The sequence below is a fragment of the Acinetobacter sp. 826659 genome (genome assembly GCF_000588515.1).
Taxonomy (GTDB): Bacteria; Pseudomonadota; Gammaproteobacteria; order Pseudomonadales; family Moraxellaceae; genus Acinetobacter; species Acinetobacter pittii.
Window position 1 is genome coordinate 115,343 of record NZ_JFYD01000001.1, and the last position, 57,671, is coordinate 173,013.

General features: G+C 37.1%; 59 protein-coding genes (2 of these 59 running past the window's edge). 28 read left to right on the forward strand and 31 right to left on the reverse strand.

Features of this window, described 5'->3' with window-relative positions:
* The 4 genes from J663_RS00555 to J663_RS00570 form a co-directional block, all read right to left on the reverse strand.
* On the reverse strand, positions 1 to 171 hold the beginning of the coding sequence (locus J663_RS00555) for a 3-oxoacid CoA-transferase subunit A (RefSeq protein WP_032053885.1). It extends 501 nt beyond the left edge of the window; only the first 171 of its 672 coding nucleotides appear in the window; the start codon lies at positions 169 to 171; its stop codon lies off the left edge, out of view.
* 350 nt (positions 172 to 521) lie between these two features.
* Positions 522 to 1,238 (reverse strand): 2-C-methyl-D-erythritol 4-phosphate cytidylyltransferase, encoded by a 717-nt coding sequence (gene ispD / locus J663_RS00560; protein WP_033847227.1) that lies wholly within the window; start codon positions 1,236 to 1,238, stop codon positions 522 to 524.
* On the reverse strand, positions 1,204 to 1,593 hold the full coding sequence (ftsB, locus tag J663_RS00565; protein ID WP_005069056.1) for a cell division protein FtsB: 390 nt from the start codon (positions 1,591 to 1,593) through the stop codon (positions 1,204 to 1,206). Before ftsB ends, ispD begins: the two co-directional genes overlap by 35 nt.
* Before the next feature lie 277 nt (positions 1,594 to 1,870).
* On the reverse strand, positions 1,871 to 4,063 hold the full coding sequence (locus J663_RS00570; RefSeq protein ID WP_033847229.1) for a TonB-dependent siderophore receptor: 2,193 nt from the start codon (positions 4,061 to 4,063) through the stop codon (positions 1,871 to 1,873).
* A gap of 374 nt (positions 4,064 to 4,437) precedes the next feature.
* Here J663_RS00570 and J663_RS00575 point away from each other — a divergent pair, with 374 nt between their 5' ends.
* Positions 4,438 to 5,118: a hypothetical protein gene (locus J663_RS00575; protein ID WP_033847230.1), complete on the forward strand. Its 681-nt coding sequence runs from the start codon at positions 4,438 to 4,440 to the stop codon at positions 5,116 to 5,118.
* Between the two features lie 367 nt (positions 5,119 to 5,485).
* On the forward strand, positions 5,486 to 6,163 hold the full coding sequence (locus J663_RS00580; RefSeq protein ID WP_033847232.1) for a DUF421 domain-containing protein: 678 nt from the start codon (positions 5,486 to 5,488) through the stop codon (positions 6,161 to 6,163).
* An 83-nt stretch (positions 6,164 to 6,246) separates the two neighbouring features.
* Here J663_RS00580 and eno read toward each other — a convergent pair whose 3' ends face one another.
* The 3 genes from eno to J663_RS00595 all read right to left on the reverse strand — a co-directional run bounded on the left by eno (position 6,247) and on the right by J663_RS00595 (position 10,125).
* A complete protein-coding gene (gene eno / locus J663_RS00585; RefSeq protein ID WP_002121066.1) occupies positions 6,247 to 7,536 on the reverse strand; it encodes a phosphopyruvate hydratase in 1,290 nt (429 codons plus the stop codon).
* A 63-nt stretch (positions 7,537 to 7,599) separates the two neighbouring features.
* Positions 7,600 to 8,457, reverse strand: coding sequence for a 3-deoxy-8-phosphooctulonate synthase (gene kdsA / locus J663_RS00590; protein WP_002121042.1), 858 nt, complete (start codon positions 8,455 to 8,457; stop codon positions 7,600 to 7,602).
* A gap of 30 nt (positions 8,458 to 8,487) precedes the next feature.
* Complete coding sequence (locus tag J663_RS00595) at positions 8,488 to 10,125, reverse strand: CTP synthase (RefSeq protein ID WP_002121060.1); 1,638 nt, start codon at positions 10,123 to 10,125, stop codon at positions 8,488 to 8,490.
* A 223-nt stretch (positions 10,126 to 10,348) separates the two neighbouring features.
* Here J663_RS00595 and J663_RS00600 point away from each other — a divergent pair, with 223 nt between their 5' ends.
* Together J663_RS00600 and J663_RS00605 are read left to right on the forward strand one after the other, a co-directional pair.
* Positions 10,349 to 10,825: a hypothetical protein gene (locus tag J663_RS00600; RefSeq protein ID WP_033847234.1), complete on the forward strand. Its 477-nt coding sequence runs from the start codon at positions 10,349 to 10,351 to the stop codon at positions 10,823 to 10,825.
* 234 nt (positions 10,826 to 11,059) lie between these two features.
* Positions 11,060 to 11,905 (forward strand): metal-dependent hydrolase, encoded by an 846-nt coding sequence (locus J663_RS00605; protein WP_033847237.1) that lies wholly within the window; start codon positions 11,060 to 11,062, stop codon positions 11,903 to 11,905.
* 63 nt (positions 11,906 to 11,968) lie between these two features.
* Here J663_RS00605 and J663_RS00610 read toward each other — a convergent pair whose 3' ends face one another.
* The 4 genes from J663_RS00610 to J663_RS00625 form a co-directional block, all read right to left on the reverse strand.
* On the reverse strand, positions 11,969 to 13,063 hold the full coding sequence (locus J663_RS00610) for a YheT family hydrolase (protein ID WP_033847238.1): 1,095 nt from the start codon (positions 13,061 to 13,063) through the stop codon (positions 11,969 to 11,971).
* Positions 13,064 to 13,082: 19 nt separating this feature from the next.
* Positions 13,083 to 13,799 (reverse strand): SGNH/GDSL hydrolase family protein, encoded by a 717-nt coding sequence (locus J663_RS00615; RefSeq protein WP_033847240.1) that lies wholly within the window; start codon positions 13,797 to 13,799, stop codon positions 13,083 to 13,085.
* Positions 13,800 to 13,837: 38 nt separating this feature from the next.
* Positions 13,838 to 14,245 carry a nuclear transport factor 2 family protein gene (locus J663_RS00620; protein ID WP_033847243.1) on the reverse strand — a complete coding sequence of 136 codons (408 nt, stop codon included), beginning with the start codon at positions 14,243 to 14,245 and terminating at the stop codon, positions 13,838 to 13,840.
* A 71-nt stretch (positions 14,246 to 14,316) separates the two neighbouring features.
* Entirely contained in the window at positions 14,317 to 16,341 is a 2,025-nt protein-coding gene (locus J663_RS00625) for an NADPH-dependent 2,4-dienoyl-CoA reductase (protein WP_005802091.1), read from the reverse strand.
* 135 nt (positions 16,342 to 16,476) lie between these two features.
* Here J663_RS00625 and J663_RS00630 point away from each other — a divergent pair, with 135 nt between their 5' ends.
* Complete coding sequence (locus J663_RS00630; RefSeq protein ID WP_005069032.1) at positions 16,477 to 17,037, forward strand: PadR family transcriptional regulator; 561 nt, start codon at positions 16,477 to 16,479, stop codon at positions 17,035 to 17,037.
* Positions 17,038 to 17,039: 2 nt separating this feature from the next.
* Positions 17,040 to 17,957, forward strand: coding sequence for an alpha/beta fold hydrolase (locus tag J663_RS00635; RefSeq protein WP_032006438.1), 918 nt, complete (start codon positions 17,040 to 17,042; stop codon positions 17,955 to 17,957).
* Positions 17,958 to 18,005: 48 nt separating this feature from the next.
* Here J663_RS00635 and J663_RS00640 read toward each other — a convergent pair whose 3' ends face one another.
* The 6 genes from J663_RS00640 to argC form a co-directional block, all read right to left on the reverse strand.
* Positions 18,006 to 19,061, reverse strand: a complete 1,056-nt coding sequence (locus tag J663_RS00640; RefSeq protein WP_005069028.1) for a 3-deoxy-7-phosphoheptulonate synthase — start codon at positions 19,059 to 19,061, stop codon at positions 18,006 to 18,008.
* 425 nt (positions 19,062 to 19,486) lie between these two features.
* Positions 19,487 to 19,849: a YnfA family protein gene (locus J663_RS00645; RefSeq protein WP_032006439.1), complete on the reverse strand. Its 363-nt coding sequence runs from the start codon at positions 19,847 to 19,849 to the stop codon at positions 19,487 to 19,489.
* Positions 19,850 to 19,852: 3 nt separating this feature from the next.
* Positions 19,853 to 22,129 carry an ATP-dependent Clp protease ATP-binding subunit ClpA gene (gene clpA, locus J663_RS00650; RefSeq protein WP_032006440.1) on the reverse strand — a complete coding sequence of 759 codons (2,277 nt, stop codon included), beginning with the start codon at positions 22,127 to 22,129 and terminating at the stop codon, positions 19,853 to 19,855.
* A gap of 9 nt (positions 22,130 to 22,138) precedes the next feature.
* Positions 22,139 to 22,552 carry an ATP-dependent Clp protease adapter ClpS gene (clpS, locus tag J663_RS00655; protein WP_002121129.1) on the reverse strand — a complete coding sequence of 138 codons (414 nt, stop codon included), beginning with the start codon at positions 22,550 to 22,552 and terminating at the stop codon, positions 22,139 to 22,141.
* A gap of 9 nt (positions 22,553 to 22,561) precedes the next feature.
* Positions 22,562 to 23,320, reverse strand: a complete 759-nt coding sequence (locus J663_RS00660) for a DUF6776 family protein (protein WP_014206946.1) — start codon at positions 23,318 to 23,320, stop codon at positions 22,562 to 22,564.
* Between the two features lie 75 nt (positions 23,321 to 23,395).
* On the reverse strand, positions 23,396 to 24,451 hold the full coding sequence (gene argC / locus J663_RS00665) for an N-acetyl-gamma-glutamyl-phosphate reductase (protein ID WP_080973481.1): 1,056 nt from the start codon (positions 24,449 to 24,451) through the stop codon (positions 23,396 to 23,398).
* A 184-nt stretch (positions 24,452 to 24,635) separates the two neighbouring features.
* On the opposite strand from argC, the gene J663_RS00670 reads away from it, so the two are divergent.
* Positions 24,636 to 26,156 (forward strand): hypothetical protein, encoded by a 1,521-nt coding sequence (locus tag J663_RS00670; protein ID WP_033847245.1) that lies wholly within the window; start codon positions 24,636 to 24,638, stop codon positions 26,154 to 26,156.
* On the opposite strand, the gene J663_RS00675 is transcribed toward J663_RS00670, so the two are convergent.
* Together J663_RS00675 and rpiA are read right to left on the reverse strand one after the other, a co-directional pair.
* A complete protein-coding gene (locus J663_RS00675; protein WP_033847246.1) occupies positions 26,153 to 26,833 on the reverse strand; it encodes a SprT family zinc-dependent metalloprotease in 681 nt (226 codons plus the stop codon). The two genes, J663_RS00670 and J663_RS00675, sit on opposite strands and share 4 nt — an antisense overlap.
* Positions 26,833 to 27,504, reverse strand: a complete 672-nt coding sequence (gene rpiA, locus J663_RS00680; RefSeq protein ID WP_033847248.1) for a ribose-5-phosphate isomerase RpiA — start codon at positions 27,502 to 27,504, stop codon at positions 26,833 to 26,835. Before rpiA ends, J663_RS00675 begins: the two co-directional genes overlap by 1 nt.
* A gap of 101 nt (positions 27,505 to 27,605) precedes the next feature.
* On the opposite strand from rpiA, the gene ilvA reads away from it, so the two are divergent.
* From ilvA to J663_RS00695, 3 genes are all read left to right on the forward strand, one after another.
* Positions 27,606 to 29,153, forward strand: a complete 1,548-nt coding sequence (gene ilvA / locus J663_RS00685; RefSeq protein ID WP_171073653.1) for a threonine ammonia-lyase, biosynthetic — start codon at positions 27,606 to 27,608, stop codon at positions 29,151 to 29,153.
* 144 nt (positions 29,154 to 29,297) lie between these two features.
* A complete protein-coding gene (locus tag J663_RS00690) occupies positions 29,298 to 29,948 on the forward strand; it encodes a potassium channel family protein (protein WP_033847250.1) in 651 nt (216 codons plus the stop codon).
* 18 nt (positions 29,949 to 29,966) lie between these two features.
* A complete protein-coding gene (locus J663_RS00695) occupies positions 29,967 to 31,304 on the forward strand; it encodes a TrkH family potassium uptake protein (RefSeq protein WP_033847252.1) in 1,338 nt (445 codons plus the stop codon).
* Positions 31,305 to 31,342: 38 nt separating this feature from the next.
* On the opposite strand, the gene J663_RS00700 is transcribed toward J663_RS00695, so the two are convergent.
* Together J663_RS00700 and J663_RS00705 are read right to left on the reverse strand one after the other, a co-directional pair.
* Positions 31,343 to 32,494 (reverse strand): phospholipase A, encoded by a 1,152-nt coding sequence (locus J663_RS00700; protein WP_033847253.1) that lies wholly within the window; start codon positions 32,492 to 32,494, stop codon positions 31,343 to 31,345.
* Between the two features lie 20 nt (positions 32,495 to 32,514).
* Positions 32,515 to 35,454, reverse strand: coding sequence for an insulinase family protein (locus J663_RS00705; RefSeq protein WP_033847255.1), 2,940 nt, complete (start codon positions 35,452 to 35,454; stop codon positions 32,515 to 32,517).
* A 381-nt stretch (positions 35,455 to 35,835) separates the two neighbouring features.
* Here J663_RS00705 and J663_RS00710 point away from each other — a divergent pair, with 381 nt between their 5' ends.
* The 8 genes from J663_RS00710 (at position 35,836) to J663_RS00745 (ending at position 41,512) form a co-directional block, all read left to right on the forward strand.
* Positions 35,836 to 36,840, forward strand: a complete 1,005-nt coding sequence (locus J663_RS00710; protein WP_033847256.1) for an adenosine kinase — start codon at positions 35,836 to 35,838, stop codon at positions 36,838 to 36,840.
* 16 nt (positions 36,841 to 36,856) lie between these two features.
* Positions 36,857 to 37,165, forward strand: a complete 309-nt coding sequence (locus J663_RS00715) for a Rieske (2Fe-2S) protein (protein ID WP_002121079.1) — start codon at positions 36,857 to 36,859, stop codon at positions 37,163 to 37,165.
* Positions 37,166 to 37,190: 25 nt separating this feature from the next.
* Complete coding sequence (locus tag J663_RS00720) at positions 37,191 to 37,799, forward strand: OB-fold-containig protein (RefSeq protein ID WP_033847258.1); 609 nt, start codon at positions 37,191 to 37,193, stop codon at positions 37,797 to 37,799.
* Positions 37,800 to 38,177: 378 nt separating this feature from the next.
* The gene (cydP, locus tag J663_RS00725; RefSeq protein ID WP_005073962.1) at positions 38,178 to 38,372 is read left to right on the forward strand and encodes a cytochrome oxidase putative small subunit CydP; all 195 of its coding nucleotides are present in this window, start codon (positions 38,178 to 38,180) and stop codon (positions 38,370 to 38,372) included.
* Complete coding sequence (locus J663_RS00730) at positions 38,372 to 39,958, forward strand: cytochrome ubiquinol oxidase subunit I (protein WP_033847259.1); 1,587 nt, start codon at positions 38,372 to 38,374, stop codon at positions 39,956 to 39,958. The genes cydP and J663_RS00730 overlap by 1 nt, the downstream gene beginning before the upstream one ends.
* Positions 39,955 to 41,100 carry a cytochrome d ubiquinol oxidase subunit II gene (cydB, locus tag J663_RS00735; protein ID WP_033847260.1) on the forward strand — a complete coding sequence of 382 codons (1,146 nt, stop codon included), beginning with the start codon at positions 39,955 to 39,957 and terminating at the stop codon, positions 41,098 to 41,100. Before J663_RS00730 ends, cydB begins: the two co-directional genes overlap by 4 nt.
* Before the next feature lie 10 nt (positions 41,101 to 41,110).
* Positions 41,111 to 41,212 carry a cytochrome bd-I oxidase subunit CydX gene (cydX, locus tag J663_RS00740; RefSeq protein ID WP_002120988.1) on the forward strand — a complete coding sequence of 34 codons (102 nt, stop codon included), beginning with the start codon at positions 41,111 to 41,113 and terminating at the stop codon, positions 41,210 to 41,212.
* Positions 41,213 to 41,512 (forward strand): cyd operon YbgE family protein, encoded by a 300-nt coding sequence (locus J663_RS00745; protein ID WP_004791954.1) that lies wholly within the window; start codon positions 41,213 to 41,215, stop codon positions 41,510 to 41,512.
* 12 nt (positions 41,513 to 41,524) lie between these two features.
* Here the strand turns inward: J663_RS00745 and J663_RS00750 are convergent, their stop codons facing one another.
* The 6 genes from J663_RS00750 to J663_RS00775 form a co-directional block, all read right to left on the reverse strand.
* Complete coding sequence (locus tag J663_RS00750; RefSeq protein WP_032036357.1) at positions 41,525 to 42,049, reverse strand: GNAT family N-acetyltransferase; 525 nt, start codon at positions 42,047 to 42,049, stop codon at positions 41,525 to 41,527.
* A 78-nt stretch (positions 42,050 to 42,127) separates the two neighbouring features.
* Positions 42,128 to 42,799 carry a DUF2057 domain-containing protein gene (locus J663_RS00755; protein ID WP_033847263.1) on the reverse strand — a complete coding sequence of 224 codons (672 nt, stop codon included), beginning with the start codon at positions 42,797 to 42,799 and terminating at the stop codon, positions 42,128 to 42,130.
* 220 nt (positions 42,800 to 43,019) lie between these two features.
* Positions 43,020 to 43,616, reverse strand: coding sequence for a nitroreductase family protein (locus J663_RS00760; protein WP_002121011.1), 597 nt, complete (start codon positions 43,614 to 43,616; stop codon positions 43,020 to 43,022).
* A gap of 188 nt (positions 43,617 to 43,804) precedes the next feature.
* Positions 43,805 to 44,917, reverse strand: coding sequence for a signal recognition particle-docking protein FtsY (gene ftsY / locus J663_RS00765; protein ID WP_033847265.1), 1,113 nt, complete (start codon positions 44,915 to 44,917; stop codon positions 43,805 to 43,807).
* A gap of 120 nt (positions 44,918 to 45,037) precedes the next feature.
* Entirely contained in the window at positions 45,038 to 45,364 is a 327-nt protein-coding gene (locus J663_RS00770; protein ID WP_033847267.1) for a hypothetical protein, read from the reverse strand.
* 99 nt (positions 45,365 to 45,463) lie between these two features.
* On the reverse strand, positions 45,464 to 45,823 hold the full coding sequence (locus J663_RS00775) for a hypothetical protein (protein WP_002120892.1): 360 nt from the start codon (positions 45,821 to 45,823) through the stop codon (positions 45,464 to 45,466).
* A gap of 216 nt (positions 45,824 to 46,039) precedes the next feature.
* Between J663_RS00775 and J663_RS00780 the strand changes: the two genes are divergently transcribed.
* From J663_RS00780 to J663_RS00790, 3 genes are all read left to right on the forward strand, one after another.
* Positions 46,040 to 46,273, forward strand: coding sequence for a hypothetical protein (locus tag J663_RS00780; protein ID WP_002121063.1), 234 nt, complete (start codon positions 46,040 to 46,042; stop codon positions 46,271 to 46,273).
* Between the two features lie 199 nt (positions 46,274 to 46,472).
* The gene (locus J663_RS00785) at positions 46,473 to 46,847 is read left to right on the forward strand and encodes a DUF2750 domain-containing protein (protein ID WP_005802084.1); all 375 of its coding nucleotides are present in this window, start codon (positions 46,473 to 46,475) and stop codon (positions 46,845 to 46,847) included.
* Between the two features lie 144 nt (positions 46,848 to 46,991).
* On the forward strand, positions 46,992 to 47,423 hold the full coding sequence (locus J663_RS00790; protein ID WP_002121094.1) for a CBS domain-containing protein: 432 nt from the start codon (positions 46,992 to 46,994) through the stop codon (positions 47,421 to 47,423).
* A 55-nt stretch (positions 47,424 to 47,478) separates the two neighbouring features.
* Here the strand turns inward: J663_RS00790 and J663_RS00795 are convergent, their stop codons facing one another.
* The gene (locus J663_RS00795; protein WP_033847269.1) at positions 47,479 to 48,687 is read right to left on the reverse strand and encodes an aspartate aminotransferase family protein; all 1,209 of its coding nucleotides are present in this window, start codon (positions 48,685 to 48,687) and stop codon (positions 47,479 to 47,481) included.
* Positions 48,688 to 48,914: 227 nt separating this feature from the next.
* Here J663_RS00795 and grxD point away from each other — a divergent pair, with 227 nt between their 5' ends.
* On the forward strand, positions 48,915 to 49,256 hold the full coding sequence (gene grxD / locus J663_RS00800; RefSeq protein WP_002120913.1) for a Grx4 family monothiol glutaredoxin: 342 nt from the start codon (positions 48,915 to 48,917) through the stop codon (positions 49,254 to 49,256).
* A gap of 47 nt (positions 49,257 to 49,303) precedes the next feature.
* On the opposite strand, the gene J663_RS00805 is transcribed toward grxD, so the two are convergent.
* Complete coding sequence (locus J663_RS00805) at positions 49,304 to 49,627, reverse strand: hypothetical protein (protein ID WP_019767694.1); 324 nt, start codon at positions 49,625 to 49,627, stop codon at positions 49,304 to 49,306.
* A 242-nt stretch (positions 49,628 to 49,869) separates the two neighbouring features.
* Between J663_RS00805 and J663_RS00810 the strand changes: the two genes are divergently transcribed.
* The gene (locus J663_RS00810; RefSeq protein WP_002120927.1) at positions 49,870 to 50,769 is read left to right on the forward strand and encodes a LysR family transcriptional regulator; all 900 of its coding nucleotides are present in this window, start codon (positions 49,870 to 49,872) and stop codon (positions 50,767 to 50,769) included.
* A 47-nt stretch (positions 50,770 to 50,816) separates the two neighbouring features.
* Here J663_RS00810 and map read toward each other — a convergent pair whose 3' ends face one another.
* Complete coding sequence (map, locus tag J663_RS00815) at positions 50,817 to 51,611, reverse strand: type I methionyl aminopeptidase (RefSeq protein ID WP_017400356.1); 795 nt, start codon at positions 51,609 to 51,611, stop codon at positions 50,817 to 50,819.
* Positions 51,612 to 51,963: 352 nt separating this feature from the next.
* Here map and brnQ point away from each other — a divergent pair, with 352 nt between their 5' ends.
* From brnQ to J663_RS00830, 3 genes are all read left to right on the forward strand, one after another.
* Positions 51,964 to 53,265: a branched-chain amino acid transport system II carrier protein gene (gene brnQ, locus J663_RS00820; RefSeq protein ID WP_033847271.1), complete on the forward strand. Its 1,302-nt coding sequence runs from the start codon at positions 51,964 to 51,966 to the stop codon at positions 53,263 to 53,265.
* Positions 53,266 to 53,454: 189 nt separating this feature from the next.
* On the forward strand, positions 53,455 to 53,874 hold the full coding sequence (locus J663_RS00825) for a GlcG/HbpS family heme-binding protein (RefSeq protein WP_033847273.1): 420 nt from the start codon (positions 53,455 to 53,457) through the stop codon (positions 53,872 to 53,874).
* A 259-nt stretch (positions 53,875 to 54,133) separates the two neighbouring features.
* Positions 54,134 to 54,388: a hypothetical protein gene (locus J663_RS00830; protein ID WP_033847275.1), complete on the forward strand. Its 255-nt coding sequence runs from the start codon at positions 54,134 to 54,136 to the stop codon at positions 54,386 to 54,388.
* Between the two features lie 25 nt (positions 54,389 to 54,413).
* On the opposite strand, the gene J663_RS00835 is transcribed toward J663_RS00830, so the two are convergent.
* Positions 54,414 to 54,869, reverse strand: a complete 456-nt coding sequence (locus J663_RS00835; protein WP_033847277.1) for a hypothetical protein — start codon at positions 54,867 to 54,869, stop codon at positions 54,414 to 54,416.
* A 141-nt stretch (positions 54,870 to 55,010) separates the two neighbouring features.
* Here J663_RS00835 and J663_RS00840 point away from each other — a divergent pair, with 141 nt between their 5' ends.
* Positions 55,011 to 55,871, forward strand: a complete 861-nt coding sequence (locus J663_RS00840) for an alpha/beta fold hydrolase (protein WP_033847279.1) — start codon at positions 55,011 to 55,013, stop codon at positions 55,869 to 55,871.
* Positions 55,872 to 56,187: 316 nt separating this feature from the next.
* On the forward strand, positions 56,188 to 57,671 hold the 5' portion of the coding sequence (gene ptsP / locus J663_RS00845; RefSeq protein ID WP_033847281.1) for a phosphoenolpyruvate--protein phosphotransferase. 1,369 nt of this gene lie beyond the right edge of the window; only the first 1,484 of its 2,853 coding nucleotides appear in the window; its start codon is at positions 56,188 to 56,190; its stop codon lies off the right edge, out of view.

The following is a 57,671-nucleotide window of genomic DNA, read 5'->3' on the forward strand; positions in this document are numbered from 1 at the left end:
ATTACCAGCGTTATTACTAACGATAGTTAAATCTTTAACACCGAGTTCAATAAGACCGTCAATGAGTTCAGCGGGTTGTCCTGCGGTACCGAAACCACCAATCAGAATGGTTGCACCATCTTTAATCTGCGATAGAACCTCGCTTAGTGAGGACTTACTTTTGTCAATCATTAGACAACTCCATTGTGCTCATTGAAGAAGAGATAGGTAAGAGAGTTAGGCACACTGAGGCGAGAAGAATAGATAAATATTTCACTCAATCCCGAGTGTTTCCCTTAGATTTCCCTTTTAAACATTTTTGATAATTTTCGTATTTTGATCTAGTAAGCTACATACAGTTTTGTTCGGTATAAATATATTTTGTTCGATGATCGAACATTATCTAAGTAAATTACTCAACTAATCTTATAGACTTGGGATGTAAAAAAACATTAATTCTTATAAATAGATATGTAGAAATGAAATATTTACTTAGGCTATTTTACAATTAAAACTACAAAATATTATTATGTATATCTATCTTAAGACTGTGATTGTAAAATTAAACGTGCAAGCTCTAAATCATCAGGATAAGTAATTTTAATATTATCAGAACGCCCCATTACAACCTGCACAGTTTCACCCATATATTCAAGTGCACTTGCCTCATCGGTAATAGCAATATTATTTTCTAAAGCGTATTCAATTGCTTTTTTGAGCTTCCCAATTTTAGCAATTTGAGGCGTTTGAGCCTGCCATAATGAATCCCGACTTACCGTTTTATTAATATGATTATTTGCCTCAACCTGTTTTAAAGTGTCACGAACAGGAATCGCTAAAATAGCACTATGATTTGATTCAATTGCTTGTTCAACAAGGGTATTTAAACAATCAAATGTTACACAAGGTCGTGCTGCATCATGTACAAGAACCCAATCATTTTCATTAGCAAAAGTTAAAAGATGATTTAAAGCATTTAATACCGAATGGACTCGTTCAGCCCCACCTATACAAAAATGCGCCTTATCTATATTTTGAAATGCGAGCGTCTGAGCAAAGGTATCTTGGGTACCAATTGCCAGAACATAACCATTTAATGGAAGTTGACTTATGCGCCGAACAGTATGTTCTAAAACAGTCGTATTCTGAATATATTGATACTGTTTCAATTCAGTTTTAGAAAATCGACTTCCTGAACCTGCAGCTGGAATAACTGCCCATAATTTAGTCTGGGATATCTGGGGATGCAGGTGTCTCATTCGTTTCCAAATCAACTTTAGCGTTCGGGTCAATATAAATAGGCTTGTAATGGGTACTAATTGTACTCATTTGAACAAATGTCTCATGTGGTTTAACTAAACCTAGATCAAGGCGAGCATGTTCTTCTATTGCTTCTGTACCATTTTTCAGGTCAAAAACCTCTGCTGCCAAAATACGGTTTCGTTCTTTAAGCTCTTCATTTACTTCAGCTTGTTGCTGAATTTGTTGCATGAGAGCTTGATGAGGGAGATAACCACCCTCACCTAACCAAAATTGATATTGCAGTATGGCTACCAAAACAATAACCAGTAGTAATATCAGTTTGCTTGAAGTGGATCGAAATACTTCTAACATATCATTAAGATTTTTAATTAAAAACTTTCGTTAAGAGATTGTATTGTATAGTAATTAAGAAGTAGCATGCGAAATTCCTGCAAAAATTTAAGCAAAATTATTAATGGGCATATTACTTTAATTGACCATTGTGACATGTTTCATTTTGTCAAAAATGAATGGAATTTGAAAGGGAAATAATATTTATAAGTACAACTGCTTATAAATCAATCTACGCACAAAAAAGCCCTCTTTTGAGGGCTTTTATAAATCGGTTACTTATGTGAGTATGTCTATATCAAAAATTATAACGAACACTCAGCGTTGCATTTCGTGGTGTTCCCCAGTTCATTGAGTTTTCACCAATACCTTCATAATATTTCTCATCAAAAATATTATCGATGTTAAATTGAAGTTTAATATTTTTATCTACTTGATAGCCAAGCATCGCACTTGCTAAAACATAAGCATCTTGCTCAATGCGAGAGCTTCCACTACCCGTATAGTATTTACTCTTATAATTTAAGCCAAGTCCTGCACTCCACTGATTAACTTTGTACTTAACAAATAAATTTGAAGTTGTTCGAGAGTTTGTCGTATTAACCTTCGTACCCTTTGCATCTTTTGCTTCAAAATTAGCAATACCGAAATTAATACCCCAATTGTCATTAATCTCGCCATCAGCTTCAAACTCAAAACCTTTACTTTCAACCCCATCTACAGCGCGATAGGCCTGCTCGGTAGTTTGTGTACCATTGCGAATAATGAACGTGTCAGGTATCAATTCAGCAAAATTAGACTGTTCTATTCGAAATACTGACAATGCTGTATTTAAACGCCCTCCAAACCACTCACTTTTTAAGCCAGCCTCATAACTCGTACCTTTAATCGGGTCAATATATTGATCATTTACATCTTTACGATCTTGAGGTTTGAAAATTTCTGTATAACTCGCATAGACAGAATGATCTTGGGCAAAATCATAAATAGCGCCAATATATGGTGCTAATTCATTGTTAAATTCACGGTTACCTTTATCATTTTCAGACTTGTATTCCCAGTTAGATAAACGTGCACCAGCAATAATTTTCAAAGGATCAAGAATTTGAAATTTACCCGCAATATATGCAGCAGTTTGTGTGGTTTCATTGAGTGCATTTTTGCCGTTTAAAACAACAGGCTGAAGCAACTCTTGAGCTATATCATTATAGTTAAGCGGACCACCTAAATATTTTTCAATGTCTTGGTTCTTGTTAGATCCACCAAAAATATCTTTGGTCTTTTCATTCTTATTCCAAGATCCGCCAATAATGATTTCTTGTGGACGATTAAAAAGCGTAAATGGGGCATTAATAAAAACATCAATATTGTTTTCTTCGCTAGCAGCTTTTGCGCCGTATACAGAAACATAATCAGTTTTATTCTCCGAATTATCATTTGGATTTTCTAATGGACTGGTGTTGGTTGCCTTATCTACTTTTCCAGCTGTATATAACAACATAGAGTCTGTATCTTCTTTGCGGAAGGTATAAGCAACATTTAAATTAACATCACCAAACAAATTCTGTTTTAAGTTTGCAAACACTGCCGTTGTATTCACATCCCAATATGTCCAAGGCGCACTTACTGTTAAGCTTCTAGAAAAATTGGTACGAGTCCCATCAGTATAAAAAGCAGGTGTACCACCCCAGCGGATACCATCACGATGTAACTCTTGATATGTAGCTCCAAGCGACATACTTGTTTTATCGCTCAGATCATAATCAAGGGCACCATAAAATACATTCCGTTCTTTCTCATAAAAATCCATAAATGAATTTTCATCAGAATGCTTCACAAACATACGTCCACGCAATGAACCATCAGCATTAAGCGGTGCAGAAATATCTGCCGAACTACTCCAAGAATTCCATGAGCCTAATGATGTACTGACATTACCACTAAGTTCCTTTGAATTTGCATGTTTACGAATCATGTTCAGCGCCATCGCTGGATTTCCCGCACCTGTGGTTAGGCCATTTGCACCTTTCACTACCTCGACGCGATCATAAATATCTAAATCAAGGTCCCCTGTACCTAAATTAATCGTGCTCGGTATTCCATCTATTAAGTAATAATCTACCTCAAAACCACGCGCATAAACTTTCTGACGCTCATCAGTACGTGACGTCGAAACACCCGTAATATTGTTCATTAGATCTTGAAAAGAATCGATTTTCCGATTATCTAAATATTCACGGGTTAAAACCTTCACCGACTGTGGTGTTTCACGAAGAGATAAATTTAATTTTGTAGAAGTATTTGTGCTTTTTGCTGTATAGCTGCCCGAACCTTCGGTAACAGCGGAATCTTCTTCTGCTTGCACTTTTATCGTTTCTAAAGTGGCTGTTCCATTTGTCTCATCTGCATAAACAATTGAAGGAGCAATTAAAGCCATAGCAAGTGCTAACGGATGTGATGTAAACGCTTTTCTAAAGGGCGGAGTGTACATAAGAAAATTCCATAATAACCAATGTGCTGTGCGAGATTCCTTAGTCTTTTGCTACTTTGGTCCTTGTTACACAGCAGCAAAAGTCGGCACAAAAATTAACATGAATGATAATTGTTATCAACAATATATTAATAATTACTCCTATTTGTTTAAATTAAATTATCAATGGTTCTAATCACTTATATATTTTCACTCTCTTCAAACCTTCTTTGGTCATCACATCTTTTAAATTTATTGCTCTTTCAATTAGCCAATAAAATGTTATGCAATAGTTTTATGATTAACTCAAAAAATAATAAACTAAACAGTATTTTCTTTTATATTTTATTATTCTTCTCAAACCTCTTAAGAGAGAATAAAAGGTACAAGTTGTAGTGCATAAAGTTTTAGCATTTTCTTTAGTAAGCTTAGGTTTGAGCGCTTGTAATAACCATACTGATGATAGTCCTTCAAAAATAATTAATATGAAGGACAACCATAAGCAACATGAAAAAATTAATACTTATATATATGAATATAATGAAATTATTTATAAATTAAACACGGAACAAGACCAAACAACTGCTCACTTAAGATTTAAAAACTTATTGAAAAAGATACCTTCTAACGAGAACAATCTAAATATTTTAAAAACTAAACGCAAAATACTTGTACATTTAGGTTGTCTTAAGGAAGCATATAGTGTTACCGAAAAAATACTAGCTAAAACAGATAGTTCAAAGCTACAAGAGATGCAATGTATTTTTTTAAGCAAAATGAAAAGAGACCCTTATCAAATAAAAGAATGCTATGAAAAAACTGCTAATAGTTATTTAACCGAGATAAATTTGATCCCAAAAGCTGCTTTAAGATATCAATATGCTTTATGGGGACACTATGCAGCGATGTTCAATGCTGGTCATATAGAATACAAAGACAAACTCCAAGAAATTATCGACTATCATAATATTGAAGATCACAAAAAAACCTATCAACAAATGTATAAAAATATTATGGATCCTTATGCTTTTCAAAAACGTTTAGATGCCATCCCCTATACCTCTAATTGTCGTTAAACTATCTTATTAAATGTAATAAATTTTTGATTATTAATCATATTCATAGTCATATCTTTCTTAAGGAGAATTTATTTAATAATAAGCCCCCCACAAAGTATATCTTTTATATTTTTTATCTCTCATGTAAATACAAGCTCATATAAAGTAAAAGTACCTTTTTAATAGATCTACTTTGCAATAAATCAGCTTGGTCACGCTATCAACAGCAAACTCATTCATAGAGAATTATTTGAAATAAATTTATAAAAAGTCACATATATTTCGAGCTTTTAACCAATAACTACCTAAAAAGTATATTTTTTATTTTTTACTTTGTTAAGAATTTATAAGGATCTCTTCTAACTATTTTAATAAGGAGAAAAAAATGGATTTTTTTAATATTTTTATTGGTGACACGACTTGGAAATTTGTTTTAGAAATTTTGGTTCGATGTACCGTAATGTTCATCATCATTATTAGTTTTTTAAGATTATCCGGTAAACGAGGTATACGTCAGCTCTCCCTTTTTGAACTCGCAATTATTTTATGTTTAGGTTCAGCCGCCGGTGACCCGATGTTTACTGAGGACTTACCTATTGCCCATGCATTCGTCGCGTTTGTTGTTATTCTTTTTCTTTATCGCTTTGCTACATGGAGTATGGTAAAGCATAAAAAAATTGAAGATTTGCTTGAAGGAAAAGCGCTTTGTATTGTTAAGGATGGCCTTGTAGTCTACAAAGATTTCCAAAAACAATCATATTCTCATGATGAGTTTTTCTCAGAAATGCGTCAACAAAATGTTGAGCACCTTGGACAAGTAAGAACAGCTTTGTTGGAGTCGGATGGTATTCTTAGTCTGCTTTATTTTGAAGATGAAGATGTAAAATGGGGCTTGCCACTATTCCCTGATGCCTACCGTAAAGCCGATGTACTGAAAATTAATACTTTTTATTCATGTATGAAGTGTGGTGAAACTAAAATTTTAAATAAAATCGATCAAGAATGTACCCGCTGCAAACATCACAGTTGGGCTGAGTCTTTAAAAACACGCCGATTAGGATAATAAAAAAGGTGCTATTTCCTATTAAAAACAGGAAATAGCACCTTCAAATGTTAAAAAATTAATTTTAACTTTTTATTTAAAGATTAGTTTAAACCTTTAAATTCAGCTTTACCGCGGTAAGCAGCTTTAGTCAATTCTTCAATACGAAGTAATTGGTTGTACTTAGACACACGGTCAGAACGGCAAAGTGAACCAGTCTTGATTTGACCAGCAGCTGTACCTACTGCTAAGTCAGCAATAGTAGAATCTTCTGTTTCACCAGAACGGTGAGAAATAACAGTCGAATAACCATTTGCTTTAGCAAGATAGATTGCATCTAAAGTTTCAGTCAAAGTACCGATCTGGTTGTATTTGATTAAGATTGAGTTACCAACTTTTTCATCAATACCACGTTGTAAAATCTTAGGATTAGTTACGAACAAGTCATCACCAACCAATTGGATTTTATCACCAAGGATTGAAGTCAAGTAGCTCCAGCCTTCCCAATCAGACTCATCAAGACCATCTTCGATTGAGATAATTGGATATTGATTTACAAGACCAGCTAAATAATCTGCAAACTGATGGCTTGTAAATGCACGGTTGCCTTCGCCTTCTAAAACGTATTGACCGTTTTTGTAGAATTCTGAAGATGCGCAGTCAAGTGCAAGCATCATGTCTGAACCAGCTTTGTAACCAGTCAATTCAATTGCTTGTAAAATGATTTGAATTGCTTCTTCGTTAGAACGTAAGTTAGGAGCAAAACCACCTTCATCACCTACCGCAGTATTCAAACCTTGTTTCTTTAAAACTGATTTTAAAGAATGGAATACTTCAGCACCAGCACGTAAAGCTTCAGCAAATGAAGTGAAACCTACAGGCTCAATCATGAACTCTTGAATATCAACAGTGTTGTCCGCATGCTCACCACCATTTAAGATGTTCATCATCGGTACAGGCATTGTCAAAATTGTTTGACCACGAAGATCTGCGATGTATTGGAAAAGAGGAAGTTTCTTTTCTTCAGCAGCAGCGCGCGCAGCAGCCAATGACACAGCTAAAGTTGCGTTAGCACCTAATTTCTCTTTGTTTTCAGTTCCATCAAGCGCAATCATTGTATTATCAATGTCTTTTTGCTCAAAAACTGATTTACCCAACAAAGCATCACGAATCAATGTATTAACGTTATTAACTGCTGTACGAACGCCTTTACCTAAGTAACGCGATTTATCACCGTCACGTAGTTCTAAAGCTTCACGAGAACCAGTTGAAGCACCAGATGGTGCACATGCACGACCAACAACCCCAGATTCTAAAATTACGTCTGCTTCGATGGTTGGGTTACCACGAGAGTCCAAAATTTCACGTGCACGAATGTCAACGATTTGGCTCATGAACAATTCCTCTTTGAATGAATATGAGCTGCGGTTAAAGCAGCGTAAGGGTTATAAAACAACTCAATGAGTGTCTAACTTCTTGAATCCTTTAACTAAAGTATCCAATTCTTTTATTTGTGCCAAGAACGGTTCAAGTTGCGACATACGTAATGCACAAGGTCCATCACATTTTGCATGTTCTGGGTCTGGGTGTCCTTCCAAGAACAATCCAGCCAAACCAGTTGCCATTCCAGCGCGTGCCAAAGTTGTAATTTGAGCACGACGACCGCCTGCTGAATCAGAACGACCACCAGGGGTTTGTAACGCATGTGTCACGTCAAAGAAAACTGGCACATTCATTTCTTTCATTGTGTCAAAGCCAAGCATATCTACAACAAGATTGTTATAACCAAATGCTGAACCACGTTCACAAAGAATAAGTTTGTCATTTCCTGCTTCTAAACATTTATGCAGGATATGACGCATTTCATGAGGTGCTAAAAACTGGGCTTTCTTAATATTAATAATAGCCTGTGTTTTTGCCATCGCTTCGACAAGATCAGTCTGACGACTTAAGAAAGCGGGTAATTGAATAATATCGGCTACTTCTGCAACTGGTGCAGCCTGATATGGCTCATGCACATCAGTAATGATAGGAACATTAAAATGTTTTTTAATATCACCTAACCATTCGATACCTTTTTCAAGTCCAGGACCACGGAATGAATGCAGACTAGAACGATTTGCTTTATCGAAACTCGCTTTAAATACATAAGGAATATCTAAGCGTTTGCAAATATCAACATACGTTTCTGCAATTTCAAAAGCTAAATCTTTTGATTCAAGTACGTTCATTCCGCCAAATAATACAAATGGCAAATGATTTGCCATTTGTATATCGCCTAAACGTACAACTTCTTGTGGTTTTAATTGTGACATTTAAACTTTCCCAGTTTATTTAAAATCGCATTATTTACTTTTTTGATGCTGTGTTTTTGCAGCGTCAATAAAACTAGCAAATAATGGATGTCCATCACGTGGTGAACTTGTAAATTCCGGGTGGAATTGTACAGCAATAAACCAAGGATGTTCAGGAATTTCTACAGTTTCAACTAAATGTTGTGCTGAAGAATAACCTGAAATCTTCATACCAGCTTGTTCAATCGACTCGATGAAACGGTTATTCATTTCATAACGGTGACGATGACGCTCAGTGATTTCAGCTTTACCGTAGACTTCACGTGTTTTTGTGCCTTCAACCAATTCAGATTTTTGAGCACCTAAACGCATAGTTCCACCTAAGTCAGACTCAAGGCTGCGTTGTTGTAATTCACCACGCTCATCTAACCATTCAGTAATTAAACCAATAAGTGGATATTTTGTAGAGCGATTAAATTCTGTAGAAGAAGCTTCTGGCATACCTGCAACATGGCGAGCGTATTCAATAACAGCCAATTGCATGCCTAAACAAATACCCAAGAATGGGATTTTGTTTTCACGTGCGTATTGAATAGCTTTCATCTTGCCTTCAGTACCACGTTCACCAAAACCACCTGGAACTAAAATTGCGTCAGCTGTACTTAAAATAGATACGTCTTGGCTTTCAAGTTCTTCAGCGTTGACATAATCGATTTGTACTTTTACGCGATTTTTAATACCTGCGTGTAATAAAGCTTCATTCACAGACTTATAAGCATCTGGTAATTCAACATATTTACCAACCATTGCTACACGTAAAGTGTATTCAGGATTTAGTAATGCTTCGACTACATTGTCCCAATCTTCTAGGTTTGCTTCTGGAAGATCATTAAATCCAAAACGCTCACAGATCAAGTCATCAACGTTTTGTTCATAGAATGTACGTGGAATTTGATAAATCGTTTTCGCATCTTTACATACCACTACAGCACGCGCTTCTACGTTAGTGAATAATGCAATTTTGCGTTTAGTATCAACATCCACATCATATTCAGTACGGCAGATAAGAATATCTGGCTGAATACCAATCGAAAGCAACTCTTTAACAGAGTGTTGAGTTGGTTTTGTCTTAAGCTCTGCTGCAGATTTGATATATGGCAACAAAGTTAAATGCATAAGCATGGTTCTTTTATGACCAAGCTCAACCATTAACTGACGAACTGACTCCATAAATGGAAGTGATTCAATATCACCTACCGTACCGCCAATTTCTACAATAGCAACATCGTAGCCTTCACCTGCGCGAAGTACACGTTCTTTAATGTTGTCAGTAATATGAGGAATAACTTGAACTGTACCACCAAGGTAGTCACCACGACGTTCTTTATTTAAAACGTCCTGATATACACGACCACTGGTAAAGTTATTAAGTTTGGTCATTTTCGCACGACGTAAGAAACGTTCGTAATAACCCAAGTCTAGATCAGTTTCGGCACCATCCTCTGTGACAAAAACTTCACCATGTTGGAAAGGGCTCATTGTCCCTGGATCGACATTAATGTAGGGATCCATTTTAACCATTGTGACTTTTAAGCCACGGGCTTCCAAAAGTGCAGCAACTGAAGCAGCAGAAATACCTTTACCTAGCGATGAAACTACACCACCAGTGACAAAAATAAAATGGGTCATTAAGTTTCTCGTACAATCAAGCCGAAATCGGCCTACAATGTTTGGCAATTTTACTGTACTCTGCCCCTATAAAGCAAAGTCAAACCGCATCAATTCAAAGATCATTAAACAACTGGCTATTCTATCAGCATTTTTAATAAAAATTTAGGTCAATCTCACATGATTTTTTCATTCTCTTTTGCTGTTATAATGCCAGCTCCTCAATTAAATGTTGTTTAGGACAATGGCAAATAAAAAACTTTTAATCTGTGCTGCAATTGCAGCTGGACTATTGTTAACCGCATGTGTCAAAAAAGAAACACCTAAAGAAGAAGAGCAAGAAAAGGTTGAAACTGCTGTTTCAGAACCTACACCTGCTGAACCTGCAAAATTTGAGTCTTTAGAAAGTGTTCAAACTGAAGAAGCTCAAACTCAGGAACCAACGCAAGTTGAAGTTCATCGTGAAGAAACAGCGAATACGACAACTGAAATTCGCCGTGAAACTCGCCCTACCCAACCTGATCAAAATTCACAAACAACAGTTTCTGAGCAACCTAAAGCAGAGCCGAAACCAAAACCTGAACCTAAGCCTGAGCCAAAAGCAGAGCCAAAACCTGAAAAGGTTCAGTCAAACCCAGCTAAGCCAGCCGAACCATCTCAAACTGAAGATGATGCTGTTGCTGCTGCAATTGCTGCTGCTACTCCAGCGCTTAAAAACTAAGTTCGTAAACACATATGCCCAAATTGAACCATCAATTTGGGCTTTTAAGTATTATTAAATTTAATAAACAGTTTTACTTTTTCTTCGCATTTTATCTTTAAAGTTTCCCTAGATATCAATTAGGGACAATCTACTTTTTTCACCTCAAAAAACATTGACGATAAATTTAGAGCGATGTAGTTTTTTAACAAGTTCCTTTTTGGAACTTTAATTAAAAGAAGATTGGAGCTTAGAATGAATACTATATCAAATCGTGTCCCCGCCTCATTTCCAGTCCGTCGTATGGACTATAATTTTGAAAATGTACCTCGCTACTGGTGTAATAACGAACCCACTTTTACCCATTATTTTACGGGTTTATCTACTTTGTTCCCTGAAGGTGAATCATATTTCGTTCGCTCTGTTCGAGCTTTACGTGCTAAAGCAAAGTCGAATGAAATTTTAGATCGTGAAATTAGTGCTTTTATTGGCCAAGAAGCTATGCACTCTAAAGAACATCATGCTTTTCATGTAAGTGCACAGCAATATGGTTTAGATCCTCAATCTTTAGAAAAAGTAACTGGCATCGTTTTAAAAGCTATTGAAAAAGTTTTTAGTAAGAAATGGAATTTGCTTGTAACAGTAGGTCTAGAACACTACACCGCAGTACTTGTGGTTAGTATGATGCAATCTGTTAATGAATTGATGACGGACTCAACTATTCGCAATTTATGGCTATGGCATAGTATTGAAGAAACTGAACATAAAGCTGTGGCCTTTGATCTCTATCAACATTTATATGGTAGTGGCTTAAGCGCATACCTTCCTCGCATTACAGTCTTTACTTTAAGTCTATTTTTGATTACTGGTTTTTCAACAATTTATCAATTTGTTCTTATGAAACGGGATCATCAACTCTTAAATTTCAAATCTTGGCGTAAGTTCTTTAGTTTTGCGAATAAACAATATAGAACACTGATCCCCCAATTTTTTGATTATTATCGATTTGACTTTCACCCCAACCAAACAGATGAAAAAGACCTCGTGGCTAGCACAAAAATCAAAATTGGACTAAAAGATCCTAAATTGCTTTTATCTTGATCTAATAAAATTATAAAGCCCATCTGTTGAATGGGCTTTATTTAACTTATTGCGAAGTTACAATTATTGCTTATGTTCGACCAAAAAATAATTTGATATTAATTTGGCCGCCCATGAGGTACTTTTCCATCCTTCGTAAAAGCCACAGTGACTTCCTTTTTTTGTGGTGATTACCGCAATATTACTCATTTGCTGAATCGTTTCTTTGTAAGGTTCCAAATTTTTAATAGAACAGACTGGATCATCCTCAGCATTAAGAATCATTAATGGTATTTTGACATTCTCAAATACATAAATTGGATTAATGGCTTGGCAATAGCTTTGATAATCATCAAAGCCAGCCATTTCAAAATATTCTTTCTCAAACTCTTCTAGACTTGTCGTTGCAAGAACCTTTTCTAAAGAAGCAACCTGGTTCCAAGTACTTTGATAAGGATGAATAAAATACTTGAATAACTTTTTGGTCATCATTTTGCTATAAAATGGATGAACATTTTTAAAGCCAATCTCTGTGTTGTAGCCCGGACACATTGCAAAAGCAGCTTTAAATGGCGTGTCAGTACCTTGCTCTCCTAAGTAACGAACTAGTAGCCCTGTCCCGGCAGAGGAACCTACTGCGTATAAATCCGTTTTAGGGAATAATTTTTGAATATGCTCAAGTTGCTCTTTAAGGTCGCTTGTTGATCCAAAAAGAGAAATCTGTGGCACAGGCATAGGTAAGCCAGCATGCCCACGGCGTAAGCATAGTGCTATTCTCCATCCCGTATAATGATGTATGTCTTTCACAAGTTCACGCATACTTTCAGGTGTTCCTGTAATGGTATGCATAATGACAACAGTTGGAGTATCTGGAGGAAGATCATAGCCATACCACGCGATCGCAGTTACGCCACCATCTTTCATAGTGAGCTGATCAATACGGTCATATTCAAGTTTGATAGTTTTTTTTCTAATGATATCAAAATACAAAAGATGAACGTGATTGTTGCTCAACCACGGTGTGGGCCGATATTTTTGCTTGAGCTGGGGCAATTTCTCCAGAATATCTTTTATTTTCCCGTTTGGGTCATAATAGATTTTTGGCTGTTCAGCACCTAATACCGAATCGAACAATTCTGAACCGAAAGCTTTAATTTTATTTAAAGTAGATATGCCCATTTCCAATCACTACCTCTGATTATGAGTTAAATGATTGCCGCACTAATGCTGCAACCTGTTGTCCCCAAATTGCATAAATTTCCTTACTCGGATGAAAGCCATCACTTGCCATAGGCAGATTCATCGCTTGAAAATGCCCAATATCATATTGAATGAATCTAAATTGGTTTTGTGATTGCAACCATTTATCTAATGTCTGATTCATTTGTTCCGCATATTTTCCAAACAACCAAGCCAATGGATTTGGTAACGCTGGAAAATGCTGCATTGGCGGAACACCAGAAACAATAATGAGCTTAGGCTGAAAACGTGCCTGTATATATTGAAATAATTGTTTTTGTTGTTTTATCCATGAACTTGCTGAGGTTAATTTTGTTACATCATTAACACCAATCGACGTAACCACCACATCGTAATTTTGTTGCTCTAAATGCTGTACTGCTTGAAAAACCTGCTTAGTTGTATCACCTGTTTTTGCATGCAGTTTGCAGCGTATCGAATATTGATCTTGTAACTCAGAAATAATTGCACCAGATAAAGCATCTTTTTGGTTTTCTACCCCAACACCTGCTGCGGCAGAGTCTCCTAAAATAAGTAATGATAGAGGTCTTCCCTTGCCAACGATGCCTTGTCTCTCACCACTGGCTTCTAGCAAGCGTGGCGTATTCTTACGAACCTTTGCTCCCTGTACAAACAGTACAGGAAGCAATGCTAGAGTTGAAAGCTTTAACCACATTTTATTGATCTCTATCTTACTTAGGCTATTTACTAAAATTATTGAGGTTGAAACTTAGCAATTCTTATACCCATTTGTTCAGCCAATGCAGCTAAGCCACTCATTGGACGAATCATTACTTCAAAATCAATAATTTTGCCTTGTTCATTAAAACGAATCATATCAATACCTTTTAATGATTTACCACTGACATTGGCACTGAACTCAAGCACTATATTTTCACCGTCTTCTGTATAGAACTCACGATGATAAGTAAAGTCTTCGAACACCTGAATCACATTGTTAAGAATGAAGAAAACAACCTGCTTTCCTTCATAAGGTTTGTAAGCAACTGGTGAGCGAAAAACTACTTCATCTGCCAGCAAGTCATTTAGATCGGATAAGTTACCAGCCTGAACCATTTCATGCCATTTTTCTAAAGACTGTTTTGTTGTTTCGAGTGTCATTGTTTTTATATCCTATAATTTAACCAAAGAAGTAACGGGCATTTCTCTTTAAAAGAAATGCCCATAAAAATTTATAGTGTCGCTGCTAATTCAGCGCCTTGGCGTATTGCACGTTTTGCATCCAGTTCCCCCGCCTCTTTAGCACCACCAATTAAATGAACATTTTTTCCATCTGTTTTTAATTGATCATACATTGCGGTAAATGACTCTTGGCCTGCGCAAATCACCACATGATCAACCTCAAGTACACTTGGTTTCCCATCCACAGTAATATGTAAACCTTGATCGTCTACCTTGTCATATTGCACACCTGCAAACATTTTGACCTGACGATTTTTTAGTCCTGTGCGATGAATCCAGCCTGTTGTTTTACCTAAACCAGCGCCTACAGCAGCAGTTTTACGTTGTAGTAAATAAATTTCTCGTTCAGATGCCTCAACTTTTGGCTGTTTTAAACCACCAACATGCTCATATTGAGTATCGATTCCCCATTCTTCATAGAATTTTTCTGGATTTAAACTGCCACTTTCACCTTCATGAGTAAGATATTCAGCTGTGTCGAAACCAATACCACCCGCTCCAATAATGGCAACACGTTGGCCTACTGGCACACGCTCTTTTAGAACTTGTAAATAGCTCAGCACTTTAGGATGATCAATTCCCTCAAACTGTAATTGACGAGGTGTTACACCTGTTGCAACCACAATTTCATCAAAATTTGCTTGGCTTAATTCTTCGTAAGTTGCTTGATGGTTTAACACAAGTTCAATGTTTGGTCGCAATTCAATTTGACGACTAAAGTAGCGTAAAGTTTCGTAGAACTCTTCTTTTCCGGGAACTGTTTTTGCAATATTAAACTGACCACCAATTTGATGACTTGCTTCAAAAATTTTAACTTGATGCCCGCGATCAGCTGCATATACCGCAAAACTTAAACCTGCCGGACCCGCGCCAATAACAGCAATATTCTTTTTAACCTGAGCTTCTTTAAAGATCAGCTCAGTTTCATAACATGCACGCGGGTTTACTAAACAAGTTGCAATTTTCATTGAGAAAATATGATCTAAACAAGCTTGGTTGCACCCAATACACGTATTAATTTCATCACTACGGCCTTCACTTGCTTTCAAGACAAATTCAGCATCCGCTAACATTGGTCGTGCCATAGACACCATATCAGCATGACCAGATGCCAATACATGTTCAGCCATTTCAGGCGTATTGATTCGGTTAGAAGTAATTAAAGGGATAGAGACTTCACCTTTAAGTTTTTCAGTTACCCAAGTAAATGCAGCACGAGGAACTTTGGTTGCAATTGTAGGAATACGTGCCTCATGCCAGCCAATACCTGTATTGATAATTGTTGCGCCTGCTTTTTCAATTTCTTTTGCAAGCTGAATCACTTCATCAAAACTTGAACCACCTTCAACTAAATCAAGCATAGATAGGCGATAAATGATGATAAAATTTTCACCAACTAAAGCACGCGTGCGCTTTACAATTTCAATTGGAAAGCGGATACGATTTTCGTAACTACCGCCCCATTCATCATCACGATGATTCGTTCGAGCTGCAATAAATTCATTAATTAAATAACCTTCAGACCCCATGATTTCTACGCCATCATAGCCCGCATACTGAGCAAGTTTGGCGCAGTTAGCAAAGTCATCAATGGTTTGTTGTACTTCGGCAGAACTTAAAGCTTTAGGCTTAATCGGGTTAATAGGGGCTTGAATTGCTGAAGGTGCAACGTTATTTGCCTGATAAGAATAACGACCCGTATGTAAAATCTGCATAGCAATTTTACCCCCAGCTTCATGAACAGCTTGGGTAATCACTTTATGTTTTTCAGCTTCTTCAACTGTATCTAGTTTGGTCCCATGGCTAAATACAACACCATCATCATTTGGAGAAACACCGCCAGTTACAATTAAACCCACATCACCTTTTGCACGCTCAGCATAAAACGCAGCCATGCGCTCATATCCTTGCGGTGCTTCTTCTAATCCAATGTGCATCGACCCCATAAGCACACGGTTTTTTAAAGTAGTAAAGCCTAAATCAAGTGGCTTTAATAAATGTGGATAAGCTGACATATTTTCTCCTATGGCTAGCAATAAGCTTGCTAATGCAACTTGTTGCATAAATTTATAATCAAATTTTGACTTTTATGCAACATGTTGCATAATCTCATGAGTCACACTTTACTTTTGCTTACAAACTGGATTGCCATGTCACTTCCTCATGTTTTATTGACCAGCTTGCTTGAACGTCCAAGTACAGGGTTTGAACTTGCCCGCCGCTTTGACCGCTCAATGGGCTTTTTCTGGAATGCCACTCACCAGCAAATTTATCGTGAACTCAATAACATGCTTAAAAAAGGCTGGGTTTCCACTTTAGAAAATGAAATGGATAATGGCCGAAAAAAAACCTATCAGGTCGAACAACTGGGTCGTATAGAACTAGCCTCATGGATGACGCAACAAAGTGAACCTGCACAGCTTCGTGATGATTTAATGGTTAGATTGCGTGCAGAAGCACAATTGAGCAATAATCAGATATTACCTGAACTGTTAAGGCATCTTGGTTTACATCAAGAGAAGCTCAAACTTTATCAAAGTATTTATGATAAAGATTTTAAAGACAGCGATGATCTAAATGACCGTGTGTTATACATCCACAAAATGATCTTAGAGCTTGGAATTACGATGGAAAGTGAATGGATCAAATGGTTGGAACAAGTCATCCCTCAATTAAAACGCTTTGCCCAAGATAACCCATCTGGAGAATAGCCATGCCGTATTACACCATGCCCGATCGGGAAAATTTATTTGTACGCCGTGTTGGTCGTGGTGAGCCTGTTTTGGTTTTATCTGGCCTTGGCATGCAAAGTTGGCAGTGGCTACCGTTTATTTATGCAAACCGCAAAGAATATGAGTTTATTATTCCAGACTGGCGTGGTTTCGGTGGATCAAAGAATTGTGCAATTCCCGAGCAAGATGCCATTTCTAGTCATTGGCAAGATGTTGCTCATTTAATAGATCAATTAAAACTCGATAACTTTATCTTGATGGGTTACTCAATGGGCGCAACAACTGCCATGCATGGCATGAAACATGCGCAACTGGCACAGCAGTTAAAAGCCTATTTACATATTGATCAGACACCAAAAATATCAGTAGATTCAACTTGGGAATATGGTTTATTCGGCCCTCTTCACACCCAGTTCAAACAATTATTAAATGATATTTATCAATTATTGCTAAAGCATAAAAACGCCAAATATCTTTATGAGCTATCACTTCCAGATCGACAAGAACTAGTCCGTCTATGGGTAGATTTTATTGAGTTACAAAGTAGCAATCCATTTAGTCCACTAGTTTTTAAAACAGCTTTAAAACAGCCTTTTCTACAAAAATATTTATTACCTATTCAACGTTTAGATTACTTGTTTTGGTATGTTGAAAACTATCTTTATCACAATGAAGATTATCGAGAAGCAATTCAGCAGTTAGCATGTCCTACCACTTTCTTTATTGGTCGCAATTCGACACTTTATCCAGAAACTGGTCAGACACTGATTGCACATAGCGTTGAGCATGCAAAAGCAATATATTTTGAACGTTCAGGCCATACACCTTTATTAACCGAACCCAAAAAGTTTGGGCATGAAATCACCACATTCTTATCAGAACTAAAATGTGCTTCTTAAAAAATAAAGGGATCTATTTATAGATCCCTTTTTAAAATCTAAAAATAATTAAGCGGAATGAGCTAATTCTTTTGTCTTTAATTGCTTCGAGACATTTAATAAAAGCTGCTCTGTTTTTTCCCACCCTAAACAACCATCAGTTACTGACTGGCCATAAGTCATATCACAAGAAATCTTTTGGTTACCATCAACCAAATGACTTTCAATCATGACACCTCGAACTTGTGTTTTTAAACGTTCAGCAACGATTTGCTGTAAAACTTCTGGCTGACGCAATGGATCCTTACCGCTGTTACCATGACTACAATCAATCACCAGTGCAGGTAAATTCTGTTTGTATTTTTCGCGTATCGCCTGAATTGAAGCCAAATCGTAATTTGGCCCATGATTCGCACCACGCAAGATCAAGTGAGGTAATGGATTTCCGGCACTCTGAATCACTGAAGGCAAGCCTTGTTGATTCATTCCTAAAAATTGATGTTCATTTTGCGCGGATTGAATCGCATCTAGTGCAATCTGAATAGAACCATCAGTACCATTCTTGAAACCAATACTGTATGGCATATGACTTGAGATTTCACGGTGAATCTGAGATTCGCTTGTGCGAGCTCCAATTGCGCCCCAAGCCAATAAATCATCAAAATAGCCAGTTGCCATTGGACTTAAAATTTCACTCGCAATTGGCAAACCCTTTTCAATAATCTGTAGGTAGAGTTCACGAGACTTTTCTAAACCAAGTTGTAAATTTGATGAGCCATCTAAATTTGGATCATACATGAACCCCTTCCAACCAACAGTGGTACGTGGTTTTTCAATGTATGTACGCATCACGATAAAAATCTGATCTTTAACTTTTTCTTGTAATTTTTGCAGTTTTTCAGCGTATTCAAGTACTGCAACTGGATCATGAATTGAACAAGGCCCTGTAATTACCATTAGACGATGATCGTTGCCGTTAAGAATATTTTGAATAATTTGGCGGTGTTCGGCAATTTGACGTGCGAAAGAGTGTGCAAGCGGGTATTTCGCTTTTAACTGGATAGGTAAACTAACTGGTGTTTCTTTTGTATTGGTTTGAGTCAATAAAGTATTTAGGGCATTCATTGGTTTTTTCCTTGGGACTGCAATCTACTCAGTCCGATCATTTATTTGAGCGTTTTGGATCTATTCGTTGGTAAAGGTAAGCAAAAGTAAAACCAATAAAAGTTGCTAAAGTACGAATAAGTCATGTTGTTCATTTTAAGTTCCTCGATTCTAAAAAGATAAAGCATAAAAAAACCTGATCGGGGTTGCCGATCAGGTATTAACTGTGATGGGCAACTTTCTCATGCCCGAATACGCTCAGGCAACTATCTAAATTGCCAAAAGTAATAGTAAGCGTTAGTGTTCACAGATTGATTTAACATCTTTATCTCAAATATTAAAAAATGTTCCTTAAATCTAAAATACGCATTGTTGATGAGTTTGACAAGTCTTTTTTTTGAAAAAAACTTCTTATTTTCTCGCTTAAGATTTGATTCAATGATGCATTAACGAATCAACCCTTGAGGTTGCAAAATAATTAAACCAGCTCCACAAAGCACAATTAAACCACCTAATATATCCCATCTTGTTAATCCCACCTGATCAACAAAGCGTAGCCACATAAGCGCAGTAAAAATATAGATACCGCCATAGGCAGCATAAATGCGCCCAGAAGCTGCCGGATGTAGGGTCAACAACCATACAAAGATAGCTAGACTTAAGGCTGTAGGTATCCACAACCAAGCTGACTTACCTTCTTTTAAAATCAGATAAGGAAAATAACAACCCAGAATTTCAGCAATTGCTGTGATAATAAATAACCCGAACACACTGAGTATTCGGGTTATAGCAAGACTATCAATTAACATAATTTACGCAGGTTCTGCCGTATGATGATCTTCAAACACTTCAAGTTTCAAGCCGACAGCTTTGCCATCTTCTTTTTTCACTGATACAGCCACATTACCACCATGATCTGCAAGCTCACCAAACAGAATCATTTCAGCGAGTGGTTTCTTCAAGTGTTCTTGAATGAGACGTTGCATTGGACGGGCACCCATCAAACGATCATAACCGTTTGTTGCCAACCAATCTCGTGCACTTTGATCAACATCAAGAACAACTTGTTTTTCATCTAATTGTGCTTGCAATTCTGTTAAGAATTTGTCGACTACAGACTCAATCACAGTAGTTGGTAATGCTTTGAATTGAATAACACCATCTAGACGGTTACGGAACTCTGGTGAGAAAGCACGTTTCATCGCCTCTTGGTTATCAGAACTATGATCTTGTTCCGTGAAACCAATGCTCGCGCGAGAAATACTTTCTGCTCCAATATTCGTAGTCAGAACAATAATCACATTTCTAAAGTCTGACTTACGTCCATTATTATCCGTTAAAGCGCCATGATCCATGATTTGTAGCAATAGATTAAACACATCTGGATGTGCTTTTTCAATTTCATCAAGCAACAAGACACAATGCGGATTTTTGTGAATCGCATCAGTAAGCAAACCACCTTGGTCATAACCCACATACCCTGGCGGTGCACCAATTAAGCGTGAAACTGCATGACGTTCCATATATTCAGACATATCGAAACGTACAAGCTCTACACCCAATAATTTAGCGAGTTGCTTAGTAACCTCAGTTTTACCTACACCTGTTGGACCAGCAAAAACAAAACTACCCACTGGTTTATCTGGTGACTTCAATCCAGCACGAGATAACTTGATCGCTGAGCCTAATGCAGTAATTGCTTCATCTTGACCAAACACCACACGTTTCAAATCACGCTCAAGATTTTCAAGCACTGACTTATCATCTTTAGACACAGTTTTTGGTGGAATACGAGCAATCTTAGAAACGATATCTTCGATATTCTCTACAGTAATCAAGCTATCATCACTTTCAGCTTTCAAACGGCGTTGAGCACCTGCTTCATCAATGACATCAATTGCCTTATCTGGCAAGAAACGATCATTAATGAACTTAGCAGAAAGCTCTACAGCTGATACCAAAGCCTTATCGTCATATTGTACGTGGTGAAAATCTTCAAACTTAGTTTTCAATCCACGTAAAATATCAATCGTTTCCGAAATACTTGGCTCATTAACATCAATTTTTTGGAAACGACGTGATAACGCATGGTCTTTTTCAAAAACCTGACGATATTCTTGGAAAGTCGTTGAACCAATACAACGTAAAGTACCATTAGCTAAAGCTGGCTTAATAAGATTTGAAGCATCCATTGTGCTGCCCATACTTGAGCCTGCACCAATGATCATATGAATCTCATCAATGAATAAAATTGCATTTGTATTTTTCTTCAATGCATTAAGCAACTGTTTTAAACGTTTTTCAAAGTCACCACGATATTTAGTTCCAGCAACTAATGCACCAATGTCCAGACTATAAATTTCAGCCTGACTTAAAGGTTTAGGTGCTTTACCATTCACAATTAACCATGCCAAACCCTCGGCAATCGAGGTTTTACCTACTCCTGGATCACCTACAAGCAATGGATTGTTTTTGCGACGGCGGCACAGAATTTGTGCTGTACGCTCAATTTCTTTTTCACGACCAATCAGTGGGTCCGTTTTGCCTTTTTGCGCTTCAACATTTAGATTCAGCGTATAAAGCTCAAGTGGCCCTGCATTGCTTGCGCTAGTTTCACCTTCAATATCTTCAACTTCTTCTTCAACTTGTACTTCGTCTTTACGTGTCCCATGAGACAAGTATTGAGTCAATGTCAAGCGATTGATTTGATGACGTTTAAGTAAATACACAGCAAAAGAATCACGCTCTGAATACATTGCGACCAAAACATCTGCACCCTCAACAGTACGATCGCCGCCACTTGATTGCACGTGAAAAATAGCACGTTGCAAAATGCGGTCGAAACTTTCTGTTGGATGAGGCGCTTGCTCGCTATTTTCGCCAAGCTTAGGAGTATGTTGTTCTACATATTCTTCTAATTCTTTACGCAAAGAAACTATATCAGCCCCGCATGCTTTTAATGCATTCACGGCTGAATCGTTGTCGAGTAGTGCTAATAATAAATGTTCAACTGTAAGAAACTCATGTCTCTTTTGACGAGCCATGCTAACAGCCAAACGTAATGATACTTCTAATTGACGACTGAGCATGTAACCCCCTTATGCTTTAGGCTCAATCTGGCAAAGTAATGGATGACCTTGCGATCGAGCGTAATTATTAACAAGGTTTGCCTTAGTTTCCGCGATGTCTCTTGGATAGACTCCGGCAATACCTTTACCTTCATAGTGTACTGTTAGCATTACTTGAGTTGCTTGGTCAAGATTCATTGCAAAGTATTGTTGTAAAATTTCAATTACAAAGTCCATTGGAGTGTAATCGTCATTCATTAATACGACTGCATATAATGGGGGACGCTTGAGTTCAGGAGGAGCTGTTTGTACAACAACCTCTCCATCATGATCTTCGTTTTGCGAATCACTTAAGCGTGGGTGGAAGTGCCAATCGACATAGCCAGACTGCTGAAAAGAAGCCTTGATATCTTTTAAGTTTGTTTGACGCTTATTTGTTCGCATAGGATGTTACTATTGTGAATTTGCTTCAGCTTGAGGAATTTCTGCCACGAAAGCAGAAGATGTTTCGACAGGTTTACCACGCTGCCAACTAAAACGTTTAATAATCGGTGTATCAGAACCACCAGTTAAACGCACTTCAATAAATTGAGGCGTGAAACCTTTAGGCATTGTCCAGCGACCTGTTAAACGTTCAAAGTCAGTAAAGTTGAAGTTCTTCGCTTCAAGCGGTACGACTAAAACTTCAGTATCTTTGATCAATCTGATTTCAACCGATCCTAAAGCACGACGCTTACTTGGACTTACTTGAACTAAATCTAGTTGATATTCATAAGCATTTTCAGGCAACGGCTTAATGGCCAGATTTTGGATTGTTAAGCTCAAACCACCGCGCTGTCTCAAAATCTCACGATAGATATTACTCATACCTTCTTGCTGAGTCTTATCGGCATTCGCTTGATTAAGTGCCTCAAACAGATCATTTGCATTGGTCACAGCCACATCACGCTCTTGCACCGCTGCATTAAGGCTTTTGTTAACAGCATCTAAAGCTGTTTTTTGCTTTTGCACCACTTCAACCAATTGCTCCGCATCTGCATCGTAACCAACAACAGTTAAACCTTGACGGTGCCCAATTGTATAGCCGAGCGCAAAACAACCACTCATTAAAATAGCAGCACCAATAAACAAAGGCTTATTGGTGTTTAAAAATTTTTTCTTTTGCAACGAACTTTCTGCTGAAGTCGTCTGTCCAGAGTTTTGCATCGTCATCTCAGTGTTCAAGATCAGAGTCAAGACACACATTTAAATCGAAATTTAAATGTGTGTGAAGCAAAAAAGAGTTTTTTATGGTAATAAACCAATCCCTTGTAAGCCTTCTTCTTCATTAAAGCCAAACATAAGGTTCATATTTTGTACAGCCTGACCAGATGCACCTTTTACAAGGTTATCTTGAGCCGCCAAAATAATCAGTTTATTTGGTTGTGGTTTATATAATGCAATACGAAGTTCATTCGCACCGCGTACACTACGTGTTTCAGGTGAACTATTTGCAGGCATAACATCTACGAATTTTTCATTAGCATAGAAGTTTTCATACAAAGCTTGTAAGTCTGTCTGCTTACCAGCTTCTGTCAAATCTACATAAATTGTACTCAGCATACCGCGAATCATAGGTACTAGATGCGGAACAAATAAGAGTCCATCAAACCCACCCTTTTGTCCTGCAATATTTTCTAAGGCTTCTACAATTTCTGGATGGTGACGATGACCTGCAACACCATATGCTTTAAAGTTATCAGCGTTTTCACTATAAATCATGCCCAAGCTTGCTTTACGGCCAGCACCCGAAACACCAGACTTCGCATCAATAATAATATTTTTGGTTTCAATCAGGGCTTGTGCTGATTTTAATAGTGGCGCTAAACCTAATTGAACAGTCGTCGGATAGCAACCAGGGTTACCAATAACTTGAGCTTGTTTAATTTTTTCGCGGTTTAACTCAGTTAGACCATATACAGAATCTTTTAGTACATCTGGGCAAACATGCTCCATACCATACCATTTTTCAAATTGTTCAAGATCTTGTAAGCGAAAGTCTGCTGCTAAATCAATAACTTTAGTTCCAGCTGCAATTAAATCTTTGGCATGTTGCATGGCAACACCATGTGGCGTTGCAAAAAATACAACATCACACTCTTTTAATGCATCAATGTTTAAATCTGAAAATTGAAGATCTGTATGTCCACGTAAATTAGGGAACATATCTGCAACTGGTTTGCCCGCTTCTGTACGTGAAGTAAGAACTCGAACCTGCGCTTTAGGATGTCGTAATAAAATACGTAATAGTTCAACGCCTGTATAACCCGTTCCACCAACAATTCCGACAGAAATCACGTGCATTACCTCAATTTTTGAATCTATACTTGGGCAGTAGTATGACAGGATGTCCAAGCTTACAAAACCATTTCATGCTTGGTAATTTTAATTTTTTTAATTTTAGCGACAATCAGATAGCACTTACTGGACTGTCATAACCACATAAATATCAGCAAATAAATACCAGATTAATTTTTGGAGAGCTAGGATGCTTCAACAATCAAAAGAAACAAAATTACGCACATACCTTGGCTTGAGCACATTCATTTTAAGTGTAGCCCTTACTGGTTGCGGAGGTGGAGGTAGTAGTGGAGGCAGTTCACCCACTACACCAACGCCCGTTGACCCTACACCTGAAGCAACAACTGATGTTACTTTAAAAACCCCTGTAGAAATGCGTAATATCCAGCTTAAAGTATATGACAACACCAACAACGCTGTTCTAGTGGATACTTCAATTGCGAGTTTAAACAGCTTTAATGTCAAAATTCCTACCGCAAAATTGAATCGTTTATATCGCGTAGAAATTACAACTCAAAGCTCATCTCAAGTGTTTGACCCAATTACTCCACAATATCAAAATTTGTCAGGTATTTATCATGCATTTATTACACCAAACAGTGTAAGTGGCAGAATCCAATTCATTAGCCCAAGCAGTGAAGCAGTTTATCAACGAGCTGTCATACGTTCGGGACAACTCCCTCAAGAAACGGTTGACCCAACCCGTATTGAGCAATTACATGTGGATTTAGCTTCTCAAGATGTCCACAAATCGTTAATGAACGCGTTTAAAGATGCTGACATTCCAAGTTTAAGTCCAGCTAATTCCCTTCTGAATTTAACTTTGTTGCGATACTCAACTACTAAACCTAGTACATATGTAGATAGTTATCTTAGCTTTGGTTACTTACAATATTGGTCAACCATTCATGGCGGAGCAAACACCTACCAAGAACTTGTTAAAAGTTTAGCAACTGATTTAAAAGATGGCTTTTTGGATGGGAAAAAACTTCATGGGGATCAAACATCCTTCACTCCTATTTTCACACCTGCTCCAGATAATATTGATCCACTAAAAAATACGCTGTTAGATATTGCAGCTAATCAAAAAGTAACGCGCGATTACTTTGGAACCAACCTAAAAGCATCTACTTTGCAATTGGCTCAGGCTAATTCACAACAGTCTTTAGATCAGACGGGTTATGAACTTCTACAAAAAAAACAATATACAGGAATTGTTCCTACTGTAAATTCAACAACATTCATTCGCATTGACGGCGCTGGAGATTATCGTAGAGCTGTTGGGTTTACCACCACAGCGACGTGTAATGGATCAACCTACCCATGCAAACAAGGCTTAACCAGCATCAACCTATCAGATCCAAACCTACCAGCTACAGACTATTTAGTGGGTCACTATGAAGACACCTCAACTGGATGTCAGCTTAATTTTCGCGCGAACGGTCAAATCGACTTAAGTAAAGGTTCACAAATTTATCGTGCTGCTTTAAGTGCTGATAGTACCGATAATTTATTGCAAACAGATGCTGCCAGCTCAAGTTATTTACTCAATTCAAGTTCAGCCGAACCTAATAACTCGACGCAACAATACAACTTTATCCAATTATCTATTAAAGCAAATAAGATCATGAGTGCTAAAGCAGGTTTAGATAGCCGGAAAGCACCCGATAGCTTACAAACACCGCAACTAGAATGTGCCTTTAGTTAAGCTGAAACATACCACCATGCAGGCAATGGATTTGATTTAAGTTGTCTGCGGTGCTTTTGGAAATATGGATCGTATTTTTCAACTTCTGCCCAAAATGCAGGGCTATGGTCAAAATGTTTAGTATGCGCTAACTCATGAATAGCCACATAGCGAGCAATTTCGTGTGACATAAGCACCAGCCCTGCATGTAGCATAATATTATGCTGACTACTACAACTTCCCCACCGAGTTTTCGGGCGGCGAATTGTGCATTCCCTATAAGCCAATTGAGTGTGCTCACTTAATTCTTTCAAAAGCTCTGGTAATTCTTGTTTCGCATAAGCAATAACTGCGTTTTGCAATGCCAAATATGGCTGTGTGTCTTTAATAAATAAAGAATTGTTTTCCCAGTCGAATTGAAAAACACGATGCTGCTTTTGAACAACGACTTGAAATGGCTGTTCTTTATTAAAGAAATAAATTTCTGAAGGAATATCAATAGATGCCGATTGGACGTTTTGTTGCTTATTCCATGTCTCGGTTAACCATTGTTCAGATTGTGCTAAAAAATGCTGAATTTGTTTTTTACTACAAAATAAAGGAACCGTAAGACGAATTGAAGCAGGCTCAACACGTAAGCGCAATTTTCGTGCTCTTACGTGTCGAACAATTTTAATCTCTGGCATTTTTGCAGACATTACTGTGCTGTACGCTCTTCAATACCATTATTTGTCGCAACAATTGCGATCGTTGCCGGATTTAAGGCGAAGATACCGTTAGTTACCACACCAGGAATATTGTTAATTGTTTTTTCCAGCTCAAAAGCATTTAAGATATTAAGATTGAAAACATCCAAAATAACATTACCGTTATCTGTAACTACACCTTCACGATAAACCGGATCACCACCTAAACTTACCAATTTACGAGCTACAGCCGAACGCGCCATTGGAATAACTTCTACAGGAAGTGGAAAATCACGTCCAAGTTGATCAACCCATTTTGAATCATCAACAATACACACAAATTTCTTAGCAATTGATGCAACGATTTTTTCACGTGTTAATGCAGCACCACCACCTTTAATCATATGCATATGACGGTCGATCTCATCTGCACCATCAACATAAGCATCTAGGCTACCTACATGGTTCATATCAACCACTTCAATACCAAGTTTTTTAAGACGATCAGCAGTTGCTTGAGAACTTGCCACAGCTGCTTCTAATTGTAATTCTGGGAGTAAATCAATTAGAAAATTTACGGTACTTCCAGTCCCAACACCCAAAATGCCACCTTTGGGTAAGTGTTTTAAAGCAGCTTTCGCAGCAGCTTGTTTCTTTTCATCTTGGGTTGCATATAGGCTCATTACATCACTCAACTATTTTTTGACATTTATGCGCCAATAAACGGCGCAAATGCACAAGGGTTTGCTACAATAATTTCCTATTTTAAACTGTTATAGGGAAGATGAACATGCTGTCTCGTGTGGTACGACAAATTTTACAAGCAACGGTTTATGATGTTGCAATTGAAACACCTCTCGAAGCAGCTCCACGAATTAGTCAAAAATTAAACAATACAATTCGTTTTAAGCGTGAAGATTTACAACCCGTTTTTTCTTTTAAATTACGCGGTGCCTATAACCGTATTAGTCAATTACCTAAAGAACAACTTGAACGCGGAGTAATTTGCGCCTCCGCTGGCAACCATGCTCAAGGCGTAGCATTGTCAGGACAAAGACTAGGAATTCCAGCTATTATTGTTATGCCAAGCACAACACCTGACATTAAAGTTCAGGCTGTTAAACGCTTAGGTGGCCAAGTCGTGTTACATGGCGATAGCTTTGATATCGCAAATAAATATGCTCAACAACGTGCAGAAGTTGAAGGTCTTGTATTTATTCCACCTTATGACGACGAGCTTGTCATTGCAGGTCAAGGCACAATTGCCAATGAAATATTACGTCAATGGCGTGATGTAGAATATGTGTTTGTTGCTGTAGGTGGTGGTGGCCTTATCTCAGGCGTAGCTGCTTACCTTGGTGAAGTTGCACCGCACGTAAAAGTTGTTGGTGTTGAATATGAAGAGTCTGCTTGTTTAAAAGCAGCTTTAGAAGCAAATGAACGTGTAATTTTGCCACATGTAGGCCTATTTGCAGATGGTACAGCTGTTGCACAAATTGGTGCTTTACCATTTGATATTATTCGTTTGCGCAAATCTGATAATTCAGGCCCGATTGTTGATCCTGATATTGTGACTGTGAATACAGATGAAATCTGTGCAGCAATTAAAGACACATTTGATGAAAACCGCAGCATTGTTGAACCTTCTGGAGCAATGGCATTAGCGGGTATCAAAAAATATATTCACGAACATAAAATCAGTAATAAAAATATGGTGTCGATTGTGTGCGGCGCCAATATGAATTTTGACCGCCTCCGTTATATTGCTGAGCGTACCGAGTTAGGTGAGCAACGCGAAGCGATTTATGCAGTTACCTTATCTGAAGAAAAAGGCGCATTCTTAGGCTTCTGCCGTGCTTTACAAGGCCGCAATATTACTGAGTTTAACTACCGAGCAAATAATACAGAGGAAGCACAAGTATTCGTCGGTATTAGTTTAAAAGGTGGAGATGCAGAGCGCCATGAAATTTTGGAACAATTAAAACAGCAAGATTATATTGTAGATGACCTTTCTGACGATGAAGTTGCCAAATTACATATTCGTTATTTAATTGGTGGTCACGCAAATCTAGATGATGAAAGATTGTTCCGTGTTGAGTTCCCTGAACGTCCAGGCGCCCTCTTAACATTCTTAACTCGTTTAGGTCCAACTCACAACATTACCCTCTTCCATTACCGTAACCATGGTGCAGCAGAAGGTCGTGTACTAGTTGGCTTACAAGCAACCGATGCTAAACAAAACCCTGATGGATTGATTGAGACACTCGAGCAGATTAATTATCCGTATGCAGAAATTACTGATAACGTCGGCTATAAACGCTTCTTAAAATAATCTTTAATTTTGATGAAGAAGCCGACAAAGTTGTCGGCTTCTTTATACAATCTTTTTATATTTCTATCATCTTTACATTGCTTCTCTTTATCTTAAAGAAAATATCCTTAAAAATAATGATCTAACTCGGAAAAAAGGACCAACATGGCACAGTTCGCAGTCATTGGCTTAGGTAGTTTTGGAGCCACAGTTGCTCAGGAACTCACAAAATTAAATCATGATGTTATTGGCATCGATACGGTAAAAAAGAATGTCGAAAATCTTGCCGACGTTTTAACTCATGCCGTCATTGCTGATGCCACTGACGAACATGTGCTTGACGAACTGAATATACAAAATTGTGACGCAGTTGTAGTCGCAATTGGTGAAGATATTGAAGCCAGTATTTTGTGTGTGCTGAATTTAAAAAATCTGGGAATTGAGAAAATTTGGGTTAAAGCAAAGACCAAAGCTCATCACACCATTTTGTCGCACCTTAATATCAATAAGATTATTCATCCTGAAGAAGATATGGGGGTAAGAGTTGCTCAAGCTCTGAACTACCCTATGGTAAGCCGTTATATGTCTTTAGAAGATGATCATTACATTATTAAAATTGAGATCCCAGATAAACTTAATGGCATCAATTTATATGGCATTATGCAGCAAGCGCCTCAAGTCAAAACATTGCTCGTGAAAAGACAGCAACAGATTTTGTTTGAGACCGAAGAAAATTTCACTTTGCAAACACATGATATTCTTATTTTAGAAGGTCACCTACCTCAGTTAAAGAAACTTTCTAACTGCTTCATATAAGAAAACGAACTCTAGAATATGTCTATATATCCCAAGCCCCATAAAACGTTAAATTTAAGCCCGCCTTCACTTTTAGCGCTAGGGTTTTTAGGCTTCATTATCTTTGGTACTTTATTGCTTAAACTGCCATTTGCCAATACAGGCAATGTCAGTTGGATGGATGCGCTGTTTACAGCCACTTCAGCAGTAACAATTACGGGTTTATCTGTTTTAAATATTCATGAGTCTTTTACCCTGTTTGGGCAAACTATTATTTTATTACTAATCCAATCTGGCGGTTTGGGGTTTATGACTTTTGCGATATTGGCGGCATTAAGCTTGTCTCCTAAAGTCGGCCTTAAACAGCAAATGATGGCTCAAGATAGTCTCGGACAAACGAGTCTATCAAAAGTTACTTTTGTTGCTAAAGGAGTTGTTACCTATACCCTTATTTTTGAACTGATTGGTACAATTATTCTCACGACTGCTTTTACACCAATATACGGGTTTGCACGTGGTTTATATTATGCGGTTTTTTATAGTATTTCCTCTTTTAATAATGCAGGTTTTTCATTATTTTCCAACAGTTTAATGAGTTTTCAAAGCAACTATATTATTTGTATAACCATTAGCGTCCTTTACACTTTAGGTGGTCTTGGTTTTTTAGTGCTCATGGATATTAAACAAAACAAAAGATGGAAAAAACTAACACCAAATAGCAAGCTTATTCTGACAACCATTGCAATTATTAACCTAGTTGCCTTTATTTTAATATGGGCTTTAGAAGCTCAAAATCCGGCAACTTTAGGGATGTTAAGCTCAGGTGAACAAGCATTAAACGCTTGGTTTCAAGCAACAGTTCCACGATCTTCAGGCTTTAATACCATTGATACAGGTGCAATGACCAACAGTAGCTCACTACTGATGATGCTACTGATGTTTATTGGTGGTGGTTCACTGAGTACAGCTGGTGGAATCAAAGTTGGAACCTTTGTCATTTTAGTGCTTAGTGTAATTTCATTTTTACGCCGTACAGATGAAATTAGAATATTTAACCACTCCGTATCTCACGAAACCACCTATAAAGCATTAGCGGTAACTGCTATTACGAGCATCCTCATCTTCATAGGCTTCTTTATTCTTTTGCTTTTAGAGCCTAAAGCAGATTTTATGAATTTGCTTTTTGAGGTTGTTTCAGCAGCATGTACAGTAGGTCTTTCTCGTGGAATCACACCAGATTTACATAATGGTAGTTTATTCATTTTAAGCTTACTCATGTTTGCTGGACGGCTTGGCCCTTTAACACTCGCCTATTTAATCGCTACTCCGAAAAAGAGTCGACTCAAACATCCTCAAGCCAATATTCAAATTGGATAATAAAAAAGCCGCTTTAAAAGCGGCTTTTTTATAGAGTTTTAGTACCAATTCAGGAGTGATACCCCCAAACCAGCATAAGTTGCTCGATGGTTATAATCAATCAAGCTTTCACCATAACCGTTAAACAATTGGAAATGTCCACGCAGCTTGCCACTAATCGGGAAAGCCCAGTCAAACTGAACAGCGCCATGAGAATCATCACCACCCTTCAACGAATGACGCAGCATTAGAGAGAAATCATTCTGCTTCCACTTATAAAACGCTGTTAAATCACCACGGCCGATGTAATCTTCCATATCCGGGTTATTATCATCTTTACTATCCTCTTCAAGACGAATCCATGGACGAAGCATTAAAGCAAAGTTACCGCGCTCTAATCCAACATTAAAGATGACACGATTCCAGCTACGAGATAATGGATCTGAACGACCATTTGACTGATGGTTTAGGGTAACTCCAAGTAAACGCCCATCTAAACCAAGCAACTCGTAGTTCGTTCTAAACATTAAACTTGCTTCTGGCTCATAGTTCGTTTCACGAAATGGACGAGATTCTTCAGCATTAAACGTCTGCCAACGTGAAGATTGGGTATAACCCACCCACAAATCGCCATTATTTCCAAAAATATTTTCCCAAGCTTTCGTTTTCAAAGAAATCTGAAACTTACTTTCTGTTGATTTCAGATTCTGAGCATCAGTTACAGTATTATTTGGATTTGGACTACTTGGGAATTCATTCTTATCACTGGTCCAAAATACGGGTAGTAAATAGACTGGCTGATAAGCACGAATATTCCAAACACCTAGCTTACTTTTTTCTGATAACTCCCAACGTTGATCTAACAAAGAAGTAGTCGGTTCAAGTGTAGGCGCTTTACCAATCACTTTAATATTACTAACCGTATCTACAACCTTCTCTTTCAATGTTGTTGGTTGAACAGCAGGCTGATCAATTTTTTTAACAGGCTCAGGTACTACCGCGGCTTGCACAACTGGTTGAGCTGCTGGTTTAAATACAGAGTCGTAACAAGCCAGACGATCAGCATTTGAAGCAAGAGCAACACATGCATCAACTGTCGCAGGGGTTACAGGTGCCAAGGTGTCAGCATATGTCACAGACGCACATAAACAGCTAAGCACGATTCCCATGCTTAGCTGTAAAGATGTGCGTTCAAATTGTCTGAACGCCATGTTCATCTCCAATTTTTATTTTAATTAACTTGTTGAATGGTAAAACCTAATTGCTGCAATTCATCACGTTTTGCAAATGGCGCAACTACAGCTTTTACAGGAGTTTGTTCTACTAAATATTGACGAGCAACACGTTTTAAATCATCCAATGTTACATGCAACAATCTTTCACGCAAAGTACGGCGGAAAGCTGGTGTTCTTGCATGCAACAATGCATAACATGCTGTAATCGCTTCACCTGCTGGAGAGCCTGGTTTATCCATACTTGCCACTAAACCAAGAATCGCTTCTTCAAGCTGATGAGGTTGTTGCTCTGTATTTAATAACCATTGCACGCTTGCTTCAAAGTCTTTAAACGTCTCTGCTAAACGTGGGTCACGGTAGCTAAAGAAACGGAATGAACAAGCATTTCCATCATAACTAGCACCGCCGCCATAAGCACCACCTTTTTCACGGATAGCACTGTGCAAGAATCCGTTACGTAAATAAGCTGCCAATACCATTAATGGAGCCGCATCTGGATGTGATACTTCTACGGCTTGATATGCAGACGCACAGAATTGAACATTGGCCTGAATTAACCACGCTTCATGATTATTATCATTAGCTTGTTCTACTTGAGTTAACTCAGTTGTAGTTGTATCAACATTCAACTTATCCCAAACATTCTGGATTTCTTCAACCAAACGTTCAGATTGATGTTCTTCACACACTAGTAAGAACTGTTTAGGTGCTTGCAACAACTTACTATGAATACGTTTTAATTCTGCAATCAGCTCATCGTAAGCGGCATCATCTTGGGTAATTTTAGTAACAAGCTCACCCAACCAATTCAATGCACCTAAACCCGTGTTTTGATAGTCACGTTGAGCCAGGGCACTCATGTTACGAGAAGCAATCTGCATCGCATAGCTGTGACCTGAACCAGATAAACGAGATTGCCAACGTGTTTTACGTTGTTGCAGTAACTCGATAATTCGTTCTTTCTCATCAAATCGAAGCTGTTCAAATGCTAATTTTAATAAATGAATTGCATCAAATTTCTGAGTCAACGATTTAGTCGTTAAAGTCAGCCAAGCACTAATTTTATCTTTATCATCAACTTTACTACGTAAAGAAGCGCCCATTCCTAAACCACCACTTACAGCGGTTTGCAAGTTTTGTAGTTCAAGATAGTCATATTCGCCTGCACCTACTTCACCCATCAAAATAGAAAGCAAATTGAAGTAAGGTGACTTCACAATATCTTCAGGGATCTGGATAAGTACTTGTTGATAATAAATGCCGTTAGTACCCGCATGATACAAGTTCAACGGTGTATCCATACGATTACAAATAATTTCACGTAACTGACCTTGCACAATATGCAAGTCAGCAGGTACATCTTCCAAACCTACTTTTGGCAATAACTCAAGATTATCAGGAGTATCTTGACGTTCCTCTAGGGCCTTAGTCTTAGCAATGATTTCAGCTTTATCAGCGTCTGTTAGCTTTTCACCGATAGCTGCTAAACGAGCTTTTTCCGCTTCCTGCTCTTTTACAGACTTGGTCGGATCTGGAACTAAAGTCATCTGTACGCGATGAGGGTTGTCGAGCAAATGTGTTTGAATCAGATTTGATAGCCACATTGGGTCTTTCAACTCTTCTTTAACCTGTGCAATTGCGCTGTCGACGTCCCAAATTTGAATTGGGTCATTATGGTGAATCGCACCACTTAAACCATTTAAAATTAGACTTAAACCATACGGTGTACCATCACCATTAATTTCACGTTGATGTAACTCGATTTGATGCAAAATTGCATCGACTAAATTACTATCAATTGGTTTAGCAGCAACATCACGCAGAATATTTAAAACACCATCTCTAAAGCTTTGAGCATGTTCAGGATTTGAACCTTGAACGCCACAGTAGAAAGTCATTTCAAAATTACTATCGTCTACGCCCATTAATGGACCTGTAGATTGAGCATAACCACAAGTTTCTAAGTAATGACGTAGTGGCGAAGCTGAATTTTCTAATAAAATCCCTTCAACTAAACGCATTCCTAAACGCAATTTAATGTCGTTTGCTTCTGGTAATAACCAAGATAGAACATGATATGTTTTATCTTTTAAATCATCACTATCAACACCATAGTTTTCTGTTACTTCAATTGGTGCAGCTAAACGTTTTTCAGGCTTAGAATATAAAGTTGTTCCTGCAGAAAACTTATGTAGAGCTAGTTTTTCAAATTGCTCTTGTAGTTCATATGCTGTCTGATTACCAAAGGTCATGAATACAGCATTACTTGGGTGGTAATGTACTTTATAAAAATCGACTAACTGCTCATACGTTAAATCAGGAATATCTTTCGGGTCACCACCTGAGTTGTAATGATAGGTTGTTTCAGGAAATAAATGATGAGCCAACTGATGATAAAGTTGGTCAGACGGTGCACTCATCGCACCTTTCATTTCATTAAAAACAACACCTTTATAAACAGGTTGCCCATTTTCCAGTTCAATACGAATACCTTCTTGAGCAAAATCAAGCGGATTCAAATTAGCAGCAAATGCCGCATCAAGATAAACAGAGAGTAAGTTTTGGAAATCTTTTTTGTTTTGAGTAGCGAATGGATAAGCAGTCCAATCTGCTGCTGTAAATGCGTTCATAAAAGTATTTAAAGAACGACGAATCATTAAAAAGAATGGATCACGTACCGGAAACTTTTCAGATCCACACAAAGCCGTATGTTCTAAAATATGTGCCGTGCCTTTAGAGTCCATAGGCTGGGTTCTAAAAGCAACAAGAAATACATTTTCATCATAATCAGTTGCCAAGTGATAATGCACCGCACCTGTGACTTTATGCTTATATTCAGACACTAAAATATCTAATGCTTCTACATGGTGCTGACGTAGCAACTGAAACGCAGGGTGAACAGTTTGAGAAATGGTTTCAGTGACATCTACAGTCATGTGATCTCCTAACATATCGGATAAGTGAATAAGTCTCATTATAGCCTGAGTCAGCTTGAGATTGGCGAACAAAAGCCAAGTAAAATACTATGTTTTTGTTGAGTATTAGTTTTCATTGGCACAGCTTTGATATCAAACACATAGCCATGAATGTTTTATCCTAACAGAACAAAAGCTTTTAATTCTATGTATATGATAGACATTGAATTAAAAAGCTTATCAATTTTATCTTAACGAGCTATTTTCGAATCTAAAGAATATTCACACAACAATATTTTTCCACTAATTTTTGATTTAACTGAATTTTATTCAACAAACTACAGCAAATCCAAGCAATGGTGTAAACTTAGCAACCTGATTTTTTATTTTGTGACAACACATATGGCAACTGTAGATCTTTTTGCAATTGGTAATGCATTAATCGACCAAGAATTTAAAGTGTCTGATGATTTTCTTAGTCAACAAGGTTTGCAAAAAGGCACTATGCAGTTGTCCGATGGCGACACTCAATCTGCTCTTTATGCAGAGTTAAAACAGCATCAAGATTACAAAGGTCAAGCAAGTGGTGGTTCTGCTGCGAATACTACTGTAGCCTTTAGTGCATTAGGTGGAAGTGCTTTTTATGGTTGCCGCGTTGGTAACGATGATTTGGGTTCAATTTATCTGCAAGGTTTAAATGAAGCTGGCATCCAAACCACTCCAAAGTCAATTAGTGAAGGTGTAACAGGCACCTGCATGGTACTCATTAGCCCTGACTCTGAACGTACGATGCATACCTATTTGGGCATCACTGCTGAACTTTCTCAAGATCAAATCGACTTTGAACCGTTAAAAACAGCAAAATGGCTTTATATTGAAGGTTATCTTTCTACAAGTGAAACAGCGCGCAAAGCTGTAAAACAGGCCAGAGAAATTGCAAAAGCAAATGGCGTTAAGATTGCTTTATCTCTTTCAGATCCTGCCATGGTGCAATACGCTCGCGAAGGCTTAGAAGAACTTATGGATGATGGAGTAGATTTACTATTTTGTAATGAACAAGAAGCCTTAATGTATACAAATACAATAACTGTAGAAGACGCTCTTGCTCAATTACGTTTTAAAAATCATACAGTAGTCATTACACAAAGTGCTAAAGGTGCTTTAGTTTCTAACTATACTCAACATTTCCATGTGGCAGGCCGTCATGTAGAAGCCGTTGATACCAATGGTGCGGGTGATGCATTTGCAGGCGCATTCCTATACGCCCTAAACCATCATCAAGATTTGAATGCTGCTGCACAGTTGGCTGTCTTGATTTCTAGTGAGGTTGTTTCTCAGTTTGGCCCACGTTTAGCAATTAATGATTATGCTAAACTTCTTGAAAATTTTCAGAAGGAATGTGCTTGAAATGGAAAGGATCTGTATGACGGAAGAAGTTCCTGAGCGTGAAGCTAGAGCTTTTGACACTTTACAAGGAACTACTATTTTCATTACGCAACGTGATGGCGCATTCTATGCTTATCAAAACTTATGCCCTCACTTGCAAACAGAGCTTGAATATTTAGAAAATCAATTTCTTGATCAAGACCAAGAGTATATTCAATGTTCTACCCATGGTGCTTTATTCACTGTGGAAACAGGCGAATGTATCTCAGGACCATGTTTAGGTGATTTTTTAAATAAAGTTGAGATTAAAGTACATTCAGATGGCGGTATCTATATCGTAGACTGAAGCGATCAACATTAGAGTTTCTGCCATGGCTGATTTCTTTTTCAATTATTATCTTATGCCATTTCACTTAAGTGTAGTGGCTTTGATATTACTCAGCGTGGTAGAAACCATTGGTATGTATATTGGACTTCGTCCAAGTCAATTACTCAAAAAAATTGCGCCTGTTTGGCTTTCTAACTCGCCACTACTTAACGTTAAATTTTCTAAAGCTTTAATTTTCGTTTTTTTACTTATCAATTTTAGTTTTGCAGGCTATTTTTTACAGCTCTCTTTCTTTGCAATCCAGCATTATTTTATTTCACCATTTTATTTAATCGTCCCAGCTCTTGTCATCGCAATCTTTTTTACTGTGTTCATGATTCACTGCCTTGACCAAGTAATTAAACCAAAGCTTATTCATACAAACTATAATCTTTTAGGACGATTAGCGACGGTTTCCAGTGGTAATGCTAGACCTGGGTTTTCTGCCCAAGCGCGTGTGCGTGATGAATTCGGCCAGCTCCACTACGTTCAAGTCGAACCAGAATACGGCGAACTCGAATTATACTCTCAAGTTATCCTTGTCAGAGTGCATAAAAGCCATTATGTAGCCAAGAAAATTTCTGTATCAAACGATCTTTTCGCCCCCGATTAAATTCTCACTACTATTCTATTTACTTACTGCTTTTAGCAGGCTTTATTACGTCTATATTTTATTATTTTCTTTTTAATTAATTATTTATTATTCCAAGTTTTTTAGTTTGAAATAGTATTTATAAATATAATATACAACCATTTTAGTTGGTATTAAATTAAAACAAACTATTTTAATCAACTTAATATTTTTATTTACAAGTGTTTTAGTAGGATTTAATAATCAATTCAAACTATTTTAGTATGGTATTTATTTTAAAATATTAAGTGATTGTTTTATATAAATTAATTATTTAAATATTCATTTAAAATATATTTAATGTTTATTTTTATTATATTTTGATTAATAATAAAATTAATATCAAATGAGGTTTAATTTATGAGCCTTAATTTTAAAAATCTTAATGGTCGTTTAGTTAAAGAAATCACTATTATTCTAATAATAAAAATAGTGCTTCTCTTAACGATCAAACATATTTGGTTTGATGCTCCCACCATCCCCAAAAATTTTGACAATCAGGTCGCCGAGCATATTGCTGGCGATAACATTTCCCACATTAAGGAGACACGTTGATGATTTCTGAAAGCGTGGTTGATCTTTCGCGGTTTCAATTTGCGATGACCGCAATGTATCACTTTCTTTTCGTCCCTTTAACTCTAGGTTTGGCATTTATCCTTGCCATCATGGAAACCACTTATGTCATTTCCGGTAAAGAAATTTACAAGGATATGACTAAATTTTGGGGAAAATTATTTGGTATTAACTTTGCTTTAGGGGTAACAACTGGCTTAACCATGGAGTTCCAATTTGGAACAAACTGGGCTTATTACTCACACTATGTAGGTGATATTTTTGGTGCTCCATTAGCAATTGAAGGCCTTATGGCATTCTTTCTTGAGTCTACATTTATTGGTTTATTCTTCTTCGGATGGGACCGTTTGAGTAAGGTTCAGCATCTAGGCGTAACGTGGTTAGTCGCTCTAGGTTCTAACATGTCAGCACTCTGGATTTTAGTGGCGAATGGTTGGATGCAAAACCCAGTAGGTGCTACATTTAACTTTGAAACGATGCGTATGGAGTTAGTTGATTTCGGCGCGCTGATCTTTAACCCTGTAGCTCAGGTGAAATTCGTGCATACCGTTTCTGCGGGCTATGTAACTGGTGCAATTTTTGTACTCGCCATCTCAAGCTATTACTTACTTAAAAAACGTGATCTTCCTTTCGCACGTCGCTCATTTGCAATTGCTGCCATTTTCGGTCTCGCATCTACACTTTCAGTGATTTTGTTAGGTGATGAATCTGGCTATGAGCTCGGTGATGTTCAAAAAACTAAACTCGCTGCGATCGAAGCCGAATGGGATACTCATCCTGCTCCTGCTCCGTTTACTTTGTTTGGTGTACCAAACCATGAAGAGATGCGGACAGATTACGCAGTTAAAATTCCATATGCATTAGGTTTAATTGCAACTCGTTCAACAACCAAAGAAGTTACTGGTCTTAAAGATCTCATGCAACAGCATGAAGTTCGTATTCGCAACGGTATGCTTGCCTATGCCGAACTTGAAAAATTACGTGCAGGTGATCGTTCACCAGAGTTATTAGCCTCTTTTGAAAAAAATCAAAAAGATTTAGGTTATGGCCTACTTCTTAAGAAATATGCACCGAATGTAGTTGATGCAAGCGAGCAAAATATTAAAGCTGCTGTAAAAGATACTGTTCCAAATGTTACAGCGCTATTTTTCTCTTTCCGCGCAATGGTTGCCTCTGGTTTCTTAATGCTATTACTCTTCGTTTTAGCGACTTGGGCTGTAGCAAAAAGAAATGCTGAAAATAAACCTTGGCTACTGAAATATGCATTGTTGGCTCTACCGCTTCCTTGGATTGCTGCACAAACTGGCTGGTATGTAGCTGAAGGTGGTCGTCAACCGTGGTCTATTGGTGAAATTCTACCAACTCATCTCTCTACTTCTAGTTTAAGTACTGGTGACGTATGGGGTTCGATTATTGCACTAGCAGCGTTCTACACCGCTCTTTTGATTATTGAAATGTATTTAATGATCAAATTTGCTCGTTTAGGACCAAGCTCTCTACACACTGGCAAATATCATTTTGAAAAGCAAGAACCGAAAGCAGCTGTTAATGGGGAGGCCTTATCATGATTGAATATGAATTATTGAAAATCATTTGGTGGGTGTTAGTCGGTGTACTACTCATCGGCTTTGCTCTTACCGATGGCTTTGATATGGGATCTATGGCTCTCATGCCTTTCGTTGGAAAAACCGATAGCGAACGCCGTGCTGCAATCAATACCATTGCCCCACACTGGGATGGTAATCAGGTCTGGTTTATTACGGCAGGGGGGGCATTATTTGCTGCATGGCCAATGGTTTACTCAGTCGCTTTCTCAGGCATGTACTGGGCACTTTTGTTAGTTCTATTTGCACTTTTCCTAAGACCAGTAGGTTTCGATTATCGCTCTAAACTTGAAAATACCAAATGGCGTAACTCTTGGGACTGGGGTCTATGCATCGGTGGTGCTGTTCCAGCGCTTGTGTTTGGTGTGGCTTTCGGTAATTTGTTTTTAGGTATTCCTTTCAGTTTAGATAGCACATTACGCTCTGAATATACAGGTAGCTTTTTTGCCCTTCTTAACCCCTTTGCTCTAGTTTGCGGTGTGGTAAGTCTGTCTATGCTGTGTGCACATGGCGGTGCATGGCTCATGCTACGTACTGATGAAGCTTTAAAACAACGCTCTGCCAAAGCCACTCAAATTATGGCAATTATCTTTTTAATTTGTTTCTTTGTAATTGGAGCATGGCTGTATTTTGGGCAAGTGCCAGGTTATAGCTATGCTGTTGCTATAGATCCAAATGCTGCGCTTAACCCTTTAGCTAAAGAAGTGGTTACCAATAGCAATCCAGGTTGGATGAACAATTACAGCACCTATCCAATTACTAAAGTTGCCCCTGTTCTTGCCATATTAGGCGCAATCATTGCAATTTTTGCTTCTTCAAAAGTAAAAGCAGGCTTAAGTTTTACTGGTACAAGTTTAATGATTGTAGGAGCAATTTTAACTGCCGGTTTTGCCCTATTCCCATTTCTACTTCCATCTAGTATCAATCCTAATTCTAGTTTGACAATGTGGGATGCTGTATCAAGTCACCTTACTTTAGGCGTTATGACGGTTGCTGCCTGCATCTTTGTTCCTCTTATTTTGATCTATACCAGCTGGTCTTATTACAAAATGTGGGGAGTCATCACTAACAAACATATCGAGTCAAACTCGCATAGCTTGTATTAAGGAGAAAACTATGTGGTATTTCGCATGGATCCTAGGCATTTTGATGGCATGTTTTGCGGGTGTACTCAGCGCGCTTTATATCGAACACCATCAAGATTTAGATGAGGAATAAATGATGGCAAAAGCAATGACAGCATCAAATCATCGAAAAGCTCAAGCATTTGCAATGGCCCTTTCTTTTCTGTTGGCATTGCCGCTTGCTGCAATTTTGTTAGTTTACCCTTCACTCATGCTTGATGCTAACGGACACTACAATCATAGCCAACTTATGCTGGTGATGATTGGTATATCTGGTGGATTTATTTACGGAGTAGGTTTCGTACCCAACTTCTGGTTATGGAAATGGCTATTTAGCCCGTGGGTGGCTTGGCCTCTCATGCTTTTAGGCTATTACATCTGGTTCCTAACCTAAATCAAAAAGACCTCATCTGAGGTCTTTTTTCATTTCAACCAATTTAATAGGGACCCTTGGCACCCCTACATTTGCTTCAACCGGATATGGCTGCTTATTACCCGTTTTCATATATCCACGTCTTTCATAATAAGCGATCAATTCAGAACGGACATCTAGCACATACATTAAAGCGCTGGTCAGATGGGGATCTTCTTTCAATGCATATTGCTCTGCATATTCTAAAACAGATCGACCCACTCTCATATTTTGAACTTGAGGATCAGTACAAAATGTTCCAATCTCAACCTGATTATTTTCAAATGTAAGCCCAATACAAGCAATAAGCTTAGAAGCAGAAGTTTCCGCTATCAATAATGTTGAATTCCTAAGTTGTAGTTGTTCTTCTAATTGAAACTCTGTAATACGCTGTCCTTCTACCCAATCAAGTTCTGTTGTCCAACTTCTATCTTGTTGTTCTCGATAGGACTTATTAATTAAAGCTACAAGTTGTGGAATATCAGGAAATTGAGCTGAACGGAAATTTAAATTATTCATAAAATATACTTAGGCTATTTATAAAAATTCTAAAAATAAAGCCGATATTAAATCGGCTTTATTTTAAATAGCAATTAATTAATTTGATTGTTCAGCTAACCATGCCATAAATTTTTGACGCTCAGCTTTAGAAGCTTTCTGCCACGTTTCAACTAAACGTTGATCATTCGTTTGAGCTACACCTGTTACTGCCATAGATGTTGGAGCTGGTACAGCCACCTGAGCAGGAGTTGGTTTAGCCGATGCATAAACCGCCTCAGGCTGCGATTTAGATGATTTAGTCGTAAAATCAGTGACTTTACCTAATAAGCCAGTTGCAAACCATGGTTTTGCCTCATTGTTTGCACCAGTTTGTTGTACGATTAATTCATTATTTGCGCTGTACAAAGCCACAGTTGGTTGCTCAGCATATTTCTTTGCTTGTTCAAATTGCTTTGGTGCATCTACCATTCTGAGCTTATAAGTTTGCCCATCTTTGAGTACTGGAGTTTGAATTGTGACTACTCCAGATTTAACAATGTCATGCTCCCCGCTTAAATGTTCAAAGTATTCTTGGTAGCGCACACTTAAGCTTGTTTCACCAGCATCGACTTTATAATTATTTTTAGATGAACGAAATAACCCAGAGTTGACTTCCTGACCATTCACCGCAAGGATTACAATTTCCTCTGGTGCTGTAATTGTAACTGCTGAAAATACCGAACCGCTGAGTAATAAACCAATTGCAGCAACACCTAATCTTAAAGTCATCTGTCTCTTTCTCTGTGTTTGATAAGCTATTAAATCATGAGCAATATGCAATATGATTGTGACTATTTTATGACAAAGCATTTATCGACTAATTTCTTGATTTATTATTTTGAAATATGCATTTGAATTTCATAAATTTTCGTTTTATATATTCCTCCTATTCATTCTAAAAACATAAAAAAAGCACCTAAAATAGGTGCTTTTTTTAATTTCAATTAAATTAATTGAAAGTTTTGAAACGATCAGCATCATTAATAAATGCTTTTTCACCTGCTGGTGCTTCAACCGAACCAAATACTAATTGAGCACGTAATTTCCAAGTTGCAGGAACATCAAATGCTTCAGCTGCGTCTGCATCGACAATTGGGTTATAGTGCTGTAAAGAAGCACCTAAACCAAGCTCTGAAAGCGCAGTCCAAGTTGCAAATTGAGCAATTGCACTTGAGTGTTCAGACCATACAGGGAAATTGTCTGCATATAGTTCGAATTGCTCTTGTAAGCTTTTAACAACAGCTTGGTCTTCATAAAATAAAACCGTACCAACACCAGCTACAAAGCTATCAATTTTTGCATTTGTACCAGCAAAAGCTTCTGCAGGAACAATTTTACGCAAAGCTTCACGAACTAAATTCCAGAATTTAGCATGAGATTCACCGTATAGTGTCACTACACGTGAAGATTGTGAGTTAAAAGCTGAAGGACTATGTTTAACTGCTTCACGGATAGTTTCTTCAATTTTAGTGCGATCTAATGCAACGTTTTTACCAATTGCATAAATTGTACGACGGTTTTTAATTTTATCTAAGAAAGTAGACATTTTGTTATTTCCTACCTATTGATTTGACCAAGGGTCGTTGTTTGGGAATGAGTACAGTGTATTAAAGTCATTTTTCATAATCAGCATTAAAAATATGACAGTTCGTTTTATTTTCGCAACAATAATAAAAGATATACATATAAAAAAGCTTCACGATTTAGTGAAGCTTTTTAGGGTTACCAATCAATTTACTTATCAGTTTCAAACAGCGCAGCAACAAAAGATTTAGCCGAGAATGGTCTTAAATCATCAATTTTTTCACCTACACCAATAAAACGAATTGGCACATGGGTGCGGCTTGCAATATTAAAGAGTACACCACCTTTAGCTGTTCCATCCAACTTGGTAATGGTAATACCCGTTAAACCTACAGCTTGATCAAACTCTTGTACTTGGTTAATCGCGTTTTGACCTGTTCCTGCATCTACCACCAACATAATTTCATGAGGTGCAGTTGCATCAATTTTCTGCATAACACGTTTAACTTTTTTGAGTTCTTCCATCAAGTTACTCTTATTATGAAAACGCCCTGCCGTATCCGCAATTAATACGTCAATTCCTTTAGCACGAGCACTTTCAAAGGCATCAAAAATAACAGAAGCACTATCAGCTCCATGACCTTGCGCTACTACAGAGATATCATTACGTTCACCCCAGATCTGTAATTGCTCAGTTGCTGCGGCGCGGAATGTATCACCAGCAGCCAACATCACTTTTTTACCTTCACCTTGTAAACGTTTCGCCAACTTACCAATAGTTGTAGTTTTACCCACTCCATTTACCCCAACCATCAAAATCACATAAGGTGATTTATTAGGGTCAATATGCAATGGCTTAACACGTGGAGCCAACAAAGCAACTAACTCTTCTTGTAACGCTTTATATAAAGAGTGGGAATAGATCAAATCACCACGAGCTGTACGCTCTGTTAAATTGGTAATGATGGTTTTAGTTGCTTCAACACCAATGTCTGCAACCAATAATTGCTCTTCGACTTCTTCAAGTAACTCATCGTCAATTTCCTTTCCACCAATCAAGATATTGACCATACCATCAGCGAAATTACGACGAGTTTTGGTTAAGCCTTCTTTCATCCGGCCAAAAAAACCAGTTTTTGGTTGTTCAACCGGTGTTTCTGTAGAAGCCACTTCGTCTTTGGCTACTTCAATATTTTCTTGTGATTTAGCAGGAGATTCAACGATGGGAACATCGATAGCAGGTAAATTAGGTAATGTGACATCGTCATCACCGATCTCAGCATCTATCAAGAATTTATTTTGCATATTCGATTGTTGCTCCATGCGGATTCCTTGAAAAGCAGCGCGTTTAAAAAGATAAAGTTTAGCATAAATTCAAAATTTTGCCTGCCACAATAGTGCTCAAAAAGCTTTGGAAACCAAGATTTAGCCTGATTACCCTATTTACTGAGTATCTTCCTGAGCAAGTGCTGGATATTGTCTAATATGAGCACCTTCAAATTGATATGCATGCATTAACTTTAAATACTCTGCTCTATGAATTTCTGATTGAGCTATTAACAGCTCAGCCATATCCTGAGTTTTAGGATAAGTGGCCTGATGAGAGAGTTGTATAATTCGTTGATATTGTTCCGGACTAATAGGCCGAAGTAATGCTAAATATGACAGCATAAAAATACAACCAATGACAATAACCACAAATAGGTTAAAACATTGATCAACTTTTAACTCAGATTTTAATTTAAGAAAATTTTGTTTGAATATGAGCATGACCTACCTCGAATTAGTGTAGTGTAGGGTTCAATACTCATAAGCACAAGATCAAACATCCAGTAAGGCCAAGAATCGTACCTTACTGGATCATAATACTTAGCTTATTAGTGAACGAATGACGGAAAAGTATAAAATTGCTGCAATAATTACCAAGACTAAAAACATCGCAAAAATACTTAAACCTTCTTCAGCATCGGCTGGATGCAGTTCGTCTTCGTCAGCAATTTTTCTCAGTTCACCATCATAAACTTGATAAAACCAGTTTTTTTGTGCAGGTTCCAAATGCCGTGCAAAGTCAAATACCCTTTTGCGCTGAGCAAGACAATAATCCCCTAAATGGATCTCTTGATGAAAGATCGCTTCATCTAATAGTTTACGATGATAATGGGCTAGTTCTATGATTTGTTCCTCTCTAGGTGGAGTATCAAAAACAAAGCCATCGATAGTATTTGTCATATTTTATTCTCCTTGTCTTTTATTCTCATATTGATTTTACTCAAAATTATTTGTGAATAATGTTTAATCATGTATCCTAATAGTGAATTAACTGGTATGCACCAATAGTTGACAAATCCATTAATTTGTAATATTAGTTTAATAATTCTAAGTTAAATTAATTTAAAGGCAGTGGCCTTTAGAAAAAGTAATCATAATTACAATAAGGAGTTTTCTATGATTCAACGTATCTCTCATCATGATTTAGAACATGTGTACGCAACTGCAGTAAACACAATTCACTCTCAAATGAATTTTCAGGATGCAGTTGCACAGTTAGAAGAAGTTGCTCGCGCTGGGCACGGTAAAGCTGCTCTGTTTTTAGCAGAATTGTATTATCAAGGTTTCCGTGTTGAACGTGACTCACTTAAAGCACAATATTGGCAAAAGTTAGCCACAATGCAAGCATAAAGAAACGTCACCTAGGTGGCGTTTTTTTACGTCTGTAAATAAGTAAAACTAGCAATTTATCTAAAACTTTAGCCACTTTAAGTAAAGGATATGAATTTCACAGCTGGAATATTTGTTTACGATTTGATACCTGTTTAAACTGAAATGTCATCTGATTTTTTTATAATAAGCAAGACAAGTTAGAACCTTTAAATTCACAATGAAAAGTTTAAGTAATCTACAACCGGTTTCAAGAGACTTGATGATTAAGATTTATATTTTAAGAACCATGATGTATTGCGGGGTTCTTTGGGGATTATTTCATCAAGGATGGGCAATTAAATCAGATCAGGAAGACTTTATTTTTCCTTTTTGGCTTAATGGCTTACAGGCACATCGCTACGCAAAAGAGCATTGGCCACATTACAAACCAAGAAGAATTACACCTAAAGATTTCCATGAGTCCTTACTACCAACTTTAACACGACTCAACGTTACTCCTGCTTTGTTTAATTCATCTCATAGAAAATTAAAGTTATCTACTCAGCAAATGCAACATTTCTTTTTCAAACATCCGAATTGGCAAGGAGCGTAAAATTTTCTTTAGTTTCTTAATCTCTATTAGAATGCTTTTTGAACGCTTGAATGTAAAACTTGTATTTGAATGACTATCCAGTCTTTGCATTTTTATAAAATCAAGCTAATTTAAAACAAAATGATAAAACACAGGACAGAAGAAATGACAATCGTTGCACAAGTAATCAAGAACAAAGCAGAGCAAGATATTTTTACAATTTCTCCAGAAGCCACTGTCCTTGAAGCAATTAAGATTATGGCGGATAAAGGAATTGGTGCTCTCGTCGTAGCTGAGGGGGAAAAAGTTGTCGGAATTTTGTCTGAACGTGACTACACACGAAAAGTAACGCTTATGGAACGTTCATCATATAGCACTACAGTTGCTGAAATTATGACATCTAAAGTGCTTACAGTAAGCCTAAACAATACAGTTGAAGAGTGCTTACAGCTTATGACAGATCGTCACTTACGTCACCTACCTGTATTAGACAATGAAAAACTAGTTGGATTTATCTCTATTGGTGACTTGGTAAAAGCAGCAATGGAAGACCAGAAAAATTTAATTGAACAATTAAAGCAGTATATCTCTGGTTAATTATTTCATATAAAAAATGGGCATTTATATGCCCATTTTTTATTGATGTAAAAACTTAAAGATAGTTATTAATTAAAGCAACTAAACGCTCTAGCAAGTCATCAGCCTGTGCTTGAGTCATGTTAATTGGTGGCAATAAACGTACTACTGAACCAGCTGTAACATTAATAATAAGCTTATGTTGATCTCGAGCTATTGCAACGAGCTCAGCGCAGTCTCTAGGCAATTGAATACCAATCATCATACCAAAGCCACGTACTTGCACATCTTTATGTGCCAATTGCGCACGTAATTGATCAACAATATAACCACCAACAACTGCCGCGTTTTCTACAGCATTCTCTTTTTGGATTGTATCAATTACTGTATAAACCACACGAGAACCTAGCACTGTGCCACCATAAGTAGACCCATGGCTACCAGGCCCTAATAAGCCAACAGCTTTACCTTGGGTCATTACCGCGCCTACTGGAAAGCCATTACCAAGTCCTTTCGCAGTCGTCAAAACATCAGGCACAATGTTTGTATGCTTATAAGCAAAATACTTACCGGTACGGCCGTTACCTGTTTGAATTTCATCTAGCATCATTAGCCAGTTATGTTGATTACATATGGTGCGGACTTCTTCAAGATAGCTAAAGCCTTGAGGTGCTGTATTAATACCACCCTCACCTTGAATAGGTTCAATCAAAATCGCAACAATATCTGGGTGCTGCAAAGCAGCTTCTTGAATTGCTTCTACATCACCAAATGGCACACGAATAAAATCATTGGTTAAAGGAGCAAAACCATCTTGTACTTTCTTATTACCGGTAGCTGAAAGTGTTGCTAAGGTACGACCATGAAATGATTGCTCTGCCACAATTATCTTTGGGGAGCTTACACCTTGTTGAGTACCAAATTTACGAGCAATTTTAATGGCGCCTTCATTTGACTCTGCACCACTGTTTGAAAAGAAGATCTCTTCCATCCCTGAAACTTCAGCAAGCTTCTGAGCAGCTGCCGTTTGCCAAGGAATCTCAAATAAGTTACTCGTATGCACAAGTGTTGCAGCCTGTTCAGCAATTGCTTCTGCAATGACTGGATGCGCATGACCTAAACCACATACAGCAATACCGGTTAAAGCATCTAAATACTCTGTGCCATCTTCGGTATATAGATATGCCCCTCGGCCTCGTACAAAACTGATCGCTTGGCGACCATAAGTAGCCATTAAATGTGATGGTTGATCAGGTTGTATTGGAGCTAGGGTAATATCATTCATAACGAACTCTGTCTGTATGAGGTTTTAAGAAGGGTTTATATAAGCAAAAACTGGCTCTGATGAAAAGTCTCATCACTCATTTATCTAAAATTTCGTCCGCTTTTTGCTATCGCTTCGGTTTATACAATAAAATATTGAATATTCAATGCAACTTTAAGTAATCAGGTGGTTTGCAAAGCGATGTAAACACACCCTATAATGCTGCTAGATTAGTTGAGGATCTCTTTATGACTGAACAAGCACGTGATACTGAAGCGTTAATCCGCGATCAAATTGCGAAGCATCCCGTTTTACTTTACATGAAAGGCACTCCACAGTTTCCACAATGTGGTTTCTCTGCACGTGCTGTAGAGGCGCTCAGTCAAATTGGTCGTCCATTTGCATATGTAAATATTTTGGAAAACCCTGATATTCGTGCAACATTACCAAAAATTGCGAACTGGCCTACATTCCCGCAACTTTGGGTAAATGGCGAACTTATTGGCGGTAGCGATATCATGCTCGAAATGTTCCAAAATGGCGAATTAAAACCATTAGTTGAACAATACAGCGCAGCGCCAGAAGCGTAAATAATAAAAAAGCCAATCAATAGATTGGCTTTTTTATACTCTCAATTTTAACGATCACTTACCCCGACATAGCGAAATAAATTTTCCACACCTAAATCAGATTTTAAAATAATTAGATTTTCATAAGTTGTTGTTGTGAGAGCTTCAAAAATATTCATATTCGGATCTTCGTGCAACTCATCCACATTTTGATCCATACGCTCTTCAAATCGATCAGCAATAAATTCAAACCCCAAATCCATAGCAATAAATAAAGTATGTTCACATGGCTGAATATATTGTTCTTGCGCCCAGTCAATTATTGCTTGTTTGCAAAATGGACATTCAATATTCGCAGAAGCATCGTTAAGTTCAATTAATTGATAGTGCATTAGATTTGAAAAGAATAGAAAATTGTAGTGTAAAAGAAATTAATTGAAAGTTCTAGAAAAGGCTAGAACCACTCATCAAAAAATACACAATAAAATCACATTGTAATTACAATATAATTTCAAATTCCCAGTTGAAGGAAATATCTTAGTATATGTTTTAATTACAAAAAATTTAGTTTAAGAATTATCGTTGCAAAAATAATAATGTAAAATCATGGTTGTTGCAGAAATAGGATATTTTAATGCTCACTGATCTTGATGATTTTTATTGTTTTGCTCTCGTCGTTGAGCATGGTGGTTTTAGTGCCGCTGAGCGTGTAACGGATATACCAAAATCAAAACTAAGTCGTCGTGTATATAGCCTAGAAGAAAACTTAGGCGTTCGCTTGATTCAACGCAGCTCTCGTCATTTTGCTGTTACAGATATTGGGATGGATATTTATAGACATGCTCAAGTCATGATGAATGCTGCACAAGCTGCTCATGATTTGGTTGATCATCTAAGCATTCAACCTAGAGGTGTTGTAAAGGTTAGTGTTCCTGTTGATATTGCTCAAAATCAACTGCCTAAAATTTTGCCTGCTTTCTTAAAAAAATATCCAGAAATTCGTTTGCAACTTATGGTCAGCAATCGTCGAGTAGATGTCATTAATGAAGGAATTGATATTGCTTTACGTGTTCGCTCAAAACTAGATGATGATCCAAGTTTAGTTCTTAGACAGTTTGCACTTATTGAACAGAGTCTATTTGCAAGTCAAGCATATCTAAATGAATTTGGAGATATAAAAAATCCAGAACAACTTAGTGAGCATCGCATTTTAAGTTTGTCTGAAGAGCATCTTGATCAACAATTCCTTTTGCATGGTCCAGACAATCAGCAAAAGAAAATCAAAGTCAGCCCTATCGTAATGGGTACAAATATCCATATGTTGGCGCAATTAGCGAGTCAAAACTGTGGGATCGCTTTACTACCAGAGAGCGCAGCAGAAGATTTTCTAAAATCTGGACAGCTTGTACAAATTTTACCGGAATGGAAAGCTCCTCACGGTATATTACATGCCGTATATCCATCACGCCGAGGGTTACTACCTGCTGTACGAGTATTTATTGATTATTTGGTAGAACATCTTTCTGAGCATTAAAATGAATTAAAATAAAAAAGTTCGATAATTATCGAACTTTTTTATTTTTAAATTGCAGGATAGTTTCCTACACCTTCAGGCCAAGGTGTTAAGAGTTCAAAGCCAGTGTCAGTTACAGCAACCATGTGTTCCCATTGCGCAGATAACGAAAGATCTTGAGTAATAACTGTCCATCCGTCATTTAACTCTTTAACCTGTGGTCTACCCGCATTAATCATCGGTTCAATCGTAAAGACCATACCTTTTTTTAATACTAAGCCTTGGCCGCGCTGCCCATAATGTAAAACATTAGGTTGTTCATGATAAACCTTACCAATCCCATGACCACAATATTCTCGAACAATGCTATACCCTTCTCGATGAGCAACTGACTGAATAGCATAACCAATATCGCCTAGTGTAGCTCCTGGCTTAACAGCATGAATCCCAGCAACCATCGCTTCATAAGTTGTATCAACAAGTTTTTTTGCTTGCGGGTTTACATCACCTACAAAATACATGCGGCTCGTATCACCAAAATAGCCATCTTTAATAATTGCGACATCAATATTAATAATATCGCCATCTTTTAAAATCTTATTCGGTGACGGAATTCCATGGCAAACTACTTCATTTACTGATGTACATATTGTTTTAGTAAAACCATGATATCCCACATTCGCAGGAATAACTTTTAAAGTATTTACAATATAGTCATTACACAGGTTATCTAAATATTCAGTAGATACACCCGGTTTAATATATGCCCCTATCATTTCTAAAACTTGTGCAGCCAAGCGTCCAGAAATTCTTAACTTTTCCAGATCTTGTTCAGTTTTTATTGTAACAGTAGAAGCTCTCATTCAGTTTTATCCTCGTAGGCACTGCTTTTACCACGCCTACAAAAATGTAAGTTAATTTAGAATATTCTAGAACGGATATAGGATAGGCTGGAAGCATTAAATGCCCAAATATTCAACATTCATAATAGAAATTCCTACTTTTATTTTTGCATAATTTCTTTAAAAAGTCAGAGACAAAAAATGATTTCCTAATTTCTTTCAATGGTTTTTCAAATACATACCTTAACCAGTTGATATTTTTAATATCTATTAAAGGTTTTTATGCTCTGAAAAAAATCTTTTTCACATAAAATACCGCTTGATCATGATCTCTTTTGCTCTAAAATTCCTTCTTTTTTATTAATTTTAATTTATGCAACATCTTCGTACTGGAGATATTATTGCCCTAGGTTTTATGACCTTTGCTCTTTTTATTGGGGCTGGCAATATTATCTTTCCTCCCATTGTCGCTCAACAAGCCGGTGATCATGTATGGCTAGCCGCTTTAGGCTTTTTGATTACTGCAGTTGGTCTACCCGTAATTACCATCATGGCACTCTCTCGTATGCAGGGTTCCATTGAAATTATTAGCTCTCCTCTCGGTCGAGTAGCAAGTCTGATTTTAACCGTTGTTTGTTATTTATCAGTAGGCCCTTTATTTGCTACTCCACGTACAGCTACTGTTTCTTATGAAATTGGTTTTTCATCTTATTTTGGAACATCAAGTAGTAGCCTTTTAATTTACAGCGCAATTTATTTTTCATTTGTAACTGTAGTTTCACTTTATCCAAACAAGTTATTAGATACTGTTGGTCATGTGCTTGCTCCCCTAAAAATTATTGCTTTAGCAATTTTAGGTATTGCAGCAGTTATGATCCCAGCGGGTTACGTCCCTGCTCCAATCAACCATTACGTTGAATCTCCAGTTTCGGAAGGTTTCGTAAACGGTTATCTCACTATGGATACTTTAGGCGCATTAGTATTCGGTATCGTAATTATTCAAGCGATTTATTCGCGTGGTGTTACCGATAAAAAATTAGTCACTAAGTATGCGATTATTGCCAGTCTTATTTCTGGTGCAGGTCTTACTTTAGTCTATTTAAGCTTATTCAAATTAGGTGTAGGTAGTCATGAAGTAGCACCAAATGCAGCAAATGGTGCAGTAATTTTACATGCATATGTTCAACATGCTTTTGGCAATATGGGTTCATTATTCTTAACTGGACTAATTTTTCTAGCATGTATGGTGACAGCGATTGGCTTAACTTGTGCTTGCGGTGAGTATTTTGCTCAGTTAACTAAATTACCTTACAAACTTTTAGTATTCATTTTAGTTGGTTTCTCTTTCATTATTTCTAATCTTGGATTAACCAAACTTATTGCCGTATCAGTACCTGTTTTAAGTGCAATTTATCCACCAGCAATTGTTGTGATTATGCTGAGCTTCTTTTGGAAATTTTGGCACAAACCTTCTTTTATTGTCGGTTCAGTAACAAGTATTGCTTTAATTTTCGGTATTATTGACGGTATTAAAGTTGCTGGTTTTGGTGATTATTTACCTGCATTTCTTCAACATTTACCTTTAAATGAACAAAATTTAGCTTGGTTGATCCCATCTTTAGTTGTTCTAGCAATTACCGTAATTATCGACAAAGTTAAATTTAAAAACATTTAATCTAGTGTCTTTTTTGAAATCGAGTTTTACCCAAACATGATTTTATATATTGAATAAAATGCTGAGTTTACCCAACCGGCATTTTATTTCCACACTACTTTCAATGACAAATCAACTATAGATATAATCATTTTTTACTGTAAAATTACACTAAAATAATTTTTAGCTTACTAGGAAAGAAGAGCAACAATGAAAAGTAAATATTACCTAACACAAGCAGATGCAGAGTTTTTAATGGAAGAAGCTCAAAAATATGCAATTGAACACAACTTTAAAGTCAGTATCGCTATTGTTGATGAAACAAGTTCTCTACTGTTGATGAAGCGTTTAGATGGTGCTTCACCTTTATCCTCACATTTATGTTTAGAAAAAGCAAAATGCTCTTCAATATCAGGTAGACCTTCAAAATTTTATGAAGAACTTCTGCAAAGTGGACGCTTAGGTTTTTTAAGTATGCCTAGTGCTCAAGGAATGTTAGAAGGTGGAAAACCAATTATTTATGATGGACAAATTTTAGGGGCCATTGGCGTTTCTGGTGTCCAATCTTTTGAAGATGCAGAAATTGCTCAACATGTGATTGATACATTTTTAAAAAAACAAAACAGCTAAACTGAAATGATAGAAAAGAGAAATTATTACACTTTTCATTAAAATATTTTCTCTTTTCTAAAATATCAAGTATTTTATACAAAAATATTTAATATTTACTTTTTTAATACCTCAACCATTTATAAACATAGAGTTTTTTATAAAACTGTTCAAAAAATTTTCTATTCACTATTGAATTGAATTAAAAATAGAAGTACAACATTAAACTTATTCTTGACTAAAACATTCGGTTTTAGCGCAACCACAAGGAGGGATGGAGATGTTATCATTACATTTCAACAAACAAGTCTTCATTAACACTCTGAACAGCAAAGATTCAGTTGTTTATGGAGTAACACCGCTTGCTCTTATGCTGACTTTACTGTTTCAAGGTATGATTAAAGGAAATCTGAAACCCGAATACTTTATGTATGCGATGGTTGTTTCTTTCATATTTTGTGTGTGGGCCTTTGTCGACCATAAGATGCGAAAACTAGCTAAAAGAAGTCTTAGTCAACAAAACTTGAATACTTAAAAAATGGATGAGCAATCATCCATTTTTATACATCCAAAAATAAAAAAATTGTTCCGATAACTAAAATAGCTGTAGCTAATAATTCAGTCAAAATTAATCCCACCATCATTAAAGTCATCATCCATGAAGGTAAGCTAAAACGACCTAGCTTGTGAGGACGTTTGAATTGATTTGTTGTGTCCTGTAAATAGCCATGTATGATATAAACCAGAATTGAAAAACTAAAAAATAGAATATTTGCGAACACACACCATAAAGTAATATTTTCATTTAAAACAGTAAAATAACTTAATACAGCTAGAATTAAGCTAGCAGATGCATATAACAAACTACTTCGATGAGCGATATCCACATAATAATGAGCACGACTTAATTCTGAACGGCGTATTTGCCAATATTTCCATACCCCAGTTAACATCCCTATCCATAAAAATATGCCACTAAATACAATTGAGAGCTGTACAGCTTTCGGTAAATCCATATTTTTTCCAATTATTTGTTTTATTCAAATTTAATGAGCTATATAACATAATTATTGACTTTATAGTCACATTTTAACCAAGTTTCATTTCGGAACTCGTGTAAATTAAAGATATCAATAAACCAATCACTACGAAATATTATGGATAACACTTTTGAATCATTTTGGATGACCTGTAAAGATGGTTATCAACTTGCTGCACATTTTTATCCAGCTCAATCCCCAAAATCAGTAAATCCCGTGTTGATCTGTCCTGCAACAGGTATTACTAAAAACTTCTATCACTCTTTTGCTACATGGTTAAGCGAACAAGGATATGACGTATTAAGCTTTGATTTCCGTGGAATTGGAGGCTCCTTACACGGGTCTTTGAAGCAAAGTACAGCAAGTATTAATGATTGGGGAGTTCTCGATATTCCTTGCGCAATTGATACGTTATTAGAAAAAACTAAAGCAGAACAAGTTACCCTTCTGGGCCACAGTGCTGGTGGTCAGTTATTAGGAATTGTTCCTAATTTTCATAAAGTAGCAAAAGTTATTGCGGTCGCAGGTTCCACTGGCCATGTAAAAGGTCTTAAAGGTAAAACCAAGTTTTTAGCACCGGTAATGTTCAATGTCATCTTTCCAATTTCTAGTGCTTTTAAAGGTTATGGTGCTACTCAATTTATTGGAATGGGAGAGAACTTACCTAAAAAAGTCGCCCAACAGTGGCGAGAATTTTGCAGTCATCCAGGCTATGTGAAAAATGCTATAGGTAAAACAGTCCATCATGATTTTCATAGTGAAATTATCTGCCCTATTACTTCAATTTGGGCAAGTGACGATGAAATTGCAACCGAGCGTAACGTTGAAGATTTATTAAAACTTTATCCTAATGCACCTACAAAAATGCTAGAGCTAGATCCCATGAAACTTGGGCATAAATCAATTGGGCACATGCTAATGTTTAAAAAATCACATCAAAACTTGTGGTCACTTTTAGAACAGGAAATCCAACACTAATCTATTGATCTTTTACTTTTGCCTCTATACCCGTAATCCGGTATAGAGGTTTTTTTTAATATTAATACCCACTTCTTTTATAAAGTTAGTTTATTAACCTAATAATTATCATAAGAAATCAAAATATATTAATCACCTATTCCTTTGTATTAAAAACAAGCATTATTTACGTAAATACGTCGATATAGCTTTAAAGTTCTGCTATCGTTATTTATACGAAGCTGTTGTTTAAAAACGGTTAAAATAACCTATTTTTAATACTAACAGCTTCTTTTTTTCTGTTTAGCTAAACCAAAGAAATTGTTCAAGGATAAGTATGCTAGCACTAGAGCCTCGACATATTCATATGAATCAACATGCTATTGATAAAAAGCATGCATTACAGTGTCTAGTAGATATATTGGTAAAAGATGGGTTAGTTACACCTGACTACATTACAGGACTCATCAATCGGGAACAACAAAGTGCCACCTATTTAGGTCAAGGCATTGCTATTCCCCACGGTACACCCCAATCTCGCGAATTTATTCTAGAAACAGGTATCCGTTTAGCTCACTTTCCAGAAGGAATTATATGGGATGGTGAAAACAGAATTTATTTAGCTGTTGTTATTGCAGCAAAATCTGATGAACATTTACAAGTTCTACAAATATTAACTCGAGCTTTAATGCATGATGTAAGTGAACAGGTAAAAAATGCTAAAAAACCTGAACAAATTATTGAAATCTTACAAGCTCAACCATTATCTTTAACTTTGCATGAGAATTTAATTCAAACTGAAATTGAATCTCAAGATATTGAAGATTTGTTTTGGTCTGCATCTCAGATTTTAAAAAAACACAATTTCGTAAAGTGCGGTTTTCTAAGTTCACTTGACCCTGATCAAGTTATTCAACTACAAGATCAGATCTGGTCTATTTCAAGTAGTAAGTTTGTTCAACAACCAGCGATCAGCATTGTAAAACCTCGCCATGCTCTAGAGCTAAACGGAAAAAAATTAAACACACTAGTGTGTATAGCTGCCAATGAGCAATTAGATAGTCAGAGATTTAATCGACTGATTGATATTCTATTTAATCCAGAACAAGTTGCGCAATTAGACCAAACACAAGCACCAAATGAAATTGCTAAAATCATTGGTGCAGATGTTATTCCAGATTGGCCTCACCGTTCGGTTGTATTAGCCAATGCCCATGGATTACATGCTCGACCAGCAACTCATTTAGTGAACTTAACTAAAAGTTTTCAAGGTGATATTCAGGTCGCAGTAGATGACGGAAATTTTGTTTCTGCTAAAAGTTTGACGCGCCTCTTAGCTTTAGGTTGTAAACGTGGCCAAACTTTACGTTTCATTGCCGAACCAGAAACGGATGCAGTTGAAGCTTTAGATAAAGTTATTTTGGCAGTGCAACAAGGCTTAGGTGAAGAAGTTGAACCTATACAATCTTCAGACATTAAAATTGAGCAATCTAGTGAAATCCCAAGCCATTCAAAACCACTTAGCTCAAATACAGGAATTGCTGCCTCAAGCGGTTTAGCTTTCGGACCTGTACATGTAATTAAGCCAAAGGTTTACCAATATGAACGTATGGGCTTAAGTGTCAAAATAGAAAAAGAAAAACTTGATATTGCGCTTCATGCTGTTAAAAACAATATTCACCAAGTTATTGCAAAATCTGAAGTGGCTGAGATTAAGCAAATCTTCCAAGCACATTTGGAAATGCTTGACGACCCAGATCTGATTAATGGTGTTTATCAAAAAATTAACTTAAATCTTTCTGCCCCTGCTGCATGGCATGA

Coding starts and splice junctions, on each gene's coding strand:
- ispD (WP_033847227.1), bottom strand. CDS start 1,238: ATGAGACACCTGCATCCCCAGATATCCCAGACTAAATTATGGGCAGTT.
- ftsB (WP_005069056.1), bottom strand. CDS start 1,593: ATGTTAGAAGTATTTCGATCCACTTCAAGCAAACTGATATTACTACTG.
- J663_RS00570 (WP_033847229.1), bottom strand. CDS start 4,063: ATGTACACTCCGCCCTTTAGAAAAGCGTTTACATCACATCCGTTAGCA.
- J663_RS00580 (WP_033847232.1), top strand. CDS start 5,486: ATGGATTTTTTTAATATTTTTATTGGTGACACGACTTGGAAATTTGTT.
- eno (WP_002121066.1), bottom strand. CDS start 7,536: ATGAGCCAAATCGTTGACATTCGTGCACGTGAAATTTTGGACTCTCGT.
- kdsA (WP_002121042.1), bottom strand. CDS start 8,457: ATGTCACAATTAAAACCACAAGAAGTTGTACGTTTAGGCGATATACAA.
- J663_RS00595 (WP_002121060.1), bottom strand. CDS start 10,125: ATGACCCATTTTATTTTTGTCACTGGTGGTGTAGTTTCATCGCTAGGT.
- J663_RS00600 (WP_033847234.1), top strand. CDS start 10,349: ATGGCAAATAAAAAACTTTTAATCTGTGCTGCAATTGCAGCTGGACTA.
- J663_RS00605 (WP_033847237.1), top strand. CDS start 11,060: ATGAATACTATATCAAATCGTGTCCCCGCCTCATTTCCAGTCCGTCGT.
- J663_RS00610 (WP_033847238.1), bottom strand. CDS start 13,063: ATGGGCATATCTACTTTAAATAAAATTAAAGCTTTCGGTTCAGAATTG.
- J663_RS00615 (WP_033847240.1), bottom strand. CDS start 13,799: ATGTGGTTAAAGCTTTCAACTCTAGCATTGCTTCCTGTACTGTTTGTA.
- J663_RS00620 (WP_033847243.1), bottom strand. CDS start 14,245: ATGACACTCGAAACAACAAAACAGTCTTTAGAAAAATGGCATGAAATG.
- J663_RS00625 (WP_005802091.1), bottom strand. CDS start 16,341: ATGTCAGCTTATCCACATTTATTAAAGCCACTTGATTTAGGCTTTACT.
- J663_RS00630 (WP_005069032.1), top strand. CDS start 16,477: ATGTCACTTCCTCATGTTTTATTGACCAGCTTGCTTGAACGTCCAAGT.
- J663_RS00635 (WP_032006438.1), top strand. CDS start 17,040: ATGCCGTATTACACCATGCCCGATCGGGAAAATTTATTTGTACGCCGT.
- J663_RS00640 (WP_005069028.1), bottom strand. CDS start 19,061: ATGAATGCCCTAAATACTTTATTGACTCAAACCAATACAAAAGAAACA.
- J663_RS00645 (WP_032006439.1), bottom strand. CDS start 19,849: ATGTTAATTGATAGTCTTGCTATAACCCGAATACTCAGTGTGTTCGGG.
- clpA (WP_032006440.1), bottom strand. CDS start 22,129: ATGCTCAGTCGTCAATTAGAAGTATCATTACGTTTGGCTGTTAGCATG.
- clpS (WP_002121129.1), bottom strand. CDS start 22,552: ATGCGAACAAATAAGCGTCAAACAAACTTAAAAGATATCAAGGCTTCT.
- J663_RS00660 (WP_014206946.1), bottom strand. CDS start 23,320: ATGACGATGCAAAACTCTGGACAGACGACTTCAGCAGAAAGTTCGTTG.
- argC (WP_080973481.1), bottom strand. CDS start 24,451: ATGCACGTGATTTCTGTCGGAATTGTTGGTGGAACGGGTTATACAGGC.
- J663_RS00670 (WP_033847245.1), top strand. CDS start 24,636: ATGCTTCAACAATCAAAAGAAACAAAATTACGCACATACCTTGGCTTG.
- J663_RS00675 (WP_033847246.1), bottom strand. CDS start 26,833: ATGTCTGCAAAAATGCCAGAGATTAAAATTGTTCGACACGTAAGAGCA.
- rpiA (WP_033847248.1), bottom strand. CDS start 27,504: ATGAGCCTATATGCAACCCAAGATGAAAAGAAACAAGCTGCTGCGAAA.
- ilvA (WP_171073653.1), top strand. CDS start 27,606: ATGAACATGCTGTCTCGTGTGGTACGACAAATTTTACAAGCAACGGTT.
- J663_RS00690 (WP_033847250.1), top strand. CDS start 29,298: ATGGCACAGTTCGCAGTCATTGGCTTAGGTAGTTTTGGAGCCACAGTT.
- J663_RS00695 (WP_033847252.1), top strand. CDS start 29,967: ATGTCTATATATCCCAAGCCCCATAAAACGTTAAATTTAAGCCCGCCT.
- J663_RS00700 (WP_033847253.1), bottom strand. CDS start 32,494: ATGGCGTTCAGACAATTTGAACGCACATCTTTACAGCTAAGCATGGGA.
- J663_RS00705 (WP_033847255.1), bottom strand. CDS start 35,454: ATGACTGTAGATGTCACTGAAACCATTTCTCAAACTGTTCACCCTGCG.
- J663_RS00710 (WP_033847256.1), top strand. CDS start 35,836: ATGGCAACTGTAGATCTTTTTGCAATTGGTAATGCATTAATCGACCAA.
- J663_RS00715 (WP_002121079.1), top strand. CDS start 36,857: ATGACGGAAGAAGTTCCTGAGCGTGAAGCTAGAGCTTTTGACACTTTA.
- J663_RS00720 (WP_033847258.1), top strand. CDS start 37,191: ATGGCTGATTTCTTTTTCAATTATTATCTTATGCCATTTCACTTAAGT.
- cydP (WP_005073962.1), top strand. CDS start 38,178: ATGAGCCTTAATTTTAAAAATCTTAATGGTCGTTTAGTTAAAGAAATC.
- J663_RS00730 (WP_033847259.1), top strand. CDS start 38,372: ATGATTTCTGAAAGCGTGGTTGATCTTTCGCGGTTTCAATTTGCGATG.
- cydB (WP_033847260.1), top strand. CDS start 39,955: ATGATTGAATATGAATTATTGAAAATCATTTGGTGGGTGTTAGTCGGT.
- cydX (WP_002120988.1), top strand. CDS start 41,111: ATGTGGTATTTCGCATGGATCCTAGGCATTTTGATGGCATGTTTTGCG.
- J663_RS00745 (WP_004791954.1), top strand. CDS start 41,213: ATGATGGCAAAAGCAATGACAGCATCAAATCATCGAAAAGCTCAAGCA.
- J663_RS00750 (WP_032036357.1), bottom strand. CDS start 42,049: ATGAATAATTTAAATTTCCGTTCAGCTCAATTTCCTGATATTCCACAA.
- J663_RS00755 (WP_033847263.1), bottom strand. CDS start 42,799: ATGACTTTAAGATTAGGTGTTGCTGCAATTGGTTTATTACTCAGCGGT.
- J663_RS00760 (WP_002121011.1), bottom strand. CDS start 43,616: ATGTCTACTTTCTTAGATAAAATTAAAAACCGTCGTACAATTTATGCA.
- ftsY (WP_033847265.1), bottom strand. CDS start 44,917: ATGGAGCAACAATCGAATATGCAAAATAAATTCTTGATAGATGCTGAG.
- J663_RS00770 (WP_033847267.1), bottom strand. CDS start 45,364: ATGCTCATATTCAAACAAAATTTTCTTAAATTAAAATCTGAGTTAAAA.
- J663_RS00775 (WP_002120892.1), bottom strand. CDS start 45,823: ATGACAAATACTATCGATGGCTTTGTTTTTGATACTCCACCTAGAGAG.
- J663_RS00780 (WP_002121063.1), top strand. CDS start 46,040: ATGATTCAACGTATCTCTCATCATGATTTAGAACATGTGTACGCAACT.
- J663_RS00785 (WP_005802084.1), top strand. CDS start 46,473: ATGAAAAGTTTAAGTAATCTACAACCGGTTTCAAGAGACTTGATGATT.
- J663_RS00790 (WP_002121094.1), top strand. CDS start 46,992: ATGACAATCGTTGCACAAGTAATCAAGAACAAAGCAGAGCAAGATATT.
- J663_RS00795 (WP_033847269.1), bottom strand. CDS start 48,687: ATGAATGATATTACCCTAGCTCCAATACAACCTGATCAACCATCACAT.
- grxD (WP_002120913.1), top strand. CDS start 48,915: ATGACTGAACAAGCACGTGATACTGAAGCGTTAATCCGCGATCAAATT.
- J663_RS00805 (WP_019767694.1), bottom strand. CDS start 49,627: ATGCACTATCAATTAATTGAACTTAACGATGCTTCTGCGAATATTGAA.
- J663_RS00810 (WP_002120927.1), top strand. CDS start 49,870: ATGCTCACTGATCTTGATGATTTTTATTGTTTTGCTCTCGTCGTTGAG.
- map (WP_017400356.1), bottom strand. CDS start 51,611: ATGAGAGCTTCTACTGTTACAATAAAAACTGAACAAGATCTGGAAAAG.
- brnQ (WP_033847271.1), top strand. CDS start 51,964: ATGCAACATCTTCGTACTGGAGATATTATTGCCCTAGGTTTTATGACC.
- J663_RS00825 (WP_033847273.1), top strand. CDS start 53,455: ATGAAAAGTAAATATTACCTAACACAAGCAGATGCAGAGTTTTTAATG.
- J663_RS00830 (WP_033847275.1), top strand. CDS start 54,134: ATGTTATCATTACATTTCAACAAACAAGTCTTCATTAACACTCTGAAC.
- J663_RS00835 (WP_033847277.1), bottom strand. CDS start 54,869: ATGGATTTACCGAAAGCTGTACAGCTCTCAATTGTATTTAGTGGCATA.
- J663_RS00840 (WP_033847279.1), top strand. CDS start 55,011: ATGGATAACACTTTTGAATCATTTTGGATGACCTGTAAAGATGGTTAT.